This is a genomic window from Pseudomonas sp. FW507-12TSA, assembly GCF_058781435.1.
This window is the reverse complement of record NZ_JBYSWT010000006.1, coordinates 1-56513: the sequence shown is the minus strand read 5'-3', so window position 1 is coordinate 56513 and position 56513 is coordinate 1. Positions and strand designations below refer to the sequence as shown.

Annotated in this window: 52 protein-coding genes and 1 pseudogene (1 of these 53 running past the window's edge); 25 read left to right on the top strand and 28 right to left on the bottom strand. The window is 63.1% G+C overall.

Features of this window, described 5'->3' with window-relative positions:
• The 6 genes in view from lhpH to AC3WK8_RS07715 are tightly spaced (at most 41 nt apart) and all read right to left on the bottom strand, a layout consistent with a single transcriptional unit that may run on beyond the window.
• Positions 1-918, bottom strand: the 5' portion of a protein-coding gene (lhpH, locus tag AC3WK8_RS07740) for a trans-3-hydroxy-L-proline dehydratase (protein WP_103323929.1). 90 nt of this gene lie to the left of the window's left edge; only the first 918 of its 1008 coding nucleotides appear in the window; the start codon lies at positions 916-918; its stop codon lies off the left edge, out of view.
• 25 nt (positions 919-943) lie between these two features.
• A complete protein-coding gene (lhpI, locus tag AC3WK8_RS07735; RefSeq protein ID WP_103323930.1) occupies positions 944-1897 on the bottom strand; it encodes a bifunctional Delta(1)-pyrroline-2-carboxylate/Delta(1)-piperideine-2-carboxylate reductase in 954 nt (317 codons plus the stop codon).
• 23 nt (positions 1898-1920) lie between these two features.
• Positions 1921-2649, bottom strand: a complete 729-nt coding sequence (locus tag AC3WK8_RS07730; protein ID WP_031321487.1) for an amino acid ABC transporter ATP-binding protein — start codon at positions 2647-2649, stop codon at positions 1921-1923.
• Positions 2650-2690: 41 nt separating this feature from the next.
• Positions 2691-3425 (bottom strand): amino acid ABC transporter permease, encoded by a 735-nt coding sequence (locus AC3WK8_RS07725; RefSeq protein ID WP_085596623.1) that lies wholly within the window; start codon positions 3423-3425, stop codon positions 2691-2693.
• A 2-nt stretch (positions 3426-3427) separates the two neighbouring features.
• The gene (locus AC3WK8_RS07720; protein ID WP_085596624.1) at positions 3428-4102 is read right to left on the bottom strand and encodes an amino acid ABC transporter permease; all 675 of its coding nucleotides are present in this window, start codon (positions 4100-4102) and stop codon (positions 3428-3430) included.
• Positions 4090-4287, bottom strand: coding sequence for a hypothetical protein (locus AC3WK8_RS07715; RefSeq protein ID WP_103323932.1), 198 nt, complete (start codon positions 4285-4287; stop codon positions 4090-4092). The genes AC3WK8_RS07720 and AC3WK8_RS07715 overlap by 13 nt, the downstream gene beginning before the upstream one ends.
• Positions 4288-4729: 442 nt before the next feature.
• Between AC3WK8_RS07715 and AC3WK8_RS07710 the strand changes: the two are divergent.
• Positions 4730-5425 (top strand): annotated as a pseudogene (locus AC3WK8_RS07710) (tRNA (adenine(22)-N(1))-methyltransferase).
• A gap of 183 nt (positions 5426-5608) precedes the next feature.
• Positions 5609-6136, top strand: coding sequence for a glyoxalase superfamily protein (locus tag AC3WK8_RS07705; protein WP_103323933.1), 528 nt, complete (start codon positions 5609-5611; stop codon positions 6134-6136).
• A gap of 84 nt (positions 6137-6220) precedes the next feature.
• Here AC3WK8_RS07705 and AC3WK8_RS07700 read toward each other — a convergent pair whose 3' ends face one another.
• From AC3WK8_RS07700 to AC3WK8_RS07670, 7 genes are all read right to left on the bottom strand, one after another.
• Positions 6221-8449: a TonB-dependent receptor gene (locus AC3WK8_RS07700; protein WP_404942587.1), complete on the bottom strand. Its 2229-nt coding sequence runs from the start codon at positions 8447-8449 to the stop codon at positions 6221-6223.
• Positions 8450-8577: 128 nt separating this feature from the next.
• Positions 8578-9579 (bottom strand): siderophore ABC transporter substrate-binding protein, encoded by a 1002-nt coding sequence (locus tag AC3WK8_RS07695; RefSeq protein WP_103323935.1) that lies wholly within the window; start codon positions 9577-9579, stop codon positions 8578-8580.
• Entirely contained in the window at positions 9576-10352 is a 777-nt protein-coding gene (locus AC3WK8_RS07690; RefSeq protein ID WP_103323936.1) for an iron ABC transporter ATP-binding protein, read from the bottom strand. Before AC3WK8_RS07690 ends, AC3WK8_RS07695 begins: the two co-directional genes overlap by 4 nt.
• The gene (locus tag AC3WK8_RS07685; RefSeq protein WP_103323937.1) at positions 10349-11293 is read right to left on the bottom strand and encodes an iron chelate uptake ABC transporter family permease subunit; all 945 of its coding nucleotides are present in this window, start codon (positions 11291-11293) and stop codon (positions 10349-10351) included. Before AC3WK8_RS07685 ends, AC3WK8_RS07690 begins: the two co-directional genes overlap by 4 nt.
• Positions 11290-12231, bottom strand: a complete 942-nt coding sequence (locus AC3WK8_RS07680) for an ABC transporter permease (protein WP_103323938.1) — start codon at positions 12229-12231, stop codon at positions 11290-11292. Before AC3WK8_RS07680 ends, AC3WK8_RS07685 begins: the two co-directional genes overlap by 4 nt.
• Entirely contained in the window at positions 12231-13982 is a 1752-nt protein-coding gene (locus tag AC3WK8_RS07675; protein ID WP_103323939.1) for an ABC transporter ATP-binding protein, read from the bottom strand. Before AC3WK8_RS07675 ends, AC3WK8_RS07680 begins: the two co-directional genes overlap by 1 nt.
• The gene (locus AC3WK8_RS07670) at positions 13976-15766 is read right to left on the bottom strand and encodes an ABC transporter ATP-binding protein (RefSeq protein ID WP_103323940.1); all 1791 of its coding nucleotides are present in this window, start codon (positions 15764-15766) and stop codon (positions 13976-13978) included. Before AC3WK8_RS07670 ends, AC3WK8_RS07675 begins: the two co-directional genes overlap by 7 nt.
• A 195-nt stretch (positions 15767-15961) precedes the next feature.
• Between AC3WK8_RS07670 and AC3WK8_RS07665 the strand changes: the two genes are divergently transcribed.
• From AC3WK8_RS07665 to AC3WK8_RS07655, 3 genes are all read left to right on the top strand, one after another.
• On the top strand, positions 15962-16585 hold the full coding sequence (locus tag AC3WK8_RS07665; protein WP_103323941.1) for a TetR/AcrR family transcriptional regulator: 624 nt from the start codon (positions 15962-15964) through the stop codon (positions 16583-16585).
• Between the two features lie 47 nt (positions 16586-16632).
• Positions 16633-17046 (top strand): hypothetical protein, encoded by a 414-nt coding sequence (locus tag AC3WK8_RS07660; protein ID WP_103323942.1) that lies wholly within the window; start codon positions 16633-16635, stop codon positions 17044-17046.
• A 75-nt stretch (positions 17047-17121) separates the two neighbouring features.
• On the top strand, positions 17122-17616 hold the full coding sequence (locus AC3WK8_RS07655; RefSeq protein WP_103323943.1) for an OsmC family protein: 495 nt from the start codon (positions 17122-17124) through the stop codon (positions 17614-17616).
• 83 nt (positions 17617-17699) lie between these two features.
• On the opposite strand, the gene AC3WK8_RS07650 is transcribed toward AC3WK8_RS07655, so the two are convergent.
• The 4 genes from AC3WK8_RS07650 to AC3WK8_RS07635 form a co-directional block, all read right to left on the bottom strand.
• Positions 17700-20534, bottom strand: a complete 2835-nt coding sequence (locus AC3WK8_RS07650; RefSeq protein ID WP_103323944.1) for a TonB-dependent receptor — start codon at positions 20532-20534, stop codon at positions 17700-17702.
• 97 nt (positions 20535-20631) lie between these two features.
• Positions 20632-21597, bottom strand: a complete 966-nt coding sequence (locus AC3WK8_RS07645) for a FecR domain-containing protein (protein WP_103323945.1) — start codon at positions 21595-21597, stop codon at positions 20632-20634.
• Entirely contained in the window at positions 21594-22100 is a 507-nt protein-coding gene (locus tag AC3WK8_RS07640) for a sigma-70 family RNA polymerase sigma factor (RefSeq protein ID WP_085596640.1), read from the bottom strand. The genes AC3WK8_RS07645 and AC3WK8_RS07640 overlap by 4 nt, the downstream gene beginning before the upstream one ends.
• A gap of 169 nt (positions 22101-22269) precedes the next feature.
• On the bottom strand, positions 22270-22710 hold the full coding sequence (locus AC3WK8_RS07635) for an Lrp/AsnC family transcriptional regulator (RefSeq protein WP_085596641.1): 441 nt from the start codon (positions 22708-22710) through the stop codon (positions 22270-22272).
• Positions 22711-22849: 139 nt separating this feature from the next.
• Between AC3WK8_RS07635 and AC3WK8_RS07630 the strand changes: the two genes are divergently transcribed.
• The 5 genes from AC3WK8_RS07630 to AC3WK8_RS07610 all read left to right on the top strand — a co-directional run bounded on the left by AC3WK8_RS07630 (position 22850) and on the right by AC3WK8_RS07610 (position 29038).
• Positions 22850-25897: an aminotransferase class III-fold pyridoxal phosphate-dependent enzyme gene (locus AC3WK8_RS07630; protein ID WP_103323946.1), complete on the top strand. Its 3048-nt coding sequence runs from the start codon at positions 22850-22852 to the stop codon at positions 25895-25897.
• A 208-nt stretch (positions 25898-26105) separates the two neighbouring features.
• Positions 26106-26894 (top strand): ABC transporter substrate-binding protein, encoded by a 789-nt coding sequence (locus AC3WK8_RS07625; RefSeq protein WP_103323947.1) that lies wholly within the window; start codon positions 26106-26108, stop codon positions 26892-26894.
• 63 nt (positions 26895-26957) lie between these two features.
• Positions 26958-27605: an amino acid ABC transporter permease gene (locus tag AC3WK8_RS07620; protein WP_085596644.1), complete on the top strand. Its 648-nt coding sequence runs from the start codon at positions 26958-26960 to the stop codon at positions 27603-27605.
• A gap of 9 nt (positions 27606-27614) precedes the next feature.
• Entirely contained in the window at positions 27615-28274 is a 660-nt protein-coding gene (locus AC3WK8_RS07615) for an amino acid ABC transporter permease (protein ID WP_022643710.1), read from the top strand.
• 14 nt (positions 28275-28288) lie between these two features.
• Positions 28289-29038, top strand: a complete 750-nt coding sequence (locus AC3WK8_RS07610; protein WP_178087981.1) for an amino acid ABC transporter ATP-binding protein — start codon at positions 28289-28291, stop codon at positions 29036-29038.
• Between the two features lie 114 nt (positions 29039-29152).
• Here the strand turns inward: AC3WK8_RS07610 and AC3WK8_RS07605 are convergent, their stop codons facing one another.
• Positions 29153-29659 (bottom strand): GNAT family N-acetyltransferase, encoded by a 507-nt coding sequence (locus tag AC3WK8_RS07605; protein ID WP_053136421.1) that lies wholly within the window; start codon positions 29657-29659, stop codon positions 29153-29155.
• A 298-nt stretch (positions 29660-29957) separates the two neighbouring features.
• Here AC3WK8_RS07605 and AC3WK8_RS07600 point away from each other — a divergent pair, with 298 nt between their 5' ends.
• From AC3WK8_RS07600 to AC3WK8_RS07590, 3 genes are all read left to right on the top strand, one after another.
• Positions 29958-31136: a hypothetical protein gene (locus tag AC3WK8_RS07600; RefSeq protein ID WP_146043233.1), complete on the top strand. Its 1179-nt coding sequence runs from the start codon at positions 29958-29960 to the stop codon at positions 31134-31136.
• 89 nt (positions 31137-31225) lie between these two features.
• Positions 31226-31885, top strand: a complete 660-nt coding sequence (locus AC3WK8_RS07595; protein WP_085596648.1) for a hypothetical protein — start codon at positions 31226-31228, stop codon at positions 31883-31885.
• An 83-nt stretch (positions 31886-31968) separates the two neighbouring features.
• Entirely contained in the window at positions 31969-32130 is a 162-nt protein-coding gene (locus AC3WK8_RS07590) for a DUF2986 domain-containing protein (RefSeq protein ID WP_103323950.1), read from the top strand.
• Positions 32131-32311: 181 nt separating this feature from the next.
• Here AC3WK8_RS07590 and AC3WK8_RS07585 read toward each other — a convergent pair whose 3' ends face one another.
• The 9 genes from AC3WK8_RS07585 to AC3WK8_RS07545 form a co-directional block, all read right to left on the bottom strand.
• A complete protein-coding gene (locus tag AC3WK8_RS07585) occupies positions 32312-33565 on the bottom strand; it encodes an MFS transporter (protein ID WP_103323951.1) in 1254 nt (417 codons plus the stop codon).
• 1055 nt (positions 33566-34620) lie between these two features.
• Positions 34621-35058: an epoxyqueuosine reductase QueH gene (locus AC3WK8_RS07580; RefSeq protein WP_256592204.1), complete on the bottom strand. Its 438-nt coding sequence runs from the start codon at positions 35056-35058 to the stop codon at positions 34621-34623.
• Between the two features lie 122 nt (positions 35059-35180).
• Entirely contained in the window at positions 35181-35690 is a 510-nt protein-coding gene (locus AC3WK8_RS07575; protein WP_103323953.1) for a flavin reductase family protein, read from the bottom strand.
• A gap of 103 nt (positions 35691-35793) precedes the next feature.
• On the bottom strand, positions 35794-36822 hold the full coding sequence (locus AC3WK8_RS07570; RefSeq protein ID WP_172681676.1) for a methionine synthase: 1029 nt from the start codon (positions 36820-36822) through the stop codon (positions 35794-35796).
• Between the two features lie 26 nt (positions 36823-36848).
• The gene (locus AC3WK8_RS07565) at positions 36849-37832 is read right to left on the bottom strand and encodes a DUF1852 domain-containing protein (protein ID WP_103323954.1); all 984 of its coding nucleotides are present in this window, start codon (positions 37830-37832) and stop codon (positions 36849-36851) included.
• A gap of 413 nt (positions 37833-38245) precedes the next feature.
• A complete protein-coding gene (locus AC3WK8_RS07560; RefSeq protein WP_022641033.1) occupies positions 38246-38794 on the bottom strand; it encodes a cupin domain-containing protein in 549 nt (182 codons plus the stop codon).
• A gap of 306 nt (positions 38795-39100) precedes the next feature.
• The gene (locus tag AC3WK8_RS07555; RefSeq protein WP_103323955.1) at positions 39101-40381 is read right to left on the bottom strand and encodes an NAD(P)/FAD-dependent oxidoreductase; all 1281 of its coding nucleotides are present in this window, start codon (positions 40379-40381) and stop codon (positions 39101-39103) included.
• 52 nt (positions 40382-40433) lie between these two features.
• On the bottom strand, positions 40434-41924 hold the full coding sequence (locus AC3WK8_RS07550; protein ID WP_103323956.1) for an aldehyde dehydrogenase: 1491 nt from the start codon (positions 41922-41924) through the stop codon (positions 40434-40436).
• Between the two features lie 33 nt (positions 41925-41957).
• Positions 41958-43334, bottom strand: coding sequence for a glutamine synthetase family protein (locus AC3WK8_RS07545; protein ID WP_103323957.1), 1377 nt, complete (start codon positions 43332-43334; stop codon positions 41958-41960).
• A 266-nt stretch (positions 43335-43600) separates the two neighbouring features.
• Here AC3WK8_RS07545 and AC3WK8_RS07540 point away from each other — a divergent pair, with 266 nt between their 5' ends.
• The 9 genes from AC3WK8_RS07540 to AC3WK8_RS07500 all read left to right on the top strand — a co-directional run bounded on the left by AC3WK8_RS07540 (position 43601) and on the right by AC3WK8_RS07500 (position 53908).
• Entirely contained in the window at positions 43601-44356 is a 756-nt protein-coding gene (locus tag AC3WK8_RS07540; protein WP_103323958.1) for a gamma-glutamyl-gamma-aminobutyrate hydrolase family protein, read from the top strand.
• A gap of 228 nt (positions 44357-44584) precedes the next feature.
• Positions 44585-45727: a polyamine ABC transporter ATP-binding protein gene (gene potA / locus AC3WK8_RS07535; RefSeq protein WP_207245005.1), complete on the top strand. Its 1143-nt coding sequence runs from the start codon at positions 44585-44587 to the stop codon at positions 45725-45727.
• A 41-nt stretch (positions 45728-45768) separates the two neighbouring features.
• Positions 45769-46650 carry an ABC transporter permease subunit gene (locus tag AC3WK8_RS07530; protein ID WP_164487352.1) on the top strand — a complete coding sequence of 294 codons (882 nt, stop codon included), beginning with the start codon at positions 45769-45771 and terminating at the stop codon, positions 46648-46650.
• Entirely contained in the window at positions 46647-47543 is an 897-nt protein-coding gene (locus AC3WK8_RS07525) for an ABC transporter permease subunit (protein WP_022641040.1), read from the top strand. Before AC3WK8_RS07530 ends, AC3WK8_RS07525 begins: the two co-directional genes overlap by 4 nt.
• A gap of 60 nt (positions 47544-47603) precedes the next feature.
• Positions 47604-48716 (top strand): polyamine ABC transporter substrate-binding protein, encoded by a 1113-nt coding sequence (locus AC3WK8_RS07520; protein ID WP_103323959.1) that lies wholly within the window; start codon positions 47604-47606, stop codon positions 48714-48716.
• Positions 48717-49101: 385 nt separating this feature from the next.
• Entirely contained in the window at positions 49102-49626 is a 525-nt protein-coding gene (locus AC3WK8_RS07515; RefSeq protein WP_085596654.1) for a DUF2867 domain-containing protein, read from the top strand.
• 207 nt (positions 49627-49833) lie between these two features.
• On the top strand, positions 49834-50274 hold the full coding sequence (locus tag AC3WK8_RS07510; protein WP_022641043.1) for a CBS domain-containing protein: 441 nt from the start codon (positions 49834-49836) through the stop codon (positions 50272-50274).
• 418 nt (positions 50275-50692) lie between these two features.
• Positions 50693-52924, top strand: coding sequence for an LTA synthase family protein (locus AC3WK8_RS07505; RefSeq protein WP_207245004.1), 2232 nt, complete (start codon positions 50693-50695; stop codon positions 52922-52924).
• 144 nt (positions 52925-53068) lie between these two features.
• Positions 53069-53908, top strand: a complete 840-nt coding sequence (locus AC3WK8_RS07500; RefSeq protein ID WP_103323961.1) for an NAD-dependent protein deacetylase — start codon at positions 53069-53071, stop codon at positions 53906-53908.
• A 1-nt stretch (position 53909) separates the two neighbouring features.
• On the opposite strand, the gene AC3WK8_RS07495 is transcribed toward AC3WK8_RS07500, so the two are convergent.
• Complete coding sequence (locus tag AC3WK8_RS07495; RefSeq protein WP_103323962.1) at positions 53910-54809, bottom strand: LysR family transcriptional regulator; 900 nt, start codon at positions 54807-54809, stop codon at positions 53910-53912.
• A gap of 223 nt (positions 54810-55032) precedes the next feature.
• Here AC3WK8_RS07495 and AC3WK8_RS07490 point away from each other — a divergent pair, with 223 nt between their 5' ends.
• From AC3WK8_RS07490 to AC3WK8_RS07480, 3 genes are all read left to right on the top strand, one after another.
• The gene (locus AC3WK8_RS07490; protein WP_085596668.1) at positions 55033-55731 is read left to right on the top strand and encodes a CoA transferase subunit A; all 699 of its coding nucleotides are present in this window, start codon (positions 55033-55035) and stop codon (positions 55729-55731) included.
• A gap of 36 nt (positions 55732-55767) precedes the next feature.
• Entirely contained in the window at positions 55768-56427 is a 660-nt protein-coding gene (locus AC3WK8_RS07485; RefSeq protein WP_031320552.1) for a CoA transferase subunit B, read from the top strand.
• A gap of 10 nt (positions 56428-56437) precedes the next feature.
• Positions 56438-56513: hypothetical protein (locus AC3WK8_RS07480; protein WP_256592208.1), on the top strand; the 76-nt coding region annotated here is incomplete at its 3' end.

Below are 56513 nucleotides of genomic sequence, written 5' to 3'. Positions count from 1 at the left end.
CGGGATAACCGCCTTGAATTCCCCCACCCGGGTTTCTTCGATGACCCTGGCACTGAACACCGACCCTATTACCGACTCGTTGACCAGCACCTGGTCCCGGTCGATCTGCCCCCGCAGGTAAAGCTGGGCGATCCGGCCGCTGGTGCCCGAACCTGTGGGTGAGCGGTCCACCTCGCGGTCGGCGAAGATGCAGCAGTTGGCCTGGGTCGATCCGGGCAGGCGCGGCTCACCGTCGATGATGGTGCCGTAGATGTGGTTGATCTCGGGAATCTCGGGATGCACCACCGGGAACGCGGCATTGGCCGCGCGCTTCACCTCGGCCCCGAACTTCTTCAACTCCTCCACCGCCGACTCGCGGATCGGCAGGCCATGGGGCGCACCGCTGGTATAGAAATAGAAGGCCCCACCGTAGGCGATATCGCCGGTGACCGGACCGTAGCTCGGGGTCTGGACCGTCACGTCGCGACGGTAGATGAACGACGGCACGTTGATGAAGCGCACGCTACCGGCATGCTGGCCATCCCACTCGACGAAGGCTTCGATGAAACCGCAGGGAGCATCGATGCCGACCCGGGTCCGTGGCGACGTCCGCTCGACCCAGCCCAGCTCCACGGCGGCGGTAGCCAGGGCGATGGTGCCGTGGCCACAGTGATCGCTGTAGCCTTCGTTGTGCAGGAAGATGATGCCGAAGTCCGCCGTGGGCGAGACCGGCTCGGTGAGGTAGCCGCCATACATGTCGGCATGGCCGCGCGGCTCGAACATCAGGGCCTGGCGGATATCGTCCGCATGCTCCCGTAGCCAGGCACGACGCTCGATGATGGTCTTGCCGGGCAACCGGGGCAGGCCGCAGGTCACGATTCGAAACGGCTCGCCGCCGGCATGGACTTCCACGGTGTTGATGCTGCGGGTGATACGCATGGTCGATTCCCCTTGGACAATGGATTCAGGCGCGCTCGGCCATGAGGTTGGCGAGGGCTACACGGGCAGCCGCCAGGTCCCAGGCGGCGGTACCGACACTCTTGACCACCACCGGACGCCCAGGCTCGACGGCGCCATCCAGCGCACTGGCCAGGGACCTGACCTGGGACCAGTCCACCGCCGCACGCAGCAGGTCCCCGGCCTCGTGGCGAGCACCGGCCGGGTCGTCGGCATAGATCAGGCTGCCGTCGAGCAGAGTCTTGCCCAGCTCGGCCATTTCCGGCTTGAAGGCGCCGACCCCGACGACCAGGCACCCGGCCCGGGCCGGTTGGTTGTAAACCGGCTCGAGGCTGGTGGTCAGGGTGATGACTGCATCGACCTCCGGCATGTCGCCATCCAACGGCTGCAACTGGCCATGCCACTGGCGATTGGCTTCGCAGAACTGCTTGGCGGACGCGAGGTCCAGGCCTCGTACCCAGATCCTGGCCTGGGGATACAGCGCGTTGATGGCCTGGACATGAAACCGCGACTGGGCACCGGTGCCGAAGATCAGGATCCGCTGCACAGGCTGGGGCAGGAAGGTGCGCAGGGCCAGCAGGGTGACGGCGGCGGTGCGGCGCCCGGTCACTTCCGGGCCGTCCAGCAGGCACAGCAGCCTGCCGGTGGCGGCATCGCATACCGTGACATTGCCATGCAAGGTGGGCAGGTGGCGCCGGGCATTGGCCTGCTGCACGTTCACCAGCTTGTGGATCGCGATGTCCGGCGCGCTGGCCGGCATGCTGAGCAGCACCCCGCCCTCGCCCAGGGGCACCACCATGCGCTCCGGGCTCAAGATCGAACCGGCCGCCAGTTCCCGTACCGCCCGCCCGAGGGCCTCGACCAACTGCTCGAAGCCCAGCAAGGCGGCGGTCCTGGCCGGGTCGCAGACGATGATTCCCGGAGGGTTCGCCAGCATGGCGGCAATGGATGGATCGTTCATTCTGTTGCTCCTCTGTGGATGACTCAGCGGCGACCTATGTCGCAAAGGAACTGCTGCGCCCGTGGATGCCTGGGCGTGTTGAAGAACTCGCCGGGAGGCGCCACCTCCAGCAGGCGGCCCTGGTCCATGAACCACACCACGTCGCTCACTTCCCGGGCGAAGTGCATCTCGTGGGTCACGCAGACCATGGTCATGCCCTCGGCCGCCAGGGCCTTCATCACCGCCAGTACCTCGCCGACCATTTCCGGGTCCAGGGCGCTGGTGGGCTCATCGAATAGCATCACCGGTGGCTGCATGGCCAATGCCCGGGCGATGGCCACGCGCTGTTGCTGGCCACCCGACAGCTGGTTCGGATAGGCCTCGGCCTTGTGCCCCAGGCCGACCTTGTCCAGCAGGCCCAGGGCCAGTTCGCGGGTCGGCGCCGCTGCCGCCTTGCGTACCCACAGTGGTCCGCAGGTGACGTTCTCCAGGACGGACAGGTGGGGAAACAGGTTGAACTGCTGGAACACGAAGCCGATGTGGCTGCGCATGGCATTCACATCCACCTGCCGGCCCTGGACGTCCTGGCCATTGACATGGATGGTCCCCGAGCCGATGGCCTCCAGGCGGTTCATGGTGCGGATCAAGGTGGACTTGCCCGAACCGGACGGCCCGCACAGCACCACCACCTGGCCCTTCTTCACCTGGGCGCTGATGTCCGTGAGCACCTGGTGCTCGCCGTACCACTTGTTCACCTTGTCCAGGGCGATGATGACGCTGGAAGCTGCCTGGGCAGCATTGTGGTTGTGCATGATCAATACCCCTGGGCCGGAGCCGGGCGTGGAGGGTGGGAAGTGGCGGGCATCCGCCCGTTGTTGCGGGCAAGGCGCGCCTCCAGCAGGCGGGCGGCCTGGGTCAGCGCGAAACAGATGGCGAAATAGGCCAGCGACAGCACCAGGAACACGCTGAAGGGCTCGGTGAGCACCGTGCTGTTGACCTGGTTGGCGGCGTAGGTCAGCTCGTTGACGCCGATCACGTAGCCCAGCGAGGTGTCCTTGATGGTGGTGACGAACTGGCCAACCATGCTCGGCAGCATGTTCCCCAGGGCCTGGGGCAGGATCACCCTGCGGGTCCGGGTCCAGTAGCCCATGCCCAGTGCCGCGGCGGCCTCGCCCTGCCCCTTGGGTAGCGATTCGATGCCCGCCCTGACGATTTCCGCCAGGTACACCGCCTGGAACACCACCAGCGTCACCGCCATGGTGGTGAAGCCGGCAACCGGTCGCCCGAGGATGATCGGCACCACGAAATAGGCCCCGAAGATCAGCATCACCAACGGAATGCTGCGCAGCAGGTAGCCGACGCCCATGGCCGGATAGCGCAGTACCTTCGCGGGGCTGAGCTGGGCCAGGGCCAGCAGTACGCTCAACGGGAACGCCAGGCCGATGCCGATGATCGACAGCAGCAGCGTGGCGACGATGCCGCCCAGCGGGCCATTGGGGTAGGACCCCAGCAGGAACAGCAACCAGTACTCCTGGATGATCTCCAGCATGCTCAGCGCCCCCTGATCCGCAGGTGCCGGCCCAGCCAGCCACCGGCCAGCAACAGGCTCAGCGCCACCGCCACATAAAGGACGGTGCTGAGCCCATAGGTGGCGAAGATGCGGAAGGTGCCGCTGGCCACCTCCTTGGTGACGTAGGTCAGCTCCATCACCCCGATGACCATGGCCAGGCTGGTGGTCTTCATCAGCATCACGGTGTTGCTCAGCAAAGGGGCGATCGCCACTCGCAGCGCCTGGGGCAGGATCACCCGACGCAGGGCGCCGGCCCGACCCAGGCCCAGGGCCTGCGCCGCTTCCTGCTGCCCCGCAGCGATGCTGCGCAGGCCGCTGCGGATGTCCTCGGCGAAGTAGGCGCCGTAGTACAGCCCGATGGCGATCAGCGCGAATACCAGCTCGCCGTGATGCTCGTTCAACCACTCCTGGAGCGCCTCGGGCAGCAGGCTGCTCACGCCGAAGTACCACAGGAACAGATGCACCAGGGGCGGGACGTTGCGCTGGTATTCGATGAACGCCATAACCCAGAGGCCGACGAAGCGCCCCCCGGCCAGGCGCAGCAACGTCACCAGCAGGCCGACGGCGAAGGCCAGCAGCCAGCTGCCCAGCGCCAGCATCAGGGTTACCAGCAGTCCCCTGGCCAGGACCTGCCCATATTCGTTCAGGAAGTCCATGCCAGGCTCCCGTTGCGTACGCCACCCGAGCCTGGTTTGGTAGGCCCGGCATCCGGCCAGCCATGCGAGCATGGCAGCCCCGCCCAACCCAGGCCGTGCCCTCGCGGATCGTCCCGTGGCGGCAGGTAGCGCCGCCGGAACACCGCCAGGGCCTTGAGGTATCGTTTTTTGTTGTTCTTGTTCATCGCTGCTCTCCTGCTTGCCCTGGCAACCCGATTGGTGGTTCCAGCGAATCCCTGGCGCTGGACCGGCAGATTCCCGGGTGGGTATGGGTCATGTCTGGACGACCCGACTGGTTAATAAAAAACCATTAACTGGTCAATTTCCGATCCAGACTGTTGCATTCTCAAGCAAAGCCTCGGGAAAAAAGATCAGAAACTTCCTAAATCCCGTTAAGATTTGGTCAGTCAAATACCGCAGAAGCGGCATATGTTCCTGACTTCGTGATGAAAGCCCGGAACACAACTGGTCATAAAAATGACCAGGCAATCAGCTATGGCGGTGCCCGCTCCCGCCCATAGCCAGTGGGCCTGATCGCCTGCATTTGAAATACGCGGCGGCGCCCGACAGAATCGCCCCCCGATCCGGCCCGAGATGTGGCGGGCCCACGCAAGCAAGAGGTTGCAGTTGAACGAACAGACATTGTCCATGCGCCTGGAGCGCGTCGCGGCCCAGGTACCGGCTGGGGCGCGCCTGGCCGATATCGGCTCGGACCACGGCTACCTGCCGCTGGCGTTGCTGAGCCGTGGCGCCATCGAGAGGGCAGTGGCTGGCGAGGTGGCGCTGACGCCCTTCCACTCGGCCCAACGCAGCGCTCGTGCCAGTGGTTTGGGTCAGCGCATCAGCGTGCGCCTGGCCAACGGCCTGGCGGCAATCGAGCCGGAGGACGGGATCACCGCCATCAGCTTCTGCGGCATGGGTGGCGAGACCATCCGCGACATCCTCGAGGCCGGCAAGGCACGCCTCAATGGCCGCGAGCGCCTGGTCATGCAGCCCAACGGCGGCGAACAGCCGCTGCGTCAATGGCTGATGGACAACGGCTACGCCATCCTTTTCGAAGAGGTGCTGCGCGAGAACCGCTTCGACTACGAGATCATCGTCGCCGAGCACGGCGCCAGCCCAAGCTACAGCGCCGAGTAGCTGTACTTCGGCCCGCTGCAGATGCAGGAGCGCAGCCCGGCATTCCTGGCCAAGTGGCAGCGCAAGTTGCGCCAGAAGCACAAGATCCTGGCCCACTTCGCCCGGGCGCAGCAGGCGGTGCCCGAGGAGAAACTCCAGGACACCCAGCGCAAGGCCCGCTGGATCAGCGAGCTGCTGGCCTGAGCCCGCAGCGCTGCTTTCACTGGTAAAACCCGCTGTGTATCATCGGCCCAGGTCGATGCTACCTGCCGCTCGCATCCGCAAGGAATGGTGAAAGCATCGCTGTCCCCCCTACCCTGTCGTCACTCTTGACAGTCGAGGCCCGGCAACGCGAGCCCCCCTGCACCTCGACGAACAGGAGCAACGATGATCACTCTCGAACACGCCAAGCAAATGGCCAAGCGCCTGCGCACCGCGCTCGCTTCCCACGACCAGTCGATCAGCCACGCCACCGCGCTGGAAAGCGTGGCCCGGCAACTGGGCTACAAGGACTGGAACACCGCCGCCGCAGCCCTGCCCCAGGAACAACCCCAGGGGATCAGCTTCGACAAGGCCATCCCGATCCTGCGGATGTTCGACGAAGCCAAGGCTCGCGAGTTCTACCTCGATTTCCTGGGGTTCACCGTGGAGTTCGAACACCGCTTCGAAGCCGACCTGCCGCTGTACCTGGGCATCAGCCGCAATGGCCTGCAACTGCATCTGTCCGAGCACCATGGCGATGCCAGCCCCGGGGCGACGATCTTCGTGCCGATGCACAACATCGAACAGCTGCGCGATGAACTGCAAGCCAAGCGCTACGGCTACGGCCGCCCCGATATCGTCGAACAAGACTGGGGCAAGACCCTGGAAGTCTACGACCCCTTCGGCAATCGCATCCGCTTCTGCCAGGGCTGATCCTGCGCCGACCATCCAGAGCGCAAGCGAGCCGTACCACGGGCAGGCCCAGTGCCTGCCCGTGGACGCTCATGGGCTAGGGTTTCAGAAGTCCACCGAGGCGGACAGCTCGAAGGTGCGTGGTGCACCCAGGCCCAGGCTGGTGGTCAGCGGCATTCCCCAGTAGGCCTTGTTGGTGAGGTTGCTGACGTTGCCCCGCAGGGTCACCGGGCGGTTAGCGACCTGGGTGGCGTAGCGGGCGCCCACGTCGAACAGGGTGTAGCCGGGAATCGACTGCTGGTTGTCGGCGCTGATGTACTGCTTGGACAGCGCCGTGGCGTTGGCGGTCAGCGTCAGGCCCTGCAGCACCGGGGTATCCCATTCCACGCCGAGCTTGCCTTGCAGTTCGGGATAGCCAGTGGCGTTCTTGCCGTCGTTGCGGCCGCCCTCGGTCTTGGTCAGCTTGGGGTCGACATGGGCGACGCCGCCCATCAACCGCACGTCATCCAGCGGCGCCCCGAAGAAGCCCCACTCCACCCCGCGGTTACGTTGTTCGCCCCCCATGGAGTAGATGTTGGTGGCCGGATCGGTGTAGCTGCCCGGACGGGTGATCTCGTACAACGCCAGGGTATGGGTTAAGGAGCCCAGGTCGAGCTTCAGGCCGACTTCCTTCTGCTTGGTCTTGTAGGGCGCGAAGATCGCGCCGGCGTTGGCTGCGGTCAGCGGCGCCGTGCCGCCCTTGCTCAGGCCCTCGATGTAGTTGGCATACAGCGACAGGTCGTCGGTGGCCTTGAACAGCACCGCGGCCGCCGGGGTGGTGGCGCTTTCGTCATAGCGCGAGGTGCACTTGCCGGTGCTGACGCTGAAGGTATCGCTGAGCACCTCCTGGCGGCGCACGCCCAGGGTCAGCTGCAGGCGATCATCCAGCACCGACAAGGTATCGGCCACGCCGTAGCTGCGCAGGCGGCTCTCGCTGTGCATGATCAGCGGCCAGCTGGTGGGCGCCTTGGGACCCCAGGTCGGGTGGTAGATATTGGTGGTCCAGTCGGCACCGGGCACCGAGCGACGCCCCCAATCCTTCTTCTTGTCCGAGTACTGGGTAGCGTTCAACGACCACTGGTGCTTGATCTCGCCCGTCTGTAACTGGCCCTTGAGGCCGGTTTGCGCAGAGACCTTGCGCACCTGGAACTTCAACTGGCCCATGCTGCTGCGCAGGTCGCCGGCATCGTTGATCACCGTGGCGATCATGGCGCCGTTGTAGGCGTAGTCGCTCTTGCTGCCACCCACCGCGGCATAGGCGGTCAGTTGTTCACTGAGGTCGAACTCGCCACGCAGGATCGCGCCCTTGTCCTTGCTTTCAACCGTCGCCCAGTCGGGGTTGAGCAGCGAACCGGCCTTGGGCGGCCTGGGCACCGCAACCCCGGCAGCCAGGCCCATCCCACGGTTCTGGCCGGTGATGCGCTGGTCGGCGTCATACAGGTCAAGGGACAACCGCGCGCGCTCGCCACGCCAGTCCAGGGCCAATGACGCCAGGTCGGCTTTCTGCTTCTGGTGGTCGGTGGCCGCATCGCCTTCGCGGTGGACGCCGTTGAAACGCACGCCGAACTGCTGGTCCTGGCCAAAGCGCCGGCCCATGTCCAGGTGCCCCCCGAGCTGCGAGTCGGACATGTAGCTGCCGGTCATGCGTGTCAGCGGTTCGTTGCCGGCACGCTTGGGCACCAGGTTGACCGTGCCGCCCACCGAGCCGCCTGGCGGCATGCCATTGAGCAACGCCGAGGGGCCCTTGAGCACTTCGATGCGCTCGTACATTTCGGGGGACACGCGATAGAACGGCGCCATGCCGAACAGCCCGTCGACGGTCACGTCGCTGATGTCCGAGGCGAAGCCGCGAATCGAGTAGTTCTCGCTGAAGGTGCCGGTCAAGCCGTTGCTGAACACCGCCGGATCGGTGGCGGCGATCACATCGGTGATGCTCTTGGCCTGGCGGTCCTCGATGTACTTCTCGGTGTAGCTGATGGTGCTGAACGGGGTCTCCATGAAGTCCTTGTTGCCCAGCAAGCCGAGCTTGCCGCCAGAGGCCACCTGCTCCCCCGCGTAGGCCGGTGGCAGGCTGGAGACGGCTTCGCCCTGGATCGTGGTGGCGGGCAACGCCAGTGCCCGGTCCTGGGTCGCTTCGGCCGGCTCGCGAACCTCTGCGCCCGCCGGCGCCGCCAGCGTGGCCAGGACCCCCAGGGCCAGCCCTGCCAGCCCGCGGTGGACGCCCACGGCCAGGGGTTTGGCGACCAAAGCCTGGGAAAGGTGTGCATTGCGATGGAAAGAATGACGGTAAGTCACGCTACAGCTCCGTTGAAGTGAGAAGGCAGTGTTTTTTTGATTAGTTGGCTTGATTCGAATGCAAGAGCTAAGGCTGTTGATAATCATTTTCTACCGCGCAAATACCGCGAACAGCCTTAGGCTCGAAGTCAGGGCTGATAACCCTTGATGACGTCGTCGATCATCAGCTTCACCGAGGTCGGGCTGGCGGCGGTGACATACCAGGCCTGGGCATCGGCGAAGACCACACGGCCGTTCTTCCAGGCGTTGGTCTGGCGCAGCAGCGGGTTGTCCAGGCTCTGGGCATACAGGGCCGGGCGCCCTTCCATCACGGCAGTGCGGTCCACCACGTAGAGGATGTCGGGGTTGGCCTGCTGGATGAATTCGCTGGAGATCGGCTGGCCATGCAGGCCGGTCTCGCCCTCGGGGCTGGCCGGTTTCACGCCCAGCGCATCGAAGATGAAGCCATAGCGCGAATGCGCGCCGAAGGAGCTGAAGGCGCCGTTGTTATGCAGCACGATCAAGGCGCGCTCAGGGCGGCCTGCCGTGACCTGCCGGGCCTGCTGCACCTTGGCCTCCAGTTGCGCGGCCTGCTCCCGGGCCTGTTGCTGCTTGCCGAAGATCTCGCCGAGGCTCGCCAGGTGCTCCTTGATGACCTCGATATGCCGGCCCTGGCTGTCGCGGTAATCCACGTCGAAATGCACCGTGGGCGCGATCGCGCTCAGCTCCTGGTAGTGGCTGGCCTGCAGCGAGGTGATCAGGATCAGGTCCGGCTTGACGGCGTAGATCCGCTCCAGGTTGGGCTGGACGATCGCCCCCAGGTCCTCGACCTGGGCCGCCTGCTTGTACCGGGCCAGGAAGTGCGGGATGAAATCCTTGGGCATGCCGGCCACGGGAATGCCCAGCTGGTCGAGGAAATCCACTTCGTTCATGTCCAGGGCCACCGTGCGCTGGGGCAGTCGCTCCACCAGCGTGGTGCCCAGTTGGTGCCGGACCGTGACCGAGGTATACGCCGGATCCTGGGTGGTAGCAGCCGGAGCCTGGCCCGTCGCGGGCGAGGTGGCGGTTTTATCCTGGCAGCCCTGCCCGGCCAGGATCGCGGCCACCAACAGGGCCAACGTCCCATACCTGCTTGCGTGATATCGGGTCATTTCAGTTCTCTTGCGGGGTTGAAGTAGTTGCACAGGTAGCCGCGAGCGTCATGGCTGATGCTGAAATCCAGCCCGTAGAGCTCTCGCAGCCGCTCTTCGGTCAGCACCTGGGCGACGCTGCCGGCGGCGTGTACGGCGCCCTGTTTCATCGCCACGATGTAGTCCGAGTAGTTGGCGGCGAAGTTGATGTCGTGCACCACCAGCACCACCGTGCGCCCCTGTTCGTCGCACAGCCGGCGCAGGGCGCGCATGATCTGTACCGCATGCTTGATGTCGAGGTTGTTCAGCGGCTCGTCCAGCAGCAGGTAGTTGGTCTGCTGGGCGATGGTCATGGCCAGGAATGCCATCTGCCGCTGACCACCGCTGAGCTCATCGAGAAAGGCCCCGCGCAGCTCCTGCAGCGAGAGGAAGGCAATGGCCTCGTCGATCGCCTGCTGGTCGGCCCGGGTCAGGGCACCACGGCTGTAGGGAAAGCGCCCGAAGGCCACCAGTTCCTCGACCGTCAGGCGCAGGTTGAAGTCCGGCGCCTGGCGCAGGGTGGCCACCGTGCGGGCGTAGTCGCCGATGGCCATGCCACGGGTATCGCGGCCCGCCACCAGGATGCTGCCGCGAGTCGGTTCCAGCAGCCGCGCGATCATCATCAGCAGGGTCGACTTGCCCGCGCCGTTGGGACCGATCAGCGAGGTCAGGCGGCGGGCCGGGAACTGCACGTTGACCTCGTGCAGCACAGTCTTGGCGCCGTAGCTCTTGTGAAGGTCGTGGACGGTGATCATGCAGCTCCTCGGGTACGCAGCATCAGGGCCAGGAAGTAAGCGCCACACAACAGGTTGACCAGCAGGCCCACGGTGGTCTTGTAGTTGAACAGGTGCTCGACCAGCAGTTGGGCGAGCAGGAACAGGCCCACGGCGATGGCGCAGCCCAGGGGCAGCGTGACCCGGTGGCGGAAGGTCCCGGCCAGGGCATAGGCGATGTTCGCCACGAATACCCCCATGAAGGCCACGGGCCCCAGCAGGCTGGTGGACACCGCCACCAGGCCGGCGATCAGCGCCAGTTGCAGGCGCACGCAGCGTTGGTAGTCGATCCCCAGGGAGATCGCCTGGTCGCGCCCCAGCGCCAGCACATCGAGGGTCGCCAGGGTCTTGCGCCCTACCAAGCACAGCCCCGCCACCAGCAGCCCGGCGTACAGCAACTGCTGGGGCTGCACCCGGTTGAACGAGGCCTGGCTGAACCCCAGCAGCATGGAGAACTCCCCGGGGCTGGCCTGGTACTGGACGAACTGGGTGAAGGTGCCGATGACCATGGTCAGCACCAGCCCCACCAGCAGCAGGAAGAATAGGTCGCGCCGGCCATCGCCGAACAGCCAGCGGTGCAGCGCCCAGGAATAGGCCAGCATCAGCAGCACCGACAGCCCGAAGTTGCCATGGGCACCCAGCACCAGCAGGCCGGACATGCCCAGCACCGCCACCAGTACCGCCTGCAACAGCAGGTACACCGCCTCGTAGCCCATGATCGCCGGGGTCAGGATGCGGTTGCAGGTCAAGGTCTGGAAGGCGATCGACGACCAGGCGACGCACACCCCGCCGATCACCATCGCCCCCAGCCGGACCAGGCGCCTGGGGATCACCTGGGCAAAATCCAGCCCCGAGCCGAGCAACAGGAACAGCAGCGCCAGGACGCATACCGCGAGCCACACCCCATAGTGCGAAGGCTTCATCGGCGCCCCCTTGCCAGCAGGATCAGGAACAGCACGCCGCCGAGGCATCCGGCCGTCAGGCCGATGGGCACTTCGTAGGGATAGATGACCAGGCGCCCCACCAGGTCGCAGACCAGCAGCAGCGATGCGCCGCCCAGGGCCACCAGCGGCAGGGTCCGGCCCAGTTGGTCACCGTGGCGCAGGGCGACCAGCTGCGGGATCACCAGGCCGACGAAGGGAATCGAGCCCACGGTGATTACCGTGGCCGATACGGTCACGGCCACCAGCAGCAACCCCAGGGCCACCGTCGCCGGATAATTCAGGCCCAGGCTCGCAGCCATGCCCTCGCCCATGCCGAGCACGGTGAAACGCTGGGCATACAGATAGGCCAGGACCACGATCGGCAAGATCAGGTAGATGATTTCGTAGTGGCCCTGGACCACCCGGGAGAAGTCCCCGAGCAACCAGCCCTGCATGCTTTGCAGCACGTTATGGCGATAGGCGTAGGACTCGGCGAGGGCGCTCAGCACGCCGCCGTACATCAGGCCGATCACCGGCACCAATGCTGCGCTGCGCAACGGCACGCGGCGGATGATCAGGACGAACGCCAGGCTCGCGGCGAAGCACACCCCCAGGGCGAACAGCATGCGTCCCAGGGTGCCGGCGCCCGGCAGCAGCACCAGCGACAACAGGATGCCCAGCTTGGCCGCATCCAGGCCGCCGGTGGTGGCCGGCTCGACGAACTTGTTGCGCACGATGTGCTGCAGGATCACCCCGCACACCGCCAGCCCCACACCGCTGAGCACCAGCGCCATCAACCGTGGCAGGCGGCTGGCGGTGAGGGTCAGCCAGGCATCGCCGGCCCCGGACAACAGCTGCCCCAGGGAGAACTGCCGGGCGCCCACCAGCAACGAGGCGCCGCAGAGGATGACGAAGGCCCCCAGCCAGCTGGCACGCATCAGCGGGACGCTCCGATCCGCCAGCCCTGGGCAGCGCCACGCTGGTCGAGCAAACGCGCGTAGTACCCCGGCCTGGCACGCAGCTCATCCGGCGCTCCCTGCTCCACCACCCGTCCCTGCTCCAGCACTACGATCTGGTCGGCCATGGCCACCGTCGACAGCTGGTGGGCGATGACCACCAGTGTGCACTGGCCGCGCAACCTGGCCAGGGCCTGGGCGATGACCGCCTGGTTTTCGGCATCCAGGGCCGCGGTGGCTTCGTCCACCAGGAGGATCGGCGCCTGCTTGAGCAGCGCCCGGGCAATGGCGATGCGCTGCCGCTCGCCTCCCGACAAGCGCGCCCCGCCCTCGCCCACCTGGGTGTCGATGCCCTGGGCCAGGCGGTCGATGATCTCCACCACGCCGGCCTGGCGCGCGGCCTCCATGACCTGGGCGGCGCTGGCGTCGGGGTCGCCCAGGCGGATGTTGTCGGCAATGCTGCCCTGGAACAGGTAGGAATCCTGGAAGATCTGGCTGATGTGCCCGGCCAGTTGCGCCTCGGACATCTGCCGCACATCCACGCCACCGACCCGTACGCTGCCCTGGTCGACCTCGAAGAACCGGGCGATCAGCCTGGCCAGGGTGGTCTTGCCCGAACCCGACGCGCCGATCAACGCAGTCATGCTGCCCGGTGCCAGGCGCAGGCTGACGTCCCGCAGGACCTCGGGCTGCCCGGGGCCATAGGCGAAGCTCACGCCTTGCAGTTCGACCGAGGCATCGCCCGGCGCCTGGGGCGACTGGGCCTGGGCCAGAGGCGGCACGGCGAGGATCTGGCTGGCTTCTTCGAGCTGGCCCAGGGCCCCGCGCAGGGTCTCGCCATAACTGGCCAGCTCCAGCAGCGGATCGACGAAGCGGCTGACCACTACCAGGGTCACCGCCAGGGCGATGGCCGGGCCGGTTTCCAGGCCCAGGCCCAACAGGCGTTCGAGCCACAGGCCGGCACTCACCAGCAAGGCGGCGAAGATGCCCTGGACCACCCAGGTGTTGAGCACCGAGGATAATGACGACAGGTAGATCAAGCGCCCGGCGGACTGGCGCTGCTGGTCGATGGCCTGGCGCAGCAAGCGCGTGCCGCCCTGCTCGCCGTTGAACGCACGCAGCACCGACTGGGCCTGGGCGAACTCCACCATGCGCTGGCTGGTCTTGGCGAAATGCGCATGGAAAGCACTATCGGCGCGGCGCCCCAGGCGGGTCGAGAACGACACCGCGAGCGCCAGCAGCGGCAAGGCCAGGAGGGCCAGCAATCCGGTCGGCCAGTGCAACACGCCCAGGGCGACGACCATCGCCAAGGGAGTCATCGCGGCACTGATCAGGGGCGTGAACACATGGGCCGGCAACTGCGCGATGGCCATCATGCCCTGGGTGATGACGTGTCCCAGCCGGGCGTTGTGCTCGGGCGTGAACCAGCCCACCGGCAGCCGGGCGATATGCTCGCCCATGCGCAAGCGCACGCCTTGCAGGACGGCGACGCCCACCGCGACCCCGGCGCGTTCCACCTGGCGCCGCCAGAGCCAGCACAGCAGCACGCCGGCCAGCAACAACGCCAGCCAGGCACTGGCGCCTCGGGTATCACCGGCCAGCAAGTGGCCGAGCAAGGGCACCAGGACGGTGATGGTCAGGCCGCTGAGCAAGCCATAGCCCACCGCCATCCAGGCATAGCGACGCAATACCGGGACATCCTCGCCCAGCAGTTGGATGAAGGTCTTCAGCATGGTTGTGCTACCTGTTCCTTGCGGTTGTCGCCATAGCCACCGAGCCTCCAGAGCCGTGCGTACAGCCCTCCTTGCTCGAGCAACTGGGAGTGCCGGCCCTGTTCACGGACCCGGCCGTTGTCGAGCACCACGATGCGCTCGGCGTGCATCACGGTATCCAGTCGATGGGCGATCACCAGCAGGGTACGGCCCTGGGAGAAACGCGCCAGTGCTTCCTGGATCGCCACCTGGCTTTGGGCATCCGCCGCGGCCGTGGCTTCGTCGAGCACCAGCAGCGGTGGGTCGAGCAGTACGGCGCGGGCGATGCTCAGGCGTTGCTGCTCGCCCCCGGAAAAGTGCGCGTCCTCGCCCACCACCGAGTCGTAGCCCCGAGGCAAGCGCAGGATCTGTTCGTGGATATTGGCCAGGCGCGCGGCGGCTTCGATCTCCTGGCGGCTGGCCAAGGGTTTGCCCAGGGCGATGTTCTCGCCGACGCTGGCGTGGATCAGGCGCACGTCCTGCAACACGAAGCCGATATGGCGGTAGAGGCTGGCGCTGTCGAGTTGGCGCAGGTCGACACCCCCCAGGGTGATGCGTCCGGCGCTGGGGTCGAAGAACCGCAGCAGCAGGCGCGCCAGGGTCGACTTGCCGGCCCCGGAAGGCCCGACGATGGCGGTGGTGGTGCCAGGTTCGAGCACCAGGTCGATATCCGCCAGCACCGGATGCTCGGGGTCGTAGCCATAGCTCACCCGCTTCAGGCGCAGTTCATTGCCCTGGGGCTGTTGCCCGGTACCGGGGGCTGGCTGTTCCAGCACCGGGGTCTGCAGCAAGGCCTGCACCCGCTCGGCCGCGCCGGTGGCACTGCCCAGGTCGTGGAGGATGTAGTGCAGCAACAATACCGGCGCGCACAGCCCCGGGGTCACCAGGGCGAAGGGCAGCACATCCAGCGGCGTGGCCCAGCCCTGGCTCACGAACAAGGTGCCGCAGGCCAACACCACCCCCAGTACCGAGACCGGGGCGACCAGCGCGTTGGCGTTGGCCATGGCCGCCACCAGCGGCCGGGTGAAGGCGATGAAGGTTTGGGCGAAGGCGTCGATCGCCTCGCGGTAGCGCCCATGGGCCTGGCCGCTGCTGCCGAAGGCCTTGATCACCGGGATGCCGTTGACGAATTCGACCACCGCATTGTCGATGCGCCCAAGGCCAGTGACGATCTCCTGCATGTTGGCGCCGCTGGACTTCATGGCCCGGCCCAGGAACACGAAGAACCCGGGGAACGGCAGCAGCGAGAGCAGCGCCAGGCGCCAGTCCATGGCGAACAGGTAGATCACCCCGATCAGCAACGCACCGCCGGCACGGCCCAGGGTGGTGAAGAAATGCGCGGTCAGGTTGTGCAGCGTGCCGATGTCGTCCTGCATCGCCCGCTTGACCTCCCCCGAGGCGCGGCCGGTGAACCAGCCCAGCGGCACCAGGGCCAGGCGCTGGACGATCGCCAGGCGCAATTGATGGGTGATGCGGTTGTCGGCCAGGTGCGCCTGCAACTCGCCGGCGCAAAGCAGCGCCATGCCGCAGAACAGGCTCGCTACGCCCACCAGCAGCAGCCAGCCAATATCGCCGGCCACATGGGTGGCGTCGCCCAGGGCCAGCCTGGCGATACGCTCGATAACCGCCAAGGGGACCAGGGTCAGCATCGATCCGCTGGCGGACAGGGCCGCCGCCGTAATCAGCCGACCGCGCACGGGAGTCAAGACCTGGCTGATCGGACCCTGGGCCTTGGAGTGGGCCGAGATCGCGTCATGGGTGCTCATAGATGAAGTTTTCCAGACATTCGAAGACCGGCCTGCCCCACCCGCCCCGGTAAACGGAGCCGGAAACCCTGGCCGGGGGTAGCTCATGGATAGATCTGAGAATCAGAATCATATTTAGTTGCATGACTATAAACTAATTTGCCAAATCCAGACAAGACAGCTAAAAGTCATGCCTCATCGAGCCAGGACCTCTCCATGGAACCGCCACAGAAAACCCCGGCGCGCGGGCGCCCGCGCACCATCACCCGGGAACGGATCGCCGATGCCGGCATCGGCATCGGCTTGTCGAACATCACTTTCGTCGGCGTCGCCGCTGCCCTGGGCGTCAGCCATATGGCGCTGTACAAGCACATCGCGGGACTCGATGCGCTCAAGAGCCTGATCGCCGAGGAGCTGTTCCAGCGCTGGCAGATCCCCCGGGCCAACGTCGAGCAGCGCACCAGCCTCAAGGACTACCTGATCCTGTTCGCCACTTCGGCCCGGGAGTTCGTCAAGGCGCATCCGGGGCTGACGCCCTACATGATCCGCCGGCTGGCAGCGACCCAACCGATGCTGGACAAGATCATCGAGCACCAGCTGCATATCGCCCAGGCCTACGACATCGCGCCGCAGCAGGCCCGCTGGTTGCTGGCCACGGTGGCGTTCCACTGCTTCGCCGTGGCCGATACGGTCTATGCAGTGTCAGGCCAAGAGCCGGAACTGGAGGCTGATCGCCTGGCGGAAGTGGCGGAGATGGAGGCCGAACTGATCCAGGGCATGCATGCGCTGATCGTCGGCACCCTGACCCTGCTCGAGGAAGGCCTGATTCCAGGTTCCTGAGCCAACTGCCCGGCCCCCCAGCGGCCTACCGGAACAAGGACCGGAACATGCTGTTTCACGATTTCGTGCTAGGACATATCGAGGTGCAAGTACAGGGCCGCGCCCACGACCTGCACAACTTCTACCAGGCCGAGCATATCCGGTACGACGTCACGAGCCGCACCCTGGCCCTGCACTTTCGCCGATGGCCAGAACCCTGGGTGCCTCCCGAGGAGCCCGAGGCGATCGACCTGCTCTTCAGCGGTGTGAGCTACTTCTCGGCCGATGGCCGTGATTGCGCCTGGGGCCCGGAGGACGATCGTTGCCTGCACGCCATCGGCGTGGTACCGCAGGATGCCGCCACCGGTGAGTTCTACCTCAGCGACGACTTTCCCGCCGATCACCACCTGGTGATCGAGTTCCAGTCGGGGCTGATCCTGCGCCTGCAGGCCGAAGAGGCACGGTGCAGCTTGCGATCCTGACGATCCGGGTTGCACGACACTCCTGTACCCGCTACAAATCCAGCCATCGAACCTGCAAACACAAAGGAGCTGTGCATGTCCGAACAACTGAAATCACTGTTTCTCTCGAGCCAGGATTTTTTCAGGGCGAACCCGGGAAAGGCCACGGCGACTTTCTCGGTGATCAGCAGCGGCGATGGTGCGCTGCATCGCCAGGTGAAAATCCGCGAGTTCATCCTGGATATCGATGAACCGCAAAACCTGGGGGGAACGAACCAGGGGCCCAACCCCGTGGAGATGGCCCTCGCCTCCCTGGCGACCTGCCAGGAAATCAGTTATCACCTCCATGCGGCCGCCCTCGGGATACCGCTCAAGGAAGTCAGCGTCACCCTTGAAGGAACACTCGATCTGAGGGGGTTCTTCGCGGTCGATGATGAAACCCGCCCCGGCTTCACCGGCATACGCGGGACGGTCAAGTTCGATAGCACGGCCAGTAAAGAGGAGCTCATGGCCCTCAAGGAAAGCGTTGACCACTCTTGCCCGGTCATGGACCTGTTCCGGAACCGGACGCCCGTTGAAATCGCCTTCTAGCCTCCGCGCCGAGTGAGCTGCTCCGGCTCGTTCACCCTCCCAAGGAGCGCATCGGCCCACGCCGACGCGCTCCTTGCCCGTCCTTAGAACTTCGTCTGCATCCCCACCCGCAGCGTGCGCCCCGGCGCGGGCATGAAGCTTTGCGCCAACGGGTCGAGGTAGTAGCGATCGGTGAGGTTCTGCAACGAGACGTTGAAGCTGGTGTGATCCTGCAGCTTGTAGTGGAGGAACAGATCCACCAGGGCCACTTCCCGGTAGTTCAACTGCGTGGTGGTGGCGCCAGTCTGCCAGGGTTTGTCGGCGGTGACGGTAGGCCCCGAGGTATAGGTGATGCGGGTACCGAGAGTCAGGCTCTGGTCGAAGAAGCGCAAGCCGGTGGTCAGGTTGCCGGCGATCCGCGGCGGGTTCTGGGTGTTGGTGTAGGAGCCCATGAAACTGCCCGGGGTACAGTTCGGCGTATCGGCGGTTGGCTGGTAGCGGTTGCTGGTGGCCCGCAACGTAGCGGCGAATTGCGAGTCGCAGGTTTCGGTCTTCAGGTAGTAGGTGGACGACAGGTCGGCGAACACCCGGCCGGCATCATAGCGGGTCTGCAGCTCCAGGCCGCTGGTCTTGAAGCTGTCGGTGTTGCTGAAGCGCATCAGGCCCCACAGGCCCGGGCTCGGGTCGTAGTAGCGAGTGATGTAGTTCTTGATGGTGTTGTTGAAGTAGGCCACCTTGATCGCGGCCGAGTCACCGTCCACCAGCAAGTCTTTGTGCAGCGTGCTGGCGCCGATTTCCCAGTTGCTCGAGCGCTCCGGCTTTAGGTTCTTGCCCGGCATGGTCTGCAGCACTCCCTGGCTGGTCTCGAACAGCGAAGGCATGCGCATGCCCTGGGTGTACGAGGCATAGATGAAGGTATCGGGCGCCACTTCCAGGTTGACGCCAAAGGCCGGGGCGAAGGCGCCGCCACTGTTGCGATCCTTGCCGGAGTAGGCATAGCCGGTGACCACCTCCCCCACCTGGGCGCCATAGACGCTGGTACTGGTGGCACCATACTGGTTGTAGGGCGTGCCTTCGAATGGGAAGTTGGTATTGGTGAACACCGTACCGTTGTTCAACCGCGGATCGGTGGCATCGGTGTACTGGCCGGTCTGGTCGGGGAACCACATCAGGTAGCCGTAGTTGCCGGGCTTGGAAACCATCACGTACTTGTGCTCGAGCTCCTCGCGGCGGGCGCTGGCCTGGGGAATTTCATCCTTGGTGCGGTAGTAGGTGTAGCGTCCGCCGCCCCATAGGGTGAGGCTCTGCACGGGCTTGTATTCCAGCTTGCCGTTGAGGCTGAACTCCTGCCGCGAACCTTCGCGCAACATGCGGTTGGCGTTGATGTCGTGCTGGGTGGTCACCACCCCTTTCTGCGGCTTGAGGTCCTCGATCTGGAACGAACCGCCCAGGTCCAGCTTCAAGTCGCCGTAGTCGGTCTTGAACCGCGAGCTGTTGTTCAAGTCGCCCCCGATGCGCTGGTCGGCCTGGCGACTCCAGCTACGGTCCGAGCGATAGGCCTGGGATGCCGGCGCCGCCACCGAAGTCAGCTGGCTGGTCTGTGCGTCGGTCATCCACAGGCCGGCAGTCAGGTCCACCAAGGGGTTGTTGTCGGGCAGGTAGTTGTAGCGCGCGGTATAGGTGTCGATCTTGGTCTGGCCCAACGGATACTGGTAGATGCCGCCCGTGCCGAAACGGAAGATGTCCGAAGGCATGATTTCGCCAATGCGCCCGTCGTAGCGGCGATAGCCCAACTCGAAGGTGTGGCCGTCCGCCGGGCGCAGGGTGGTCTTGAGCAGGAACGACTCGGTCCGTGACGAGGAGTTGAGCACTTCCTCGTCGGCATTGTAGGTCTTGGCTACGCTGCTCTCTTCGTCGCCATAGCGGTTGTAGACGCGGTAGCGGTCCTGGCCCTTCTTGCCGGCGAAGTAGTTGCCCTGGTTGCGCTTGGCGTAGGCGGCCACCACATCGAACAGGTCATGGCGATAAGCGAACGCGGCGCTGCCGGCTTCAGCTTCCGAACCGAACAGGCCACCACGGCTCTGGTGCGGCTCGGAATACAGGTCCTGGGTCCTGGAGTGGCCATCGCGCGAGGCCGGCGCGACGCCGTTGTTCCACAGGTCGCCCTTCAAGCGCAGGCCGACATCCTTGCCCTCACGCAAGATGTCGTCGACGCCGATGGTGCGCATCTTCACCGTACCGCCGATGGCGCTGGAGGTCAGGCTCGGGCCCTTGTCGATGGCAATGTCGCTGATCAGGTCTGGATCGATGTAGCTGCGCTGCTGGGTGCCGGCGTAGCCGCGATAGACATCCAGCGCCTGCTGCGAACCATCCACTGTCACCGCCACCCGGCTCTGGCCCTGGATGCCGCGGATGTTCACGTCCAGGCCACCGCCATTGCGGCTGTCACCCACTTGTACACCCGGCTGGCCTTTGAGCATGTCGCCCACCGAAACCACGCCGAAGCGCTGCATGTCTTCACTGGAGATGTACACCGACGAGCGCGGTGCCCGATATACCTCTTCCTGGTCGGGGTTCTCGCCCTTGACCTTCTGCACCGGCAGGGCTACCGACTCCTGGCGCAAGCGCAAGGCATAACCACCGTCAGGCTGGCGCTGATAACCCAGGCCGGTGCCCTCCAGCAACTGGCTCAAGCCGTGCTCGGCACTGAACTCGCCATGCAGGCCCCGGCTGGTCTTGCCGGCGGTGAGCAAGGCATTGCCCGCCATGCTGATGCCCGCCTGCGCCCCGAAACGCGCCAGGACCTCATCCAGCGGGCCGGCATCGATCTGGTACTGGCGCTCGCCGACGGCAAACGCCAGCTCGCTGCCCAATGGCTGCAAACTGAGAAATAGCAGGGCAAATGTGCGGGTGCGCAAGGCACGGGCGGGGGATGTCATGCAAGGCTCCTAGGGGTTGGCACCCACCTGTCCCGGTGGGTAATACCTGGAGGCCCCGCGAGCTCGGCAAAAACTGCGCACGAAGAAAAAAATATTTTCAGACCGGCACCAGGGTCACCCAGTAGCGGGTCCGGCGCTCGATACGCACCGGCAGCGTCCGGGCGATCAGCGCCAGGGCCGCATCGGTGTCGTCCAGCTGGAAACTGCCGGTCACCCGCAGGGCCGCCACCGCCTCGCTGCAACGCAACACCCCCGGTCGATAGCGCGACAGCTCGGCCAGCACCTGATCCAGGCGCATGCGTTCGGCCGGCAGGATACCTCGCAACCAGGCCTGGGCCAGGGACGGATCGACCGGACTCGGCACCCCGACGCCACGGCTGTCGACCCGTACCCGCCAGCCGGCCTCCAGGCTGATGAAGGCCGGACGCTGCCGAGGCTCGACCTGCAGCTGCCCGCGCAACACCGTGACCTGGGTCCCCAGGGAATCATGGCGTACCAGCAGATGGGCACCATGGCCATGGAGCAACGCATCGGGCGTCAGCAGTTGCAGGGCCGGAGCCTGCGCACGCGCATCCAGCGCCAGCTCGCCCTCGATCAGTTGCACGTTGCGTCGCTGCGAATCGAACTCGAGGTCGACCGCACTGGCGGTGTTCAGCCACAGCGCACTGCCATCGGCCAGGGTCCAGCGCCGCCGTTCGCCAATACCTGTGCGGTAGGTAGCCAGGGCCGAGCGCACCAGGGTCGAATCCGCCCCCTGCCAGGACACCCCGCCCAGCAACCCGAAAGCCAGCAGGCACTTGAGCAATTGCCGGCGCCGCCGAGGATCGGTTCCGGCGGCCTCCAGGGTCCGCCGGGCCGTCGCATCGGCCAACAGCCCCACGCCTGGTTGCAACAACAATGGCAGGCTGCTGACCCGCTGCCAGGCCTGTTCATGTTCGGCGCAGGACTGCCGCCAGCGCTCCAGGGCCTGTTGCTCGCCAACGCTCATCAGCCCGGACTGCGAGCGCACCAGCCAGTCGATGGCACGGTCGCGCACCTGCGGGTCGACGGCCATGCCGTTCATTCGAAACGGCTCGCGTAGCAGACACTGAAGGCCTTGCCCATGGCTCGCTGCACCTGGGCCACGCTCAGGCTCAGTTGCGCGGCGATCTGCGGGTAGGTCAGGCCGTCGAGCTGGGACAGGAAGAAAATCTGCCGCACCTGCATCGACAACCCCACCAGCAGCGAGTCCAGCTCCAGCAGGGTCTCGATCATCAAGTGCCGCTCTTGCGGCGACGGCTCCTCGGCCATCGGTCGCGCCGCCAGGGCTTCCAGGTAAGCGCGCTCGATCGCCTGGCGCCGCCAGCGGTTGATCAACAGGCCGTTGGCGATGGTGGCGAGAAATGCCATGGGCTGGCGCAACTCATGCACGTCTTCCTTGGAGCGCAGCACGCGAATGAAGGTGTCGTGGGCCAGGTCCTCGGCATCGGCGCTGTGCCCCAGGCGCCGGTGCAGCCAGCCACGCAGCCAGCCATGATGGTTCACATACAACTGGGCGACGGGCGAGGCAGTGCTGTTGTCGTGCATGGGAGATTCGCATTAATGATAATGCTTCTCATTTTATTATTTGCCGACGAGGATTGTACAGGCCGCGAAGCCCACAATTGCAGCAAGGCGACAGGCCTGCCCCACAGCCCGGGCAACCGGGACCAGGCGGCAAGAGCAACCTGCCGGCCGATCTGGCCCGCGCGGCGAATCAGGAGCTTTGTCGATCGATGTCGCGACGCAGCACCACCGCCGTGGTGATGTCCTCGACCGATTCGTGAGTAGCGACGGCATCCCGGACGCGGTTCAGGTCATCGATGGTTCGCGCCTCGATCTCGATCACCAGGTCGAGCTGGCCACTGACCGAAGAGACGCGACGTACCTGCGAGTGCTGCGCCAGGACGTCGAGCAAACCCATGGCCGGCGTGCGCTTGAGGCTCACCAGCAGGATGGCGCGAATCACATGGGCATCGATTTCGCCGATATCGGCCCGGTAACCCCTGATCACGCCACTGCGTTCCAGGTTGATGACCCGCTCGCTGGTGGCGCTTCTTGAAAGGCCGATTCGCGCGGCCAGGGCCTTCAAGGCAATCCGCGCCTCCTTGGACAGGATTTCGAGTATTTCGCGATCTTTTGCATCGAGGTCGCGCATTGCAACTCCTCAAGTCCGCTACCGATTTTGTGCCGGCCGATTCCGACAATATGCCGGCCAGGGCCGACCGCATACCTACTGCCCGCCCAGGCCGCGCATGCCAAGCTAACTGAAAAGAACAGCTTGGAAAACCGCCGCCATGACCGACCTTCGCCACCCCGCCCCGCAGTTCTCCAGCAGCGCCGCCGAACAGCTGGCCGAGCAGTTGTTCAATGTCACCGGCACGGCCACGCCCCTGGCTAGCGAACGTGACTGCAACTTCCGCTTGCAGACGGGCACCGACGCGGGATGGATCCTGAAAGTGGTCAACTCCAGCGAACCGCGCACCGAAAGCGAGCTGCAGACCGCCATCCTCGACCACCTCGCCAACAGCGATCCCGAACTTGCCATACCCCAGCTCAAGACCAGCCTTGCAGGCGGCTTCCTCGCCTCTGCGCTGGCCCCTTCCGGCGAGACCCATGCGGTCCGCCTGGTCAGCTGGCTGCACGGCACGCCCCTGGCCGAGGTCAAGCGCACGCCCGGGTTGATGCGTAGCCTGGGCCAGGCGTTCGGCAACCTGGATCGCGCACTGCAAGGCTTCATGCATCCGGGCGCGGTCCGCGATCTGGACTGGGACCTGCGCCACGCCGCACGCTCCAGGTCACGCCTGCACTTGGTCAAGGATCCCGGCAAAAGAGCCATCCTCGAGCGCTTCATCGATGCTTTCCAAAGCACGGTGCAGCCGAAGCTCGCACGCTTGCGCACCCAGGTCATCCACAACGACGGCAACGACTGGAACATCCTCGTCGACCCGCAGAACCACCAGCAGGTCGCGGGCATCATCGACTTTGGCGATGCGCTGCATACGGTGCTCATCGCCGAAGTCGCCATCGCCTGCGCCTACGCCATCCTCGACATGGAAGACCCGATCGGCGCGGCCGCGGCTCTCACTGCCGGCTTCCACGAGCGCTTCCCCCTGCAACCGCAAGAGCTGGATGTGCTGTTCAACCTGATCGCCATGCGCCTGGTCATCAGCGTCACCTTGTCGGCATCGCGGCAAGAGCAGGCCCAGGACAACCCCTACCTGGCGATCAGCGAAGCCCCGGCCTGGCGCCTGCTGGAAAGGCTGGATCGCATGCACCCGCGACTGGCGACGGCGATCCTGCGCAAGGCTTGTGGCCATGACGCCATGGAAGGCGCCGGCGAGGTGCGCCGCTGGGTCATGGACAACCGCAAGTCGTTCGCGGACATCGTGCGGCCAGCGGCAGCGACCCTGAACAAGGTCATAGTGCCGTTCGCGGACGCCTCCCACGAGATGACGATCGCCTCGGCCGCACAACGTCCGGCGGAGGCGACCCAGTGGTGGAATGAGTTCTCTGCCCGGCACAAGGTCCCCCTCGGCATCGGCCCCTGGGGCGAAGAACGGACCATCTACACCGACGTGGCATTCGTCTCGCGATTCATCGAAGGGCAGCGCCGGATCATCCACCTCGGCGTGGACCTGATCATGCCCGCCGGTACCCCGCTATACACCCCGGTGGCCGGCGTGGTGCGCAGCGTCGAGGTCGAATCCGAACCCCTTGGCTATGGCGGCTTGATCATGCTGGAGCACGCGCCGCAGGGCTGCCCGCCCTTCCTGACCCTGTGGGGCCACCTGGCTCACGAAGCCCTGGAGCGCCTGAAGCCCGGCGATCACCTGGAAGCCGGCGCACTGCTGGGCTACATGGGCGCGGACACGGAAAACGGCGGCTGGCTGCCCCACCTGCACCTGCAGATGTCCACCGACACCCAGCTGCAAGCCAACGAGTTCATCGGCGTTGGCGAGCGGGCCTATCTGGATGTGTGGGCCGACCTGTTCCCCGACGCCTCGGAGCTGGCCGGCATCCCCGCGGAAACCTACAGCCAGGAGGGAAGGAGCAAGGCCCAGATCGTGGCCAGGCGCAAGGAGCTGTTGCTGCCCAACCTGTCGATTTCCTATTCGGACCCGATCAAGTTCGTGCGTGGCGACGGAGTCTGGCTGATCGATAACTTCGGCCGGGCCTACCTGGACTGCTTCAACAACGTCTGCCACCTGGGCCACAGCCACCCGGACGTGGTGCAAGCGCTGGCGCGCCAGGCAGCGCGGCTGAACACCAATACCCGCTACCTGCACGACACTATCGTGGAGTATGCAGAGCGGCTCACCGCCACTTTGCCCGAAGGGCTGACGGTCGCCTCCTTCGGTTGCTCGGGCAGCGAGGCCAACAGCCTGATGCTGCGCATGGCGCGCAATCACACCGGGCGCAACGACGCCATCGTGCTGGACTGGGCCTACCACGGGACGACCCAGGAGCTGATCGACCTCAGCCCCTACAAGTACAAGCGCAAGGCCGGCAAAGGCCGCGCCGCACATGTGTTCGAGGCGACCGTTCCGGATACTTACCGCGCCGCCGACGACTGGCCGTTCGAGGAGCTGGGCCAGCGTTTCGCGCAAAGCGTGGCCGAGCAAATCGAGAGCATGCGCAAGCAGGATCGAGCGCCGGCGTTCTTTCTGGCGGAGTCCATTCCCAGTGTCGCCGGACAGCTTTTCTTCCCGGAAAACTACTTGCGGGAGGTCTATGCCATGGTTCGCTCCGCAGGCGGCCTGTGCCTGGCCGACGAAGTCCAGGTCGGTTTTGGCCGGGTGGGCAGCCACTGGTGGGCGTTCGAGACCCAGGGGGTGGTGCCCGATGCGGTGTCCATGGGCAAGCCCATCGGCAATGGCCATCCGCTGTCGGCGGTGGTCACCACGCGGGAGCTGGCCGACAGCTTCGACAATGGCATGGAGTACTTCAACACCTTCGCCGGCAGCCCGGTTTCATGTGCGGTAGGGCTCAGCGTCCTGGAGGTGATCGAGCGCGACAACCTGAAACTCAACGCCCTGACCATCGGCAATTACCTGCTCGATGGCTTTGGCAAGTTGCAGCAGCGCTACGAGGCCATTGGCGATGTGCGCGGGCTGGGGCTGTTCCTGGGGATCGAACTGGTGACCGATCGCAAGAGCAAGTTCCCCGCCACCGAGCTGGCCCGGAAGGTCGCCGATGGCGCCCGGGAGCGCGGCATCCTGATCGGCACCGAAGGCCCCTACGACAACGTACTGAAAATGCGCCCGTCGATGATCTTCAGCCAGAAGAACGCCGACTTCCTGCTGGAGGTCCTGGACGAGAGCTTCAAGGCGGCGCTGCAATAAGCCGCCAGCAACGGCACGGCAAAGACAGCACTCATGGGCCGGCGCGGGCTGCACGCGGCGCCGGCATAGTGCCGGCCAATTCCGGCAATGTGCCCGGCAAGTGAACACCTTGCCTGGTGCTTTCCAGGGTGGCCTGTGCAAAGCTTTTTGCGAGGCCTGGGTGAAGAGCCCGATAAAACAAATAAAAATTCTTCAAAGGTGCCATCCAATGCTAGCCAGAACGCTCAAGGGTCTGTTGTTCGCATCCACCGTGGCAGCCACAGCGCTGCTCTGTCCCACTGCCGCCCAGGCCGATGACCTGCAGACGATCCAGCAAGCCAGGGAAATCCGCATCGCCATGAGCGGCCAGTATTCCCCCTTCAGCTTCGCCAACGAGCAGAACCAGATCGTCGGCTTCGACGCCTCCATCAGCGAAGCCCTGGCTGAACGGCTGGGGGTGAAGGTAACCATTATCACCACGCCGTTCGACGGGATCATCGCCGGCCTGCTGGCCAAGAAATACGACGCCATCATCGCCTCCATGACCATTACCCCGGAGCGTTTGAAGGCCGTGGACTTCGCCGGCCCCTACTACCACGCCGGGCGCACGATCGTGGTCAAGGATGGCTCGCCGATCCACAGCCTGGACCAGCTCAAGGATGTAACGGTCGGCGTGACCCTGGGCGACGCCCACGACAAATGGGCCAGGGCCCGCGGCAACCTGAAGGTGAAGACCTACAAGGGCCTTCCCGAGATGCTGGTCGACCTGGAGGCCGGGCGGATCGATGCCATCGTGATGGACAGCGTCCCGGTGCTGGTGGCCGTCAAGGAAACCGGGCAGAAAGTACGCATCATCACGCCCCCGGACAGCGATGGCGGCATCGAAGGCATGGGCATCGCGCTGCGCAAGAACAACCCCGAACTCAAGGCGGCGCTGCAGAAGGCGCTGGACAACATGCTCGCCGATGGCAGCTACGAAAAGATCTCGATGCAGTGGATCGGCAAGGATATTCGCTGACGCCCTTGCCTCCTGGCTCGACCCGGCGTCGAGCCCGTCCACCTGATTTTTCCGAGCCTTCCCATGGACCTGACTCTCATACAGCGTACGCTGCCGTTCTTCCTGGAGGCCGCATGGACCACGGTGCAAGTGTCACTGCTGGCACTGGTGCTCGGCTTGCTGGTTTCCATCGTCCTGGTGGCGGCGCGCCTGTGCAGCAGCTTCATCCTGCGCTGCCTGGCCAGGCTCTACATCAGTGTGTTTCGCGGCACGCCCTGCCTGGTGCAGCTGTTCCTCATCTACTTTGGCGGCCCGCAAATCGGCCTGGAACTGGAGCCGTTCTCGGCCGGGGTCCTCGGCCTGGGCCTGAACATCGCGGCCTACATGGCCGAGTCCATTCGAGGCGCTATCGGTAACGTCGATCCCGGGCAGGTGGAAGCCGCTCGCTCCATTGGTTTCAGCAAGGGCCAGACCCTCTGGCTGATCACCCTGCCGCAAACGGCAAAGCTGATGATCCGGCCCCTGGGCGTGAATGCCGTGGCATTGATCAAGGGCTCGGCACTGGTGTCGACGATCTCCGTGGTCGAGCTGTCCTATACCGCGCAGCGGTTCATCAGCTCGACCTACAAGCCATTTGAAATCTTCATGGTATCGGCCGTGCTTTACATCGTGATGGTCTACGCGGTGAGGTTGCTGGTCGACCACCTCGATCAGCGCTTCGCGGCCAAGTGAGAACCTCCAATGCCAAGCCTCGACCTGAGTATCGTGACGCCTTATTCCGAACTGCTGGCGACCGGACTGTGGTGGACCGTCGTCCTGTTCCTGAGCTCCAGCGCCTTGAGCCTGCTGGCGGGAATCGCCTTCGCCCTGATCGTGCTCTACACCCCAAGGCTGGTATCGCTGCCCATACGCTTCATGACCTGGCTGCTCATGGGCACCCCGCTGCTGTTGCAGCTGTACCTCATCTACTACGGCCTGGTGCAAGTGGGGATCGACATCCCGGCATTGATGGCCGGGATCATCGGCCTGAGCCTGCATTTTGCCGTCTACAACGCCGACGTCATTCGGGCCGGCGTACTGTCGGTGGATCCGGGCCAGGTCGAAGGCGCGCGCTCCATTGGCCTGAGCCGCAGCCAGACCCAGCGCTACATCATCGTTCCGCAAGCCCTGCGCAGCACCATCGCTCCTCTTGGCAACAACCTGATCGTGCTGCTCAAGGACACGTCCCTGGTGTCCATCATCGGTATCGCCGAGCTGGTCTACAGCGCCCAGCGCGCGGTGAGCGAGACCTACAGCCCGTTCGAATTCTATCTGGCCGTCGCGGTGATCTATTACGCCGTCAATCTAGTCCTGGAAGCCGGCCTGCACCTTCTTGAAACCCGGGTAGAGATGTCACGATGACCACAGAAAAGCTCATGATCCAAGTCAAGGGTGCGCGCAAGGCCTATGGGGCGCTGGAAGTCCTCAAGGGCATCGACCTGTCCGTCGCACGCGGGCAGATCATCGCCATCATCGGCCCCAGCGGCTCCGGTAAAAGCACCCTACTACGTTCGATCAATCACCTGGAAGTACTTGACGACGGCGAGATCTGGCTGGAAGGCGAGCAGGTCAACCGACCATTGACAGGCCGGGCCTTCGAGCAGCACATCAATAGCGTGCGCCAGCAGATGGGCATGGTATTCCAGCACTTCAACCTGTTCCCGCACCTGACCGTGCATGAAAACATCGCCATCGGCCCGATCAAGCTCAAGGGGTTCACCCGGCAATCGGCTCGCGAACTGGCCATGGAATACCTGGAAAAAGTCGGCCTGGGCAACAAGCTCGACGAGTACCCTTCTCGCTTGTCCGGTGGGCAGAAACAACGAGTGGCCATCGCCAGGGCGCTGGCCATGCGCCCCAAGGTGATGCTGTTTGACGAAGCGACCTCGGCGCTGGACCCGGAGCTGGTCGAAGAGGTCAACCAGGTAATGCAGCAGCTCGCCGCCGAACACATGACCATGCTGATCGTCACCCATGAAATGCGCTTTGCCGGCGAGGTCGCCGACCGGATCATCTTCATGGACGGTGGCGTGGTGGTCGAGCAGGGAACACCCCGGGAGATCCTGCAGAACCCGGTGCAGGAACGGACTCGCCTCTTCCTGAAAAAGCACCTGCATGATCGATAGGTTGCCAGGCCGCTTCGCCAGTAGCTGTTGCGCCAGGCCAATGGTCTTGACCGTTTGCCTGGCGCAACAGGATGGGCCGGGCACCGCCCGACCCGGACTCGGCTCGCCGGTGTTTCACAGCGCCGCGAGCTCCAACTCCATGGCCTGGGACATCAGGCTGGAACCCGCGCGCAATGGCTCGAGCGCACCCACGGGGCGAAAACCACAGGCCTGGTACAAATGCATGGCTGGCGTCTGGGCATAGGTGACCCCCAGCCGAATCCGCCGTGCGCCCTTGCCCCGGGCCCAGGCCAGTACCTGCTCGAGCAAGGCAGCGCCGGCCCCGAGGCCACGGCAAGCCGGATCGACCCACATCTGGTAGATATCGGCTACCGCGCTTTCGGCGACCGGCAATTTGCACCAGACCAGGCCACAGGCCTGGCTCCCCTTGAAGGCGAACAACGGCAGGTCATTGCCGCCAGCCAGGCCTGCAGCGATACGTGCCGCCCACTCCTCGTCCGTCCGCACCGCTTCGTCCTCAAGGGTGCTGGCGAAAGCATCCGGTGAATCCTCCAGCGCCCGCAGGCGCATATCCCGGTATTGCGGCCATTCATTGGCCTTTATCGAACGCGTCGAAATCACCCCGCAGCTCCTTTTCAATGGTCAGCTCGTCGCTGCCGACTCCACCCGGACATGAACCATGGGCCCAGGGTCGATTGCAAGCAAGGGCCGCCGCGTTATTCAGCTTGACCCGAAGTATCCCGGCACTCGAGGTACTTAATACGGGGGCCAGGTATATTTTTTGCCCGCGATGGCTTTGCCACCGTTTGCACCTACGCTTCTCGGCGAAACCTGGCGCTTTGATAGCATTGCGCTGCCCAGGCTCATGGTTCAGATGCAGGGTCAAGCTGGTCAGCCTGTCTTCCTACAAGGAGTTCAAATGCCAAAACATGCAGCAGTATTCAGGACGGTTTCAAAGGCGCTGGGGGCCACGATCTTGCTGGGCCTGCCAGGCACGAGCTTCGCCTTCCTGGGGGAATTGAAAGCGACCCTGGGTTTCGAAGTAACCGCCGGGGTCGACAAGGAGACCTTGGCGGTCATCAAGGCGTTGCCCGCCGATGTGCGCACCGAGGTGTTCAAGATCCTCGATCGCACCGACCGAAGCGTCTATGGATACCTCGATAAAGTGAACGAAACCGTGCGCAATGCCGTGGACGAGCTCTCGTGTGCCGCTACCGGCGCAGGCTACGGGGCGGGCAAGGGCTTGAAGCAGGTATTGGGATTCACCCCCAACGACGTCAAGGACATGAAGGACGCACTGATAGAAATTAGAAAGGACTTCTCCTACAAGACAACCGCCGATGACTTCACGACCGTCTATGCCGATTACGATGCCAGCGCACGCACAGTGGTATGCGCCGAGGGTAGGACCAGTGCAACCGGCAGGGAAATGACCCGACTGCGAGGACAGGCCAGCGAGTCCTACATCCTCTGGGCCAGGCTGCGGGACATGTGCACACGTTCCGAAGATTGCTATGCCCTGGTCTACAAGACCCTCAAGGACAACCTGAGCTCCGCGGCGCGACAGGATCTTGCAGTGACCAGGGCAGAAGAACGCTTCGCCAGCTTCAAGCCCAGCATCGAGCGAAAGTCTTCCTTCCTGGGCCTGGCCAATACCTACAACGTCCAGGAATACGAACAAGCGCTCGGCAAGATGCTGTTCCTGAGCGATCAACTGCTCCTGGTTTCCACCTCCCGGATCGAGAAGGCCAAGGTTCGTCTGTCGGAACAGGAAAGGTACCTGGCAAGTGCCGAGGCGGATCTGTCCAACGCCAGGAAACTTGCCTCGGGCAATACCAGCCAGCGCGTCCACTCCTGCAACCTGGGGTACTCCCTGACCGCTCGCGGCCAGGCCCTGGCACAAGGCCTGGAGCAAGTGAAAAGCTTCGAGATGCTCACCCAACCGCAACTGGCGGAGTATCAGGCGCGGCTGGATACCATCGCCTCCACAGCGAAATCCCTTCAGGCGTACTCATCCGACGAAGTGGGCAACAACAAGTCCAAGTGCTACGTCAACAAGATCTGGTATGACCCCCATACCGATCACAGTCCCCATTGAAATACACCGGCGCGCGCCTGCTACACTCGCGTCCCGATCCACCTGCCGATGACCACAGGCATTGGTCTCTCAATTGAAAGGACGCTTCCATGAACAAGGCGCTCTACAGCCTTTGTGCCGCCACCCTGGCGCTGTCTCTCGACGTGGCCCACGCCGCCTCCGTGGCCGAGGTCTTCACCGGCGACATGCTGGGCACCAACCAGCGCTACTTCGAATCGATCGCCGGAATCCCCCGGGAATCCAACGGCAATGCCCATGTGTTCAAGATCCAGGGTTGCCAGATCACCGCAACGGTAGAAGGCGGCAAGGTCAGCGCCCTGCGCATGGAGCTGGGCCCCAAATGCCAGGCCGACCTGACCCAGTTCGTCGGTACCTATGCCCCTGCTCCCGGCCAGCCCCTGACCCTGGGCGCCTTCGAGGCTTCATCCGGCGGCGGCCTGAGCTATAGCGCCGACTGCCTGAGCATGTGCGGCAACGCCGCGGACCCTTCGGTCTATGCGCTGTGGGAAGGACCCCATGCCGTGGACTTCAAGCAGGTAATGCTGGAAGTGACGCTGGTCTCGGATGCCGCGATCAACGCCGCCGACCAATGGGCGAGCCAGATGCAAAAGGCCGAAGGCGAGGACTATGTGATGGAAACGCGCTTCAACTGCGACCAGAAATACGCCGCCGCAGCCCAGAAAGCCTTTGAAAAAGTCCAGGTCACCGCGGTCACCATCGGCACCGACCTCAAGGGCCCAGGCTGCTGAGACGACACGCGGCAACCCAAGCGCGTACGGGGATCCAGTTCAAGCTGATATCATCCGCGCGCTTGTCCCCCAGGTAGAGAACGATGAATCGTCGCAAGAAAATCAAGCAGCTGCTGGACGCCCACGCCAAGAAAGCCAAGGCCAAGCTGGCACCGAAAAACAAGCCCAGGTACATCTGCAAGGCCGATCGCTTGAAGCTGGCCGAAGAGGCCGCCCGCGAGGCCCAGGCTGCTGCCGAGAGCTGAGTGAAATGCCCTGGAGGAGCAGCTCATGCTCAGGGGCACGGATACCGAAGAACGCCCTCGTTCGACGAGAAGCAGTCGTTGGTGATTAGCCACCTTGCAACCGAAATTGGCTGTGGGGGCACCCTATGCGCCGCAAGCTCTTCCAAAGGCAGGCAATGCTGTTTCCCTTGCGAGTCTGGCTTCAAACGCGCATGGCGGAATCCAGCTTGGGGTGATTGTCTTTATAGTAAAGCTCCGCATCCGCGGCATCTTCCAGAAACCCCCAAACCGACCTTGCAAGTACGCAGGACAACAAGACAACCGTGAAGATCATTCCATATGCCCATAGCAAACCACCGATACCAAACTGCGTTACTGCAGAACCCATGAGCATATAGGAAGCCGAGTTCGCAAGCTGATTGATAACAAGAGTGGCTGCCGTCAATCGGATACGGACTCCAGGAGGCACTGAAACGGTTCTTTTATCCATCCCGACAAGAGCAATAGATGCACTACTAGCCCCTGCAACAAAGAGGCACAGAGCCAACTGCCAAACCTCTACCGAAAGAGCTGAAGCACTGAGAGAAGCAGTCAGCAGTGCCCAAAGCGCAAGGTACCTATTACGCTGATGCTTTTTTCCGGCAATAAAAGGACTAAGCCAAAACAGCCCCGCGACAGATCCCCCTGCAAATATAGCGTTGAATAGACCTACACTGCTTTCAGCAAGATCATGTGCATGGATCTGGTTCGGAACCAGCATGGGCAACGTAGCGCTAATGGCCAGACAGAGTAAAAGACCAGATAGAGTCAAGAACCGTTCTGGCGGAAGAATGAGTTTTAGTTTGATACCTAAAAACATGTCCTGGACGCGCTCGATAGAAGATTTTACCCGCGTCATATTAGGCTCCACACCATTGGGCAACATGAGTGCAAAAGCCAGGGCCGCCATACCCACCACTGAGGACAAAAGCAGGGCAGCTTGCGACGAAACAATGCCAATAGCAGCCCCTGCCAACAACGGCCCGACTACCCTACTGATAGTGACGATAATACGGCGGATGCGAAATGCATACTCTATACGATGCTTCTCTACTGTTTCAGCCGGATATATACCAAAGAGCGACTGGACAACGCCAAAGGCTGATACGGCAAAAATATCAATTATCGTTAAAGCCTCTATCGAATATGAAACAGAAACAGAAAAGTAACGAAGAATGCCCGTCAACAGAATTATCGTGCAACCGGCTTTGAGCGCGGTACCGCGCCGCATGCCCTCGACACGGGGGGCTAGAAACAGTATGGAAATGACGGCAGCGACGGCAAGAACTGTTTCGTAGGTCGCCAGTTCAAGTAAACCTCCCCGCTGCACGATGATAAGAGGTACCGTCGCGTTCCAGCAGCCGAGGTATATCCATATCAATGCTTCAAGGCAAAGGTATGTTCGGAAAATGTTCAAGCCATATATCCTTTCCCCACATGAGATCTACAACAGCCATTTTCCGCTGCAGACCTCATGTGCCACGATTATCCCGCTACGAAATGCTTGACATCGAAGCTATCCGCACTAACACCAAACTTTGAAAATAAATGTCCGTGCATCTTGTTTTTATATACATCGCGATTTTTCTCAAAGTACTCTCGATCGTACCACCTAACACCAAAAAACATAGTCAACCCCCTTACCACTGTCATCATCTGCCAGTCATAGAGAACTGACTCCAACGGTCGGGCAGCCAATCTCGCATCAGACTCCTTGACAGCTGTAATGCACCTATCGAGCTCATCCTTGCTCGAAAATAAAACCTCGCAGTTAGTTAAAGCAACTACCGGCTTATCAATCTCGCGCTCACCACTAATTACTACTTCGCATCGTTGAGATTCCATTCTATCCCTCTAGACATCGTCAATACATTCATATTTTGACAAGTTCATGACTCAGCAACGATCAAGAAGCATGCTGCTCGGGAATAACTTATCCTTTGATGAGGTCTAAAGTGCTCACGAATCAATTAGATGTTCAGAAAAACTGAACCCACCATGCTCCAAACCGAAACACCATGAACATATTCAGGAGCCTTCCAGTTGGTGTGGTGAGGCGCAGCGAACTATTTCATAGGTCAACGAAACTCTTCAAGGAGCAAAAAATTGTATGCTTATACTCAATATTCATATCCGGCACCATCTGCAATGAACAACCTGAAATGCTATTGCAGCACTGCCCAGGCAAAGGAAAACATCGAGATGGACATAAACACTCAATTAAAACTTTTTCCCTTGAGTAGATTAAGGCCAGATCGCTTCACTCTAAAACTCGGAGATCACCTCCCCCTCTGCAGAGTAGCCCAGTGACTCAGGCGCCACTGACGCAAGCCCATCACCAGCTTTGCCGCTGGGCTACCCCGCAACTGTCGGGGTCAACCGGACGGGACGCCCGATACCCGAGCCAGATGCCTTGCTTTCAGGCTCTGATGAAGGCTGGGAACAAACTCTTCGACGCAAGCGAAGGCTCGATCATTCATCGTCCCCGTAGTACTTGACGCCAATGCGGATGATGTCTCGTCCCTGGTCCTTGCGGTGGTGGTTGGTATCGCGCAGTGAGTAGATGCAACCGCAATACTCTTGCTGGTAGAAACGTTCGCGCTTGCTGATTTCGACCATCCGCGCCGAGCCGCCGCCCTTGCGCCAGGTGTAGTCCCAATAGGTGATCCCCGGGTACTTTTGCGCGCTGCGGATGCCGCTATCGGTGATTTGCTTCATGTCTTTCCAGCGCGAGATACCCAAGGAACTGGAAATCACACTGAAGTTGTTTTCATAGGCGTAGAGCGCAGTGCGTTCGAAGCGCATGTCAAGGCACATGGTGCAGCGCACGCCACGCTCGGGCTCATGTTCCATGCCTTTGGCGCGTTCGAACCAGTTGTCTTTGTCGTAGTCGGCATCGATGAACGGCACGTTGGCATTAGGGGTGTCCTGGATAGATCGCCCAGATGAAAAAACCAGAGCACGATGATGTGCTCCGGCAACCTTTAGGCAAACGTCGCTGGATGCGTGAAGCGCTCCGCGCAGATAGATGCTCAAACCGTGCTGTGTGCGGCGATGTTGCAATACTGCCCCTTGAAGTACAGCAATGGCTGCGTGGCGGCAGCTTCTTGCAAGTTCAAGGCTTTTACTTCACCAATCACGATCAGATGATCGCCTGCGGTGTGTTCGGCATGAATTTCGCAATCCAGCCAGTGCAGGCTACCGGCAATGATGGGGTTGCCCAGCGGTGACTCCTGCCATTGGACTCCGCGCCATTTGTCCGTGCCACGGCGAGCGAACTGGTTGGAAATACTGACCTGTTCACCTGAGAGGATATTGACGACGAACCGGCCGGCCTGGCGAATCCTTGGATAGCTGGCCGAGCTGGACATGACGCTGAACGACACCAGCGGCGGGCTCATCGAGACGCTGTAGAACGACTGGCAAGTGAAACCAATCGGCTCGCCATCGATGTGGGAGGTAATCACCGTGATACCGGATGCGTAGTGCCCGAGCGCTTCGCGAAAGCTCATAGGTTCGATAGCAGTACTAGGGAATGGCATATCAGGACCTGAATATTGGGTGCCGTACGAAAGTGCCAAGGAGGGCTGCAGTAGCTTGAGCTACCACCGCCCCTTTGGCATTCCTTGCGGCTCCAGCTAAGCACTAGTTCGAAAGTTCTCTTCGGACGATTTCCGCACCTGCGCTCAAAGCACCCAGCTTGCCTCTTGCTACTTTCCGAGACAAAGGCGCCATGCCGCAGTTGGTGCAAGGATAGAGCTTGTCGGCATCGACGAACTGCAGTGCTTTTCGCAGCGTGTTGGCTACTTCTTCTGGAGTTTCAATGACGTTGGAGGCGACGTCGATAGCGCCTACCATCACCTTTTTACCGCGAATGAGTTCTATGAGGTCCATCGGCACATGGGAGTTATGGCACTCCAGTGAAACTATATCGATGCTGGATTTCTGCAGCTTGGGGAAGGCTTCTTCATATTGCCGCCACTCTGATCCCAGGGTCTTTTTCCAGTCTGTATTGGCTTTTATGCCATAGCCATAGCAGATATGTACCGCTGTTTCACATTTGAGGCCTTCAATAGCGCGCTCTAATGTGGCAACGCCCCACTCGTTCACCTCATCGAAGAAGACATTGAACGCAGGCTCATCGAACTGGATGATATCGACACCAGCAGCCTCAAGCTCCCTGGCCTCTTGATTGAGGATCTTGGCGAACTCCCAAGCCAGTTTTTCGCGGCTTTTATAGTGGCTGTCATAAAGCGTATCGATCATCGTCATCGGACCTGGCAGGGCCCACTTTATGGGTTGCTTGGTTTGCTGGCGCAAGAACTTGGCATCTTCGACAAATACGGGTTTTTGGCGAGTGACCGCACCCACGACCGTCGGCACGCTGGCGTCATAGCGATCACGAATCCTGACGGTCTCGCGCTTCTCGAAATCGACACCGTCCAGATGCTCAATAAAGGTGGTGACGAAGTGCTGGCGGGTTTGTTCGCCATCACTGACGATATCAATGCCTGCCTGCTGCTGCTCTTGCAATGACAAGCGCAAAGCATCCTGCTTACCCTCGACCAGCTCTTCGCCTTGCAACTTCCAAGGTGACCAGAGTTTCTCTGGTTGTGCCAGCCAGGAAGGTTTGGGCAGGCTGCCAGCGGTTGAGGTAGGGAGCAATTTCTTCACAATAGATAACCTTGTATTTTTATCATTCAAAGGGCGTAATTTGCGGACCACTGCTCGAGAATGCCTTGGTAGGGCTTGATGAAGTGCTCCTCGACAAATTGTCCCTGTTCAATGGCCAAGCGACTGCGCTCTTCTCGGTCGTAGACAATTCGGGTCAATGAATAGTCCTGATTCTTCAGACTTGGCTGATAGGACTTCCCTGCCGCGGAATTTGCATTGTAGATTTCAGGCCGGTAAATCTTTTGAAAGGTATCCATCGTGCTGATGGTGCTGATCAACTCAAGATTAGTGTAGTCATCGAGCAAATCGCCGGAAAAATAAAAGGCCAGGGGCGCAGCACTGTTCGGCGGCATGAAATAGCGAACCTTCAACCCCATCTTGTTGAAATATTCATCCGTCAGGGAATATTCATCCTGTTGGTATTCCACACCCAATACAGGATGATTGTTTTCAGTTCGATGATAGGTTCTGCTACTCGAAACACTCAGGCATATGACTGGCGGCTTATTGAAATTCTGCTTGTACGCACTGGAGTTCACAAAGCACTTGAAGAGGTTGCCATGCAGGTCACCGAAGTTTTCCGGAGTGCTAAAATCTGGCCGCCCATTATTGTGCCCCAACAACAGCACGCTAAAGTCATAATCTCGCACATAAGACGAGAAGTTATTGCCGACAATGCCTTCGGTACGCACATTGGTCTGTCGATCGAGAATATTGGTTTTCAGTATTTCAATCAGCGGCAGGGAATCACCGCTATTGCCAACACCAAAATTCATCGCGACAGAGATGATTTCAAGTTCAACGGCGTAACGATCACCTTTGGGGTTATCCCAATGTGCCAAGGCATTGAAACGGTTATCTATCATTCTCAAGGTATTGCGCAAGTTCTCTTGGCGACTATTACCCCTGGCCAAGTTAGCGAAATTGGTAGTGATTCGTGTATTTTCGGAGGGTTGATAGTCCTCGTCAAAAGAAATGCTTTTAATCGAAAATAAAAATTCGCTACTCATTTCAATCAGACACCCTAAAAGAAGAGGCAAACCAGAGGCAACTAATCGGACCTTGACTCATTCCAATTTATTTTCCGGCTTCACTTAATATTCTTTGCGACACTCACAAGTTGCATGTATTTTATGCAAGCTGAATGATTGAGTGAAAATGAATTGATTTCACTGAGTCTTTAGCCATCTTCATGATGCGTTATACGGCCAACCGCAGAAGTTCTGCAGCACGGGGGCCTAGCCCCCCAGCAGCGCGCAACGCCATTGCCTGGGGCAATCCCGGCGTAGGCGACAGCATCCCCACCACAAACGCTGCAACGGCACCCGACTGGTGTTTGCCAGGGCACAAAAAAGCCCGCGGCACATGGGCGCGGGCTCGATCAGGGTTACAGCAGACATCGTTGAATCAGTGCCCTGCCGGCTCAGAAATTCGCCGGAGTGTTGGCACTGATGATCTCGGCCTCATCCTGGCCAATGTTCCTGAAGCTATGGGGCAAGGTGGTGGGGAAGTAGTAACCATCGCCCGGATTGAGCACGCTCACCTGGCCATCCACCGTCAGTTCCACGGTGCCACGGATCACCAGGCCGCACTCCTCGCCTTCGTTGTGCACGATCGGCTCTTCGCCAGAGCTGGCGCCCGGGGCGTACTGCTCGCGCAAAAAGCGCATCTGCCGGTTGGCCAGGGGTGCGCCGACCATCAACAGGCGCAGGCCATCACGGCCCAGGTCGGGTTGTTCGCTGGCACGGAATACGTATTGGTGCTCACGGGGCGGCTGGTCGAAGGTGAAGAAGTCGGCCAGGGACATGGGAATGCCTTCCAGCAGCTTTTTCAGGGAACTGACGGAGGGGCTGACGCGATTCTGTTCGATCAGGGAGATGGTGGCATTGGTAACGCCGCTACGCCGGGCCAGCTCGCGCTGGGAGAGGTTGTAGCTTTCGCGAACGAGTTTGAGTCGTGTGCCCGTGTCCATAACAGCCTTATGTGAGAGGAACTGGAGGGAATCGTGTGGCGGTTGGGTCGCGAAAATCGCGATCTGGCTGCCCCTGGAGCCGGAAAGGCGGCTATTTAAACATGTTTGACGGCGGTGCTGTAAAGGCTGGCGACAAGGGGTTTACGGGGATTTTACGGTGGATTTTCAGGGGCCTGGGAGGTAATGCGTTCGGCCGCGAAGCGGGCACCAAGCCTGTCGACGCGTGGTGCCTGGCAAACCGCGTCATCGTTCATCGCGAGCAAGCTGCGCTCCTGCATAGAACAGGAGCGCGGGCGTCCTTTCGGATTAGATGCCGAAACGGTCACGCAGGGCGTAATAGGCGGCGCCCATGGCGGTCAGCGGCGCCTGGAAGGTGCGGCCGCCGATCATCGGCATGTGCGGCAGCGAGGCGAAGGCGTTGAAGCGCTCGGCATCGCCACGAATCATCTCGGCGATCAGCTTGCCGGCCAGGTGCGAGCAGGTCACGCCATGGCCGCTGTAGCCTTGCATGTAGTAGGCGTTCTTCTCGATCCGGCCGAATTGCGGCATGCGCGACATGGTCAGCAGGAAGTTGCCGGTCCAGCGGTAGTCGATCTTCACGTCCTTGAGCTGGGGGAAGGTCTTGAGGATCTTCGGCCGGATCAGTTGCTCGATGTCGTTGGGCTCGCGGGCACCGTAGACCACCCCGCCGCCGTACAGCAGGCGGTTGTCACCGGTTAGACGGAAGTAGTCCAGCAGGTAGTTGCAGTCTTCCACGCAATAGTTGTTAGTGATCAGGCTGCGGGCCAGTGGTTCCGGCAGCTGTTCGGTGACCACGATCTGCGAGCCGCAGGGCATGCTCTTGCGGGTCACGCGCGGGTCCAGGTCCTGCTGCAGGTAGGCGTTGCCGGCGATCAGCAGATACTTGGCGCGGACCACGCCCTTGGCGGTGCGCACCACGTTGGGCTCGCCGTAGGTGATTTCCAGGGCCGCCGACTGCTCGAAGATCTTGCCGCCCAGGCCGATGACGGCGTTGGCCTCGCCCAGGGCCAGGTTCAGCGGGTGGATATGCCCGCCCTGCATGTCCAGCAAGCCGCCGACGTAGTTGCGGGTACCGACTTCGCGGTCGATCTGCGCCTTGTCCAGCAGCTTGAGGTTGTGGTTGCCCAGCCGTTCCCAGTTGCGCTTCTGCTCGGCCAGGCCCTTGAGCTGCTTGGGGTTCAGGGCGGCGAAGATGCCACCAGGACGGTAGTCGCACTGGATATCGTAGTGCTGGATGCGCTGGCGGATGATGTCCGCGCCTTCGAAGATCATGCTGCCGAGCACCTCGGCGCTCTTTTCCCCGTAGCGCTCTTCGATCACATCCACATCGCGGCTGTAGGAGTTGACCAGTTGCCCGCCGTTGCGCCCGCTGGCGCCAAAGCCGACCTTGGCCGACTCGAGCACGGTGACGCTGTAGCCGGCCTCGGCCAGGAAGAGCGCCGAGGACAGGCCGGTATAGCCGGCGCCGATCACACAGACATCGCACTCCACCAACTGGTCGAGCTCGGGGTAGTCGACGGTCCGGTTGCGGGTCGCCGCGTAATAGCTGTTCACGTAGGTTTGCATGTCGTAGTTCCCCAGCAGGTGCGGCTCGACCGCCCTGCCGTTGTTATAGGTCTTAGAGCTTGAGCCAGGTCGCCTTGAGCTCGGTGTACTTGTCGAAGGCATGCAGCGACTTGTCGCGGCCATTGCCCGACTGCTTGAAGCCACCGAACGGCGCGGTCATGTCGCCGCCGTCGTACTGGTTGACCCATACGCTGCCGGCGCGCAGGCCACGGGCGAAGCGATGGGCGCGGCTGAGGTCGCGGGTCCATACGGCAGCGGCCAGGCCGAAGATGCTGTCGTTGGCGATCTGCAACGCCTGTTCCTCGCTGTCGAACTCGATCACCGCCAGCACCGGGCCGAAGATCTCCTCGCGGGCGATGGTCATGGCGTTGGTCACCCCGTCGAAGACGGTCGGCTCGACATACAGGCCGCCGGTGCCTTGCAGGGTGCGCGCACCACCGGCCAACAGTCGCCCGCCCTGCTCCCGGCCGATGCCGATGTAGCGCAGCACGTTGTCCAGCTGGCGCTCATCGACCACGGCGCCGACGCGGCTGGCCGGGTCCAGCGCATGCCCGGGCTGCCAGGCCTTGAGCGCCTCCACCAGCAACGGCAGGAACTGCTCGCGGATCGACGCCTGCACCAGCAGCCGCGAGCCGGCAGTACAGACTTCGCCCTGGTTGAAGGCGATCGCCGCAGCCGCCGCTCGGGCCGCTTCGCCCAGGTCGGGTGCATCGGCGAACACCACGTTGGCGCTCTTGCCGCCGGCCTCCAGCCATACCCGCTTCATATTGCTCTGGCCGGAGTACTGCAGCAGTTGCTTGCCCACCGCGGTGGAGCCGGTGAAGGCCAGCACGTCCACGCCCATATGCAGGGCCAGGGCCCTGCCCACAGTGTGGCCGTAGCCCGGCAGGACGTTGAACACGCCCTTGGGAATGCCGGCGTCCAGGGCCAGCTGGGCGATGCGGATCGCGGTCAGCGGCGACTTTTCCGAAGGCTTGAGGATGAACGAGTTGCCCACCGCCAGGGCCGGGGCGAACTTCCAGCTGGCCATGATCAGCGGGAAATTCCACGGCACGATGGCCGCCACCACCCCCGAAGGCTCGCGGGTCACCAGGCCCAACTGGTCGTGGGGCGTGGCCGCCACTTCGTCGTAGAGCTTGTCGATGGCTTCGGCATTCCAGCGGATGGCGTTGGCCGTGGCCGGGATGTCGATGGCCAGGGAATCGCTGATGGGCTTGCCCATGTCCAGGGTCTCCAGGAGCGCCAGTTCTTCCTGGTGCTCGAGGATCAGCTCGGCAAAGCGGATCAGGATGCGCTTGCGCTCGGCCGGGGCCTTGCCCGACCACACGCCGCTGGCGAAGGCCTGGCGCGCCACGGCCACGGCATGATCGGCATCGGCCTGGTCGGTACTGGCGACATTGGCCAGGAAGCGCCCGTCCACCGGGCTCAGGCATTCGAAAGTGGCGCCGCCCTGGGCAGCGCAGTACTGGCCGTCGATGAAGGCGCGACCTTCCAGGGTGAGGGATTGGAAGCGCTGCTCCCAATCGCTGCGGGATCTAGTCATGGCAAATACTCAACGCGCGAGGACACACGGCCGTCAGACCGTGTGCAGGTACCAGTTGTATTCCAGGTCTGAGATGGAGTTCTCGAACTCCGCCAGCTCGCTTTCCTTGCAAGCCACGAACACGTCGATGTACATCGGGTCGATGTACCTGGCCATCACCTCGCTGTCGTCCAGCACGCGCAGGGCGTCGCGCAGGTTGCTCGGCAAGCTCGGCTCGCTCTGCTCGTAGGCGTTGCCCTCCATGGCTGGGCCGGGTTCGATCTGGTTGGTCAGGCCGTGGTGGATGCCCGACAGCACCGAGGCCATCAGCAGGTAGGGGTTGGCGTCGGCACCGGCCACCCGGTGTTCGATACGCACCGCGTCCGGCGAACCGGTGGGCACGCGCACGGCCACGGTGCGGTTGTCGATGCCCCAGGTCGGCGAGTTCGGCACGTAGAACTGGGCGCCGAAACGGCGGTAGGAGTTGACGTTGGGGCACAGGAAGGCCATCTGCTCCGGCAGGGTTTCCAGCACGCCGCCGATGGCATGGCGCAGGGCCACGTTGGTCTCGGGGTCTTCGCTGGCGAAGATGTTGTTGCCCTGTTTGTCGAGGATCGAGATGTGCACGTGCAGGCCGTTGCCCGCCTGGCCCGGGTAAGGCTTGGCCATGAAGGTGGTGTCCATCTCATGGTCGTAGGCGATGTTCTTCACCAGGCGCTTGAGCAGCACCGCGTAGTCGCAGGCCTTGATCGGGTCGGACACATGGTGCAGGTTGACCTCGAACTGCGCCGGGGCGCTTTCCTTGACGATGGCGTCGGCGGGGATGCCCTGCTCTTTCGCGCCTTCGAGGATGTCCTGCAGGCAGTCGACGTATTCGTCCAGATCGTCGATCAGGTAGACCTGGGTCGATTGCGGGCGCTTGCCGGAGATCGGCGAACGCGGCGATTGCGGCCGGCCGTTCACGTTGTCCTGGTCGATCAGGTAGAACTCCAGCTCGAAGGCGGCGCAGATGGTCAGGCCCAGCTCGTCGAACTTGCTCACCACCTGGCGCAGCACTTCGCGAGGGTCGGCGAAGAACGGCTGGCCCTCGATCTCGTGCATGGTCATCAGCAACTGCGCGGTGGGACGCTTCTGCCAGGGTTCGACGCTCAGGGTGCCGGGGATCGGGTAGCAGATGCGGTCGGCGTCGCCGATGTCCAGGCCCAGGCCGGTGCTTTCCACCGTGGAGCCGTTGATATCCAGGGCAAACAGCGAGGCCGGCAGGTTGATGCCCTTCTCATAGACCTTGTGCAGGGCGGTACGCTCGATGCGCTTGCCGCGCACCACACCGTTCATGTCCGCAATCAGCAGATCGACGTAGAGAACCTCGGGATGTTTTTTCAGGAAGGCGTTGGCTTCATTGAGCTGAATGGCACGCGGGGGGACCGACATGATGCACCTATCGTGTTAATTATTATGTTCACTGCGGTGACGCACCAGCAGTCAATCCGAAAGAAAAACCGAAGTCAATAGCCCCGCAGGGCTCCGCTTCGTTAATTATTTTGCCCCATTAAAACTAAATAAGCCTCAGCATCTGCGCCACTCAAGGCTTTCAGATGAAATGCGTTTAGAATTTTTTACATGGAAGTTGTTAATTAAAATCAACGAGGATAAGCTCTGGAAAAACTCGTTCCAGCGTGAATTTCGAGGTGATAAAAATGGCATTCAAGCCATTGATCGGCGTTACTGCGTGCGTCAAAGAGATCGGTCTGCATCCCTACCACGTCAGCGGCGACAAGTACTTGCGTGCGGTCAGCGTCGCGGCCGAGGGCCTGCCCCTGGTCATTCCTTCCCTGGCGGACCTGCTCGATATCCAGGATCTGCTGCACAACCTGGACGGGCTGTTGTTCACCGGCTCGCCATCCAATGTCGAACCCTTCCACTATCAGGGCCCGCCCAGCGAACCGGGTACCGCCCATGATCCGCAACGCGATGCCACCACCCTGCCCCTGCTGCGTGCGGCCGTCGCCGCCGGCGTGCCGGTGCTCGGTATCTGCCGCGGCTTCCAGGAAATGAACGTGGCCTTCGGTGGCAGCCTGCACCAGAAGGTCCACGAGCTGCCGGGCTTTCTCGATCACCGTGAAGCCGACGATCCGCGCATCGAGGTGCAGTACGCCCCGGCGCACCCGGTGGCGATCCAGCCCGGGGGGGTCTTCGCGGCCATGGGCCTGGATGGCGAGATCCAGGTCAACTCGATCCACAGCCAAGGCATCGATCGCCTGGCCCCGGGCCTGCGGGTCGAGGCCGTGGCGCCAGATGGCCTGATCGAGGCGGTATCGGTGGAACACAGCAAGGCCTTCGCCTTCGGCGTGCAGTGGCACCCAGAATGGCAGGTGCTGTCGAACCCGGCCTACCTGCGGATCTTCCAGGCCTTCGGCGACGCCTGCCGGCAACGAGCCGCACAGCGCCGCTAAGCCCTGCGCGTCGCGCATTTGCACCTGTAACAACACGCCCTGCCCCATGGCGCGTGCCCTCGTGCGCGCCCGACATTCGGCGTGAGCGACAAACGGCAAGACCACAACAACAAATAGCGTCAGGCCGCCAGGGAGGCGGCGCCGAATCAGCCCGCCCCCCCGGGCTGGCAATCAACCTTTAGGCCGGGCCGAATTGGCCGGGCCGCTGATATCTGTTGGGAGTTTCACATGGCAAACGCCTCCAGCACTTACCGGAAGGCCCTCGAAGGCCACCCGAGCCCGCAGAAGGTTCTGGTGAAGATCGATCGCGTGACCAAGAAGTTCGATGAAACCGTGGCCGTGGACGATGTGTCCCTGGAGATCCACCAAGGCGAGATCTTCGCCCTGCTGGGCGGTTCCGGCTCCGGCAAGTCCACCCTGCTGCGCATGCTCGCCGGGTTCGAGCGGCCCACCGAGGGACGCATCTTGCTGGATGGCGTGGACATCACCGACATGCCGCCCTACGAGCGGCCGATCAACATGATGTTCCAGTCCTATGCCTTGTTCCCCCACATGACCGTGGCCCAGAACATCGCCTTCGGCCTCAAGCAGGACCGTTTGCCGGCAGACGAGATCGAGGCCCGGGTCGGCGAGATGCTCAAGCTGGTGCACATGACCCAGTACGCCAAGCGCAAGCCGCACCAGCTCTCCGGCGGCCAGCGCCAGCGCGTGGCCCTGGCCCGCTCCCTGGCCAAGCGACCCAAGCTGCTGTTGCTCGACGAGCCCATGGGCGCCCTGGACAAGAAGCTGCGCTCGCAGATGCAGCTTGAACTGGTGGAGATCATCGAGCGCGTGGGCGTGACCTGCGTGATGGTGACCCACGACCAGGAAGAAGCCATGACCATGGCCCAGCGCATCGCCATCATGCACCTGGGCTGGATCGCCCAGACCGGCAGCCCGGTGGACATCTACGAAGCCCCGGTGAGCCGCCTGGTATGCGAGTTCATCGGCAACGTCAACGCCTTCGAAGGCACCGTCACCGAAGACCTGGAAGGCTACGCCATCATCGACTGCCCGGACCTGGCGCAGCAGATCTACGTCGGCCATGGAGTCAGCACCTCGGTCCAGGACAAGTCGGTGACCTACGCCATCCGCCCGGAGAAGATGCTGGTCACCACCCTCAAGCCGGAGTCGCGCTACAACTGGTCCCGGGGCAAGGTCCACGACATCGCCTACCTGGGCGGCCACTCGGTGTTCTACGTCGAGCTGCCCGGCGGCAAGATCGTCCAGTCGTTCATGGCCAACGCCGAACGTCGTGGCGCCCGGCCGACCTGGGATGACGAAGTCTACGTCTGGTGGGAAGACGACAGCGGCGTGGTACTGCGCGCATGAGGACCTCGACCATGACCCTGGACCGCAAACTGCTGCGCATGTTGCCCTCTGGCCGCAAGCTGGTGATCGGCATTCCCTTCCTCTGGCTGTTCCTGTTCTTCATGCTGCCGTTCTTCCTGGTGATGAAGATCAGCTTCTCCGAAGCGGCCCTGGCGATCCCGCCCTACACCGAGATTTATGCCTACGCCGAACAGAAGTTCCAGCTGCTGTTGAACCTGGGCAACTACGCCATGCTCGCCGGCGACGAGCTGTACCTCTCGGCCTACCTGGGCTCGCTGAAGGTGGCGCTGATCAGCACCCTGCTGTGCCTGGCGGTGGGGTTCCCCATGGCCTACGCCATCTCCCGGGCCAGCAAGGAAACCCAGAACGTGCTGGTGCTGCTGATCATGATGCCGACCTGGACCGCGATCCTGATCCGCGTCTATGCCTGGATGGGCATCCTCAGCAACAACGGCCTGCTCAACAGCTTCCTGCTGTGGACCGGGCTGATCAGCCAGCCGCTGGAGATCCTCAACACCAACCTCGCGGTGTACATCGGCGTGGTCTACGCCTACCTGCCGTTCATGGTGCTGCCGCTGTACGCCAACCTGGTCAAGCATGACCAGAGCCTGCTGGAAGCCGCCGCCGACCTGGGTTCGAGCAACTTCAACAGCTTCTGGAAGATCACCGTGCCCCTGGCCAAGAACGGCATCATCGCCGGTTGCATGCTGGTGTTCATCCCGGTGGTGGGCGAGTTCGTGATCCCGGAACTGCTGGGCGGCCCGGAGACCCTGATGATCGGCCGCGTGCTGTGGCAGGAGTTCTTCAACAACCGTGACTGGCCGGTGGCCTCGGCCCTGGCGGTGGTGATGCTGGCGATCCTGATCGTGCCGATCCTGCTGTTCAACCGCAGCCAGGCCAAAGAGATGGAGGGACGGGCATGAAACGCTTCGAATTTTCCAAACTGATGCTGGTGCTCGGCTTATCGTTCATCTACCTGCCGATGCTGATCCTGGTGATCTACTCGTTCAACGCCTCCAAGCTGGTGACGGTGTGGGGCGGCTGGTCGGTGAAATGGTACGTGGGCCTGCTGGACAACCAGCAACTGATGGGCTCGGTACTGCGCTCCCTGGAAATCGCCTGCTACACCGCCGTGGCGGCGGTGGCCCTGGGCACCCTGGCGGCCTTCGTGCTGACCCGGGTCACCCGCTTCAAGGGCCGCACCCTGTTCGGCGGCCTGGTCACCGCGCCGCTGGTGATGCCCGAGGTGATCACCGGCCTGTCGCTGTTGCTGCTGTTCGTGGCCATGGCGCAATTGATCGGCTGGCCCATGGAGCGTGGGATCGCCACCATCTGGATCGCCCACACGACGTTCTGCGCAGCCTACGTAGCCGTGGTAGTCTCCGCGCGCCTGCGTGAACTGGACCTGTCCATCGAAGAAGCGGCCATGGACTTGGGAGCGCGGCCCTTCAAGGTGTTCTTCCTGATTACCATCCCGATGATCGCGCCGTCCCTGGCGGCGGGCGGCATGATGTCCTTCGCCCTGTCGCTGGACGACCTGGTGCTGGCCAGCTTCGTGTCCGGCCCGGGCTCCACCACCTTGCCGATGGAAGTCTTCTCGGCGGTGCGCCTGGGGGTCAAGCCGGAGATCAACGCGGTGGCCAGCCTGATTTTGCTGGCGGTATCGCTGGTGACCTTCCTGGTCTGGTACTTCGGCCGACGCGCCGAGGAAGCCCGCAAGCGGGCGATCCAGGAGGCCATGGAGTTCACGGCCAACGAAGCGTGGAGCCCCACACCCGCCAGGCCCCAGGCCAAGCGGCAGCCGGCGACGGCTTGAACCCTTGCGTGACAAGGCCGCCCCGGCGGCCGTTTTGAGAATAAGAATGGAGTTGTCTTGATGAAAATGCCTGGCAGGATATGGTCCGCCAAACTGCTGCTGACACTGTCCCTGACCGGCGCCCTGGTCGCCGGCGCCCAAGCTGGCGACAAAGTGCTGCGCGTCTATAACTGGTCGGACTACATCGCCCCGGACACCCTGAAGAAGTTCGAGGCCGAGACCGGCATCCACGTGACCTACGACGTCTTCGACAGCAACGAGACCCTGGAAGCGCGACTGCTGACCGGCAAGTCGGGCTACGACATCGTGGTGCCGTCCAACAGCTTCCTGGCCAAGCAGATCAAGGCCGGGGTCTACCAGGAACTGGACAAGTCCAAGCTGCCCAACTGGCAGAACCTCAACCCGGTGCTGCTCAAGAACGCTTCCGCCAGCGACCCGGGCAATGCCCATGCCTTCCCCTACATGTGGGGTTCGATCGGCATCGGCTACAACCCGGCCAAGGTCAAGGCGGCCCTGGGCAGCGACGCACCGGTCAACTCCTGGGACCTGCTGTTCAAGCCCGAGAACGCCGAGAAGCTCAAGGCCTGCGGCATCAGCTTCCTCGACTCGCCCACCGAGATGCTCCCGGCCGCCCTGCACTACCTGGGCTACCCGGCGGCCAGCAAGGACAAGGCGCAGATCCTCGAGGCCGAGGCGCTGTTCATGAAGATCCGCCCGTCGGTGACCTACTTCCATTCCTCCAAGTACATCTCGGACCTGGCCAACGGCAACATCTGCGTGGCCGTGGGTTACTCCGGCGACGTGCTGCAGGCCCGCTCGCGCGCCGAAGAAGCGGGCAACAAGGAGAAAGTCGCGTTCAGCATTCCCAAGGAAGGCGCCGGCAGTTTCTACGACATGATGGCCATCCCCAAGGACGCCACCAACGTCGACAACGCCTACCTGTTCATGAACTTCCTGATGCGCGCGGACATCATCGCCGAGGTCACCAACGGCCTGGGCTACAGCAACGCCAATGCCGCCGCCACACCGCTGGTGGACGAGGCGATCCGCAACGATCCGGCCTCCTACCCGCCCCAGGACGTGCTGGCCACCCTGTATGCGGTGCCCGACCAGCCGATCCCGATCCAGCGCGTGATGAACCGCGGCTGGACCCGGATCAAGCTGGGCAAGTGATGTTCCGGCGCCCGTGCTCCCGCCGGCGCCCTCCCTCTTCCGTTCACGTCGCGCCTTACCACCGCGACACTCCTGCGAACGGCTTCACCCGGCTCCCTCGGTTGGGGTGAAACCTTGGCGCCTGCGGGCGCCTTTTTTCATGCTGCCTGCCACCTTCTGCGCATAGCCACTGCCCAGGTCTTGCTGGGCGTTGCGGCCATTGACGCGTGCAGTGGAGGCCTCGAGGTCGCTTCGTGTAGCCGCTGCCGCAGGCTGCGTACGGGCGCACAGCGGCCGCCGAGGCTCGACCTTGTCGCAACCTCGCAGGCTCGGCAGCGGCCATAGCACAATGGTATTTTTGCCGCGCGCCACCAGGCGCCGTCATGACCTACAGGGAATCGTATCGATGCATACCGCCGTCCAGCCTTGCCCAGTGCCCAGCCCATCCAGCATCGCCAACCTGGCCGTCGGGGCAAGCTTCATCGATTGCCGCCAGGTGCTGGCCGACGACCCCGAGCGCAGCGCCATGCGCCACCTGCTGGGCCTGATGAGCCGGACGCCGGCCTGGATCGACCGGATGATGGCCCTGCGTAATCGCGTGGTGCAGCTGGTCGGCCTCAAGGACCTGGGCCGCCTGACCCGCATCGACCTGGCACGAGCCGATGAGGACTACCAGCCAGGCCAGCGGGTCGGCATCTTCACCCTGGTGTCGCAGACGCCCGACGAGGTGCTAGTGGTGGACCGCGACAAGCACCTGGACGTGTACCTGTCCCTGAATCGCCTGGCCCTGAACGACGACGGGCAACGGCCGGTGGTGCTGTCCACCGTGGTGCACCCGCACAACCTGCTGGGGCGCCTGTACATGCTGCCGGTGGCGCCCTTCCACCGGATCATCGCGCCCATGACCCTGGCCAATATCAACCGCTGCTGAACCGCTGCGCCCAGGATTGGAGCGCCCGATGCCAAGGCCAGGCGGGACTTTTCCTGGCAAGGCAGCAGAAAAATCCTGCCGATTGACGTTTTTCGCCGTCTATCTGCCGCTTTCAGCCTTGCCGGCCGGCCCAGTCTCTACGATTCTGTAGAAACCCACCTTGGGGCGGCCGGCGCCGCCCCCTGCAGAACAACCGGAGCGCCCCCAATGAAGAGCGTCGCAGAACTGCTGAAACTCAAGGCCAAGCACCATCAGCAAGTGCACACCATCGCCCCGCAGCAGATGGTGCTGGAAGCCCTGATGCTGATGGCCGAGAAAAACGTCGGCGCCTTGCCGGTCCTGGAAAACGGCGCAGTGGTCGGGGTCATCAGCGAACGCGACTATGCGCGCAAGCTGGTGCTGCACGGGCGCTCCTCGGTAGGCACGCCGGTGAGCGCGATCATGAGCTCGCCGGTGATCACCGTGGACTCGCACCAGAATGTCGAGACCTGCATGAGCATCATGACCGACAACCACCTGCGCCACCTGCCCGTGGTGGAGAACGGCCAGTTGCTGGGCCTGCTCTCCATCGGCGACCTGGTCAAGGAAGCGATCGCCGAACAGGCCGACCTGATCCGCCAGCTGGAGCAGTACATCCGCGGCGAGTGATGCTTTCCAGGGGCCGGACCTTCGGCTCCTCCCACCACCCCGAGGACCAGCGCAGGCCTTGGCCACTCCTGCCAATCACGGACAACGCCATGGGCAGCGGGGATATCTGCCTGCCCGGAACTCGCCAAGCCCGGGCCCAGGCATACGACGCAGATTGCCTGGCACGGGTGATGCTCCTGCCTCGCTGGCCGGCAGCGCCGCCACTGGCCACGCGTTTTTTAACAACCTGCAATAGTAAATCCAGCCTGCACACCCGGCCCCTATGCATCCTGCGAGCCCCTGTTCCAGGGCCCGGCAGCTCCCTGGTGGCGCACTGGGGCGTTCAGCAACAACCCCTGGATCAGCATCGCGCCGGCAATTTATGGCAGGACTTGCCGTCGGGTCTTGTTACCATTGCGCACATTTGCGTGAAGCTTTGATGACAGGCAGGTTATCTGTGAATTTTATCCGTCGTTGCCTACAACACCCCCTTGCCCCCCTGTGCACCCTGTTCGGCCTTCTGCTGCTGATCCCCATGGGCGCGCGCCTGGCCCTGGGCTGGTCGAACCCGCTGGGCTACCTTTCCGACCTGGCCAGCGCCAGCCTGCTCACCGTGCTGCTGTACCGCCGACGCTGGTGGCTGGCCTTGCCGGTGCTGGTGATCTGGGCCCTGCTGACCCTGGTCAGCGCCGAGCTGGTCAGCGCCGTGGGCCGCATGCCCAACGTCGCCGACCTGCACTACCTGGTGGACCCGCAATTCGTCGAGAACTCCACTGGCGGCGGCCAGGCCCACCCCGAACTGGGCCTGGCGCTGCTGCTGGGCCTGGTGCTGTGGCTGGTGGTGCAGCGCAGCAGTCGCGGGGTATCGCTGCCGGCGCTGCCTCGCCACGCCTGGAGCCTGCCGGCGGTGCTGCTGCTGGCCCACGGTGGCATCCAGTACCTCAAGCCCAGCGAGGCTGACCAATGGCAGTTGTTCAACCTGCCGCACCAGGCCCTGGCCACTGCCGTGGGCCAGGCGCAGATCCGCGTCGAAGACTGGCTCGATGGTGACGCCCCAGACGCGCCAGTGCAGATGGCCGGCCTGACCAACCTGGATCTTGCGGGCCAGCCGCTGCTGCCCAGCGCCGGCCGGGCGCGCAACGTGCTGCTGATCGCCCTGGAAGGCATTCCCGGCGCCTATATCAAGACCAACCGCGAAGCGCTGCATAGCCGCTACCAGGAAAACCTGATGCCCAAGCTCAGCGCCTGGGCCGAACGCGGGATGAACACCCCCGACTACGTACTGCACAGCCACCAGACCATCCGTGGCCTGTACGCCATGCTCTGCGGCGACTACGACAAGCTGGACAACGGCACGCCCAAGGGCGTGGAGATGCTGACCCAGAACCAGCGCAACAAGGCCTGCCTGCCGGCGCAGATGCACAAGTTCGGCTTCCAGACCCACTACTTGCAGGGTGCCGGCCTGCGCTTCATGGCCAAGGACAAGATCATGCCGCACATCGGCTTCGATTCGACCCATGGCCTGGAATGGTTCAACAACCCCAATTACCTGGAATTTCCCTGGGGCAAGGATGACAAGGCGTTCTTCGAAGGCGCCCTGGGCTACATCGACCAGCTGAAGAAGAACAAGCAGCCGTGGATGCTCACCCTACTGACCGTCGGCACCCACCAGCCCTACTCGGCCCCCGAGGAGTACCTGGAACGCTATGACACGCCCAAGCAGGCTGCGGTCGGTTACCTGGACGACGCCATCGGCAACTTCCTCGGGGGCCTGGAGCGCAAGGGCGTGCTCAAGGACACCCTGGTGATCATCACGTCCGATGAGTCCCACGGCATCGACGGCGTGCGCCTGGCCTCGTCCTGGGGCTTCAACCTGATGCTGGCCCCGGACCAGCAACTGTTGCCGCACATCAAGTCCGGCACCTATGGCCATGTCGACCTCAGTGCCTCGGTGCTGGACTACTTCGCCCTGCCGGTGCCCGCCAGTCTCAGCGGCCGCTCGTTGTTCCGCGACTATGCCGGGGGCCGGGAAATCATGTCCTACACCAACGGCAAGCTGCGCTACCACGACGGCCAGGGCACCTTCACCGAGTGTGATTTCCAGCAGCGCTGCCGCAACTACGCCAGCCCCGGCTTCATCGCCGACAGCGCCAGCTTCCTGACCCAGTACGGCGGCCAGCGGGCCCGGCTGGTCAGCGCCCGGGCGGCGAACCTGGACCGCAGCCTGTTGCAATCGCCGCTGAACCAGCACTACCAGTTCGGCAGCCCGGCGATCATCCCGCTGCAAGCGCAGATCAAGGACGACTGGGCCGACAACCTGATCGGCGCCCAGTACCTGGAAATGCCCAAGGGCTCGCAGACCCGGGTGCGCTTCACGGTGCGCTCGGCCGATCCGCAGCAGAACGCCTACATCCTGCTCAAGGGCAAGGAACTGGAACAGGACGTGCCCCTGGGCCTGCCGGACGAAATGCTGGTGACCCCGGACCAGCCCCTGCAGATGGATTTCCGCTTCGACAACCCGCAGACCCGCAAGGCATTCTCCTTCCACCTGCTGGGCTATGGCCTGGGCGCCGTGGAAGTCAGCGACTTCAGCGTGATCACCGAACTGCCGGGCCAGGAAGACAACAACGTGGACATGTCCCTGGAGGACGACAGCGAGCATTCCAGCTGATCCACGGGCGGGCCTGCCCATGCCCTGCGGCAGGCCCCACGGTAATCCGGAACCTGGTCCAGGTTCCGCCACCTGCTGACGGGCGCTGGCGCAACGCCGGCTTTGCGGCTATTTCTACCAGGCCTGCCTGAACGAGCCCCGAGCATGAACCAACCCGCCGCGCCATCCCTGGAACGACTCGCCGCCGCCCTGGACACCCAGTCTTTCATGGTCTTGACCGGAGCCGGTATCAGCACCCCTTCGGGCATCCCCGACTACCGCGACAACGAAGGCGTGCGCCGTGGGCGGCAACCGATGATGTACCAGGAATTCCTCAACCAGAGCGAAGCCCGCCGGCGCTACTGGGCCCGGGCCATGCTTGGCTGGCCGCGCATCCGCCAGGCCCGGCCGAACGCCGCGCACCTGGCCCTGGCGCAGTTGCAGGCCAAGGGGCGGATCGCCGGGGTGATCACCCAGAACGTCGACACCCTGCACGACCAGGCTGGCAGCCCCGGGGTCATCGAACTCCACGGCAGCTTGCACTGGGTACTGTGCCTGGACTGCAACCAGCGCAGCGAGCGCGACGCCATCCAGCAACAGTTGGAGGCACAGAACCCGTACCTGGCCGGCGTCGACGCAGTACAGGCGCCCGATGGCGATACCCTGCTGGACCCGGCCTTCGAGGCACGCTTCCAGGTGCCCCACTGCCCCCACTGCCAGGGCGCGCGGCTCAAGCCCGACGTGGTGTTCTTCGGCGAGAACGTGGCCCCGCCCACGGCCGCCGAGGCCTGGAGTGCGGTACATGAAGCCGGCGGCCTGCTGGTGGTGGGATCGTCGCTGATGGCCTACTCGGCCTTTCGCCTGTGCCGGGCGGTGGTCGAGCAAGGCAAGCCGCTGCTGGCCATCAATTTCGGCAAGACCCGCGCCGATGCGTTGCTGGACCTCAAGCTGGAGCAGCCCTGCGACCAGGCCCTGCCCTGGCTCGCCGAACGCCTGGGCAGTTGAATCAGGCAGGCAGGCGCTGGCCGAGGCTGGCCTCGCGCAGGATGTCGAACAAGGCCTGGGCCGCGGTGGACAGCTCTTCTCCCGGCTTGGTCAGTACCCCGATGGTCCGCTCCACTACCGGCTCGCCGAGGGTGATGCAGTGCCCACCCAGTTCACGCATCTGCCCGGCACACAAGGCCGGTACCGCGCTCACCCCAAGACCGCTGGCGACCATGCGGCCCACGGTCGCCAACTGGTGGCTCTCGAACTCCACCGGCAACTGCACGCCCTGGGCCCGCAGATGCTCCTCGAGCATGACCCGCACCGTGGAGGGGCGCTGCAGGGTGATGAAGGGCTCCTGCAACAGCGTCTGCCAGTCGATCTCGCTGCGCTGTGCCAGGGGCGACTCCCGGGACACCACGGCGACGAAGCGATCGACATACAGCGGGGTGAACGCCAGCGAAGTGCTGTCCTGGGGTTCGAAGGCCACCCCCAGCTCGACTTCGCGGTCGCGGACCATCTCCAGCACCTGCTCGTTGATCACATCGTTGACCGTGACGTTGACCTGCGGGTAGCGGGCCCGGAACTGCTTGAGGATCGGCGGCAGCAGGTTGCCGGCGAAGGACGGCATGGCCGCCAGGGTCACCCGACCGCGTTGCAGGGTGAAGCGCTGGCGCATTTCGTCCTCGGCGTTGTCCCAGTCGGCGATCAGGCGCCGGGCCAGGGGCAACAGCGCCTCGCCCTCGGGCGTCAGGGCGACGTTGCGCGTATTGCGGGTGAACAAGCGTCCGCCCAGGCCCTCTTCCAGGGCCTTGATGGTCAGGCTCAGCGCCGACTGCGAGAGGTGCAGGCGCTCACAGGCCAGGGCGAAACTCATGCTGTGGGCCACCGCCAGGAAGGCCCTTATCTGTTTGACCGTCATCCATCATCCTCAGGAGGCGCAGCGACAGGCCACAAGCTATAAGCTTGCAGCTTGCAGCTTGCAGCTTGCAGCTTGCAGCTTGCAGCTTGCAGCTTGCAGCTCATTATGCTGTTTTTCAAATCAATCAACCTTAAAAATCAACTTAACAAATCAATCCCATGGCGCAACACTGATCCCACAACGGCTGGCCAGCCGCCAACGAACAAGAAAGAGGATGGTGCATATGGCAGGTTTCGATAAGCGCGTGGCGTCCTACGAGGAAGCCCTGGAAGGTCTGCAAGACGGCATGACCGTGATCGCCGGGGGCTTCGGCCTGTGCGGCATTCCCGAGAACCTGATCGCCGAGATCAAGCGCCGGGGGACCCGCGACCTGACCGTGGTATCCAACAACTGCGGCGTCGACGGCTTCGGCCTGGGCGTGCTGCTCGAAGACCGCCAGATCAGCAAGGTGGTGGCCTCCTATGTCGGCGAGAACGCCCTGTTCGAGCAGCAACTGCTCAGCGGCGAGATCGAGGTGGTACTGACCCCCCAGGGCACCCTGGCGGAAAAAATGCGCGCAGGCGGCGCCGGCATCCCGGCCTTCTTCACCGCCACCGGCGTCGGTACTCCCGTGGCCGAAGGCAAGGAAACCCGCCAGTTCAATGGCCGCACCTACCTGATGGAAGAGTCCATCACCGGTGACTTCGCCATCGTCAAGGGCTGGAAGGCCGACCACTTCGGCAACGTGATCTATCGCCATACCGCACAGAACTTCAACCCCCTGGCGGCCACCGCCGGCAAGATCACCGTGGTCGAGGTGGAAGAAATCGTCGAGCCGGGCGAACTGGACCCGGCGCAGATCCACACCCCGGGCATCTACGTCGACCGGGTCATCTGCGGCACCTTCGAGAAGCGCATCGAACAGCGCACCGTGCGCAAGTGATCGCCCTTCCCCAGCCCGACTAAAAGGACAATAAACATGGCTCTTACCCGCGAACAAATGGCTCAGCGCGTCGCCCGCGAACTGCAGGACGGCTACTACGTGAACCTGGGCATCGGTATCCCGACCCTGGTGGCCAACTACATCCCCGACGGCATGGAAGTCATGCTGCAATCGGAAAACGGCCTCCTGGGCATGGGCGCCTTCCCCACCGAGGACCAGATCGACGCCGACATGATCAACGCCGGCAAGCAGACCGTGACCGCACGCATCGGCGCATCGATCTTCTCCTCCGCCGAATCCTTCGCGATGATCCGCGGCGGCCACATCGACCTCACCGTGCTCGGCGCCTTCGAAGTGGACGTGCAGGGCAACATCGCCTCGTGGATGATCCCCGGCAAGCTGGTCAAGGGCATGGGCGGCGCCATGGACCTGGTGGCCGGTGCCGACAACATCATCGTCACCATGACCCACGCGTCCAAGGACGGCGAGTCCAAGCTGCTCAGCCGCTGCAGCCTGCCGCTGACCGGCGCGCAATGCATCAAGCGCGTGCTCACCGACCTGGCCTACCTCGAAATCGAGGATGGCGCCTTCATCCTCAAGGAGCGCGCCCCCGGGGTCAGCGTCGAGGAAATCGTCAGCAAGACCGCCGGCAAGCTGATCGTGCCGGACCACGTTCCCGAAATGCAGTTCGCCTGAGGAGCCCATCATGCAAGACGTCGTAATCGTTGCCGCTACCCGCACCGCCGTGGGCACTTTCCAGGGCTCGCTGGCGGCCATTCCCG

What these genes read in the sequence shown, in the direction of transcription:
- lhpI (WP_103323930.1), bottom strand. Translation starts at nt 1,897, where the DNA reads ATGAACGATCCATCCATTGCCGCCATGCTGGCGAACCCTCCGGGAATC.
- AC3WK8_RS07725 (WP_085596623.1), bottom strand. Translation starts at nt 3,425, where the DNA reads ATGCTGGAGATCATCCAGGAGTACTGGTTGCTGTTCCTGCTGGGGTCC.
- AC3WK8_RS07720 (WP_085596624.1), bottom strand. Translation starts at nt 4,102, where the DNA reads ATGGACTTCCTGAACGAATATGGGCAGGTCCTGGCCAGGGGACTGCTG.
- AC3WK8_RS07715 (WP_103323932.1), bottom strand. Translation starts at nt 4,287, where the DNA reads ATGAACAAGAACAACAAAAAACGATACCTCAAGGCCCTGGCGGTGTTC.
- AC3WK8_RS07705 (WP_103323933.1), top strand. Translation starts at nt 5,609, where the DNA reads ATGATCACTCTCGAACACGCCAAGCAAATGGCCAAGCGCCTGCGCACC.
- AC3WK8_RS07695 (WP_103323935.1), bottom strand. Translation starts at nt 9,579, where the DNA reads ATGACCCGATATCACGCAAGCAGGTATGGGACGTTGGCCCTGTTGGTG.
- AC3WK8_RS07690 (WP_103323936.1), bottom strand. Translation starts at nt 10,352, where the DNA reads ATGATCACCGTCCACGACCTTCACAAGAGCTACGGCGCCAAGACTGTG.
- AC3WK8_RS07685 (WP_103323937.1), bottom strand. Translation starts at nt 11,293, where the DNA reads ATGAAGCCTTCGCACTATGGGGTGTGGCTCGCGGTATGCGTCCTGGCG.
- AC3WK8_RS07680 (WP_103323938.1), bottom strand. Translation starts at nt 12,231, where the DNA reads ATGCGTGCCAGCTGGCTGGGGGCCTTCGTCATCCTCTGCGGCGCCTCG.
- AC3WK8_RS07675 (WP_103323939.1), bottom strand. Translation starts at nt 13,982, where the DNA reads ATGCTGAAGACCTTCATCCAACTGCTGGGCGAGGATGTCCCGGTATTG.
- AC3WK8_RS07670 (WP_103323940.1), bottom strand. Translation starts at nt 15,766, where the DNA reads ATGAGCACCCATGACGCGATCTCGGCCCACTCCAAGGCCCAGGGTCCG.
- AC3WK8_RS07665 (WP_103323941.1), top strand. Translation starts at nt 15,962, where the DNA reads ATGGAACCGCCACAGAAAACCCCGGCGCGCGGGCGCCCGCGCACCATC.
- AC3WK8_RS07660 (WP_103323942.1), top strand. Translation starts at nt 16,633, where the DNA reads ATGCTGTTTCACGATTTCGTGCTAGGACATATCGAGGTGCAAGTACAG.
- AC3WK8_RS07655 (WP_103323943.1), top strand. Translation starts at nt 17,122, where the DNA reads ATGTCCGAACAACTGAAATCACTGTTTCTCTCGAGCCAGGATTTTTTC.
- AC3WK8_RS07650 (WP_103323944.1), bottom strand. Translation starts at nt 20,534, where the DNA reads ATGACATCCCCCGCCCGTGCCTTGCGCACCCGCACATTTGCCCTGCTA.
- AC3WK8_RS07645 (WP_103323945.1), bottom strand. Translation starts at nt 21,597, where the DNA reads ATGAACGGCATGGCCGTCGACCCGCAGGTGCGCGACCGTGCCATCGAC.
- AC3WK8_RS07640 (WP_085596640.1), bottom strand. Translation starts at nt 22,100, where the DNA reads ATGCACGACAACAGCACTGCCTCGCCCGTCGCCCAGTTGTATGTGAAC.
- AC3WK8_RS07635 (WP_085596641.1), bottom strand. Translation starts at nt 22,710, where the DNA reads ATGCGCGACCTCGATGCAAAAGATCGCGAAATACTCGAAATCCTGTCC.
- AC3WK8_RS07630 (WP_103323946.1), top strand. Translation starts at nt 22,850, where the DNA reads ATGACCGACCTTCGCCACCCCGCCCCGCAGTTCTCCAGCAGCGCCGCC.
- AC3WK8_RS07625 (WP_103323947.1), top strand. Translation starts at nt 26,106, where the DNA reads ATGCTAGCCAGAACGCTCAAGGGTCTGTTGTTCGCATCCACCGTGGCA.
- AC3WK8_RS07620 (WP_085596644.1), top strand. Translation starts at nt 26,958, where the DNA reads ATGGACCTGACTCTCATACAGCGTACGCTGCCGTTCTTCCTGGAGGCC.
- AC3WK8_RS07615 (WP_022643710.1), top strand. Translation starts at nt 27,615, where the DNA reads ATGCCAAGCCTCGACCTGAGTATCGTGACGCCTTATTCCGAACTGCTG.
- AC3WK8_RS07610 (WP_178087981.1), top strand. Translation starts at nt 28,289, where the DNA reads ATGATCCAAGTCAAGGGTGCGCGCAAGGCCTATGGGGCGCTGGAAGTC.
- AC3WK8_RS07600 (WP_146043233.1), top strand. Translation starts at nt 29,958, where the DNA reads ATGCCAAAACATGCAGCAGTATTCAGGACGGTTTCAAAGGCGCTGGGG.
- AC3WK8_RS07595 (WP_085596648.1), top strand. Translation starts at nt 31,226, where the DNA reads ATGAACAAGGCGCTCTACAGCCTTTGTGCCGCCACCCTGGCGCTGTCT.
- AC3WK8_RS07590 (WP_103323950.1), top strand. Translation starts at nt 31,969, where the DNA reads ATGAATCGTCGCAAGAAAATCAAGCAGCTGCTGGACGCCCACGCCAAG.
- AC3WK8_RS07575 (WP_103323953.1), bottom strand. Translation starts at nt 35,690, where the DNA reads ATGCCATTCCCTAGTACTGCTATCGAACCTATGAGCTTTCGCGAAGCG.
- AC3WK8_RS07565 (WP_103323954.1), bottom strand. Translation starts at nt 37,832, where the DNA reads ATGAGTAGCGAATTTTTATTTTCGATTAAAAGCATTTCTTTTGACGAG.
- AC3WK8_RS07560 (WP_022641033.1), bottom strand. Translation starts at nt 38,794, where the DNA reads ATGGACACGGGCACACGACTCAAACTCGTTCGCGAAAGCTACAACCTC.
- AC3WK8_RS07555 (WP_103323955.1), bottom strand. Translation starts at nt 40,381, where the DNA reads ATGCAAACCTACGTGAACAGCTATTACGCGGCGACCCGCAACCGGACC.
- AC3WK8_RS07550 (WP_103323956.1), bottom strand. Translation starts at nt 41,924, where the DNA reads ATGACTAGATCCCGCAGCGATTGGGAGCAGCGCTTCCAATCCCTCACC.
- AC3WK8_RS07545 (WP_103323957.1), bottom strand. Translation starts at nt 43,334, where the DNA reads ATGTCGGTCCCCCCGCGTGCCATTCAGCTCAATGAAGCCAACGCCTTC.
- AC3WK8_RS07540 (WP_103323958.1), top strand. Translation starts at nt 43,601, where the DNA reads ATGGCATTCAAGCCATTGATCGGCGTTACTGCGTGCGTCAAAGAGATC.
- potA (WP_207245005.1), top strand. Translation starts at nt 44,585, where the DNA reads ATGGCAAACGCCTCCAGCACTTACCGGAAGGCCCTCGAAGGCCACCCG.
- AC3WK8_RS07525 (WP_022641040.1), top strand. Translation starts at nt 46,647, where the DNA reads ATGAAACGCTTCGAATTTTCCAAACTGATGCTGGTGCTCGGCTTATCG.
- AC3WK8_RS07520 (WP_103323959.1), top strand. Translation starts at nt 47,604, where the DNA reads ATGAAAATGCCTGGCAGGATATGGTCCGCCAAACTGCTGCTGACACTG.
- AC3WK8_RS07515 (WP_085596654.1), top strand. Translation starts at nt 49,102, where the DNA reads ATGCATACCGCCGTCCAGCCTTGCCCAGTGCCCAGCCCATCCAGCATC.
- AC3WK8_RS07510 (WP_022641043.1), top strand. Translation starts at nt 49,834, where the DNA reads ATGAAGAGCGTCGCAGAACTGCTGAAACTCAAGGCCAAGCACCATCAG.
- AC3WK8_RS07505 (WP_207245004.1), top strand. Translation starts at nt 50,693, where the DNA reads ATGACAGGCAGGTTATCTGTGAATTTTATCCGTCGTTGCCTACAACAC.
- AC3WK8_RS07500 (WP_103323961.1), top strand. Translation starts at nt 53,069, where the DNA reads ATGAACCAACCCGCCGCGCCATCCCTGGAACGACTCGCCGCCGCCCTG.
- AC3WK8_RS07495 (WP_103323962.1), bottom strand. Translation starts at nt 54,809, where the DNA reads ATGACGGTCAAACAGATAAGGGCCTTCCTGGCGGTGGCCCACAGCATG.
- AC3WK8_RS07490 (WP_085596668.1), top strand. Translation starts at nt 55,033, where the DNA reads ATGGCAGGTTTCGATAAGCGCGTGGCGTCCTACGAGGAAGCCCTGGAA.
- AC3WK8_RS07485 (WP_031320552.1), top strand. Translation starts at nt 55,768, where the DNA reads ATGGCTCTTACCCGCGAACAAATGGCTCAGCGCGTCGCCCGCGAACTG.